This is a genomic window from Corynebacterium sp. LK26, assembly GCF_014335085.1.
In the GTDB taxonomy this organism is placed as follows: domain Bacteria; phylum Actinomycetota; class Actinomycetes; order Mycobacteriales; family Mycobacteriaceae; genus Corynebacterium; species Corynebacterium jeikeium_D.
In genome coordinates this window covers 230687-288357 of sequence record NZ_PDHB01000002.1, presented here as the reverse complement: position 1 = coordinate 288357, position 57671 = coordinate 230687, and the positions used below count along the sequence as shown (strand labels likewise).

55 protein-coding genes and 3 pseudogenes (1 of these 58 cut by a window edge) are annotated in these 57671 nt (G+C 58.6%); 48 read left to right on the top strand and 10 right to left on the bottom strand.

What is annotated here, in order from left to right:
* The first annotated feature begins 360 nt into the window (after positions 1-360).
* The 5 genes from rplJ (at position 361) to CRD13_RS04800 (ending at position 10609) form a co-directional block, all read left to right on the top strand.
* Positions 361-873 (top strand): 50S ribosomal protein L10, encoded by a 513-nt coding sequence (gene rplJ / locus CRD13_RS04820; protein ID WP_016422046.1) that lies wholly within the window; start codon positions 361-363, stop codon positions 871-873.
* A 124-nt stretch (positions 874-997) separates the two neighbouring features.
* The gene (gene rplL / locus CRD13_RS04815) at positions 998-1381 is read left to right on the top strand and encodes a 50S ribosomal protein L7/L12 (protein WP_016422047.1); all 384 of its coding nucleotides are present in this window, start codon (positions 998-1000) and stop codon (positions 1379-1381) included.
* Between the two features lie 221 nt (positions 1382-1602).
* The gene (locus tag CRD13_RS04810) at positions 1603-2568 is read left to right on the top strand and encodes a DUF3068 domain-containing protein (RefSeq protein WP_049170045.1); all 966 of its coding nucleotides are present in this window, start codon (positions 1603-1605) and stop codon (positions 2566-2568) included.
* 432 nt (positions 2569-3000) lie between these two features.
* A complete protein-coding gene (locus CRD13_RS04805; protein ID WP_070429877.1) occupies positions 3001-6489 on the top strand; it encodes a DNA-directed RNA polymerase subunit beta in 3489 nt (1162 codons plus the stop codon).
* A gap of 148 nt (positions 6490-6637) precedes the next feature.
* On the top strand, positions 6638-10609 hold the full coding sequence (locus CRD13_RS04800) for a DNA-directed RNA polymerase subunit beta' (protein WP_187401344.1): 3972 nt from the start codon (positions 6638-6640) through the stop codon (positions 10607-10609).
* A gap of 302 nt (positions 10610-10911) precedes the next feature.
* On the opposite strand, the gene CRD13_RS04795 is transcribed toward CRD13_RS04800, so the two are convergent.
* A complete protein-coding gene (locus CRD13_RS04795; protein ID WP_101687730.1) occupies positions 10912-11559 on the bottom strand; it encodes an SDR family oxidoreductase in 648 nt (215 codons plus the stop codon).
* A 542-nt stretch (positions 11560-12101) separates the two neighbouring features.
* Here CRD13_RS04795 and rpsL point away from each other — a divergent pair.
* The 17 genes from rpsL to CRD13_RS04710 all read left to right on the top strand — a co-directional run bounded on the left by rpsL (position 12102) and on the right by CRD13_RS04710 (position 25160).
* Positions 12102-12473, top strand: a complete 372-nt coding sequence (gene rpsL / locus CRD13_RS04790) for a 30S ribosomal protein S12 (protein ID WP_038627636.1) — start codon at positions 12102-12104, stop codon at positions 12471-12473.
* 3 nt (positions 12474-12476) lie between these two features.
* Positions 12477-12947, top strand: coding sequence for a 30S ribosomal protein S7 (gene rpsG / locus CRD13_RS04785; RefSeq protein ID WP_049193220.1), 471 nt, complete (start codon positions 12477-12479; stop codon positions 12945-12947).
* Between the two features lie 299 nt (positions 12948-13246).
* A complete protein-coding gene (gene fusA / locus CRD13_RS04780) occupies positions 13247-15379 on the top strand; it encodes an elongation factor G (RefSeq protein WP_076773083.1) in 2133 nt (710 codons plus the stop codon).
* A gap of 502 nt (positions 15380-15881) precedes the next feature.
* A complete protein-coding gene (gene tuf / locus CRD13_RS04775; protein ID WP_016422054.1) occupies positions 15882-17072 on the top strand; it encodes an elongation factor Tu in 1191 nt (396 codons plus the stop codon).
* A 671-nt stretch (positions 17073-17743) separates the two neighbouring features.
* Entirely contained in the window at positions 17744-18049 is a 306-nt protein-coding gene (rpsJ, locus tag CRD13_RS04770) for a 30S ribosomal protein S10 (RefSeq protein ID WP_003938093.1), read from the top strand.
* A gap of 31 nt (positions 18050-18080) precedes the next feature.
* Entirely contained in the window at positions 18081-18737 is a 657-nt protein-coding gene (gene rplC, locus CRD13_RS04765; protein ID WP_005509762.1) for a 50S ribosomal protein L3, read from the top strand.
* Complete coding sequence (gene rplD, locus CRD13_RS04760) at positions 18734-19381, top strand: 50S ribosomal protein L4 (protein ID WP_016422055.1); 648 nt, start codon at positions 18734-18736, stop codon at positions 19379-19381. The genes rplC and rplD overlap by 4 nt, the downstream gene beginning before the upstream one ends.
* Positions 19381-19686: a 50S ribosomal protein L23 gene (rplW, locus tag CRD13_RS04755; protein WP_005509869.1), complete on the top strand. Its 306-nt coding sequence runs from the start codon at positions 19381-19383 to the stop codon at positions 19684-19686. The genes rplD and rplW overlap by 1 nt, the downstream gene beginning before the upstream one ends.
* 37 nt (positions 19687-19723) lie before the next feature.
* On the top strand, positions 19724-20566 hold the full coding sequence (rplB, locus tag CRD13_RS04750; RefSeq protein WP_016422056.1) for a 50S ribosomal protein L2: 843 nt from the start codon (positions 19724-19726) through the stop codon (positions 20564-20566).
* 14 nt (positions 20567-20580) lie between these two features.
* Positions 20581-20859 carry a 30S ribosomal protein S19 gene (gene rpsS / locus CRD13_RS04745; RefSeq protein WP_005509882.1) on the top strand — a complete coding sequence of 93 codons (279 nt, stop codon included), beginning with the start codon at positions 20581-20583 and terminating at the stop codon, positions 20857-20859.
* Positions 20860-20862: 3 nt separating this feature from the next.
* The gene (gene rplV / locus CRD13_RS04740) at positions 20863-21225 is read left to right on the top strand and encodes a 50S ribosomal protein L22 (RefSeq protein WP_005509775.1); all 363 of its coding nucleotides are present in this window, start codon (positions 20863-20865) and stop codon (positions 21223-21225) included.
* Complete coding sequence (rpsC, locus tag CRD13_RS04735) at positions 21225-21965, top strand: 30S ribosomal protein S3 (RefSeq protein WP_016422058.1); 741 nt, start codon at positions 21225-21227, stop codon at positions 21963-21965. Before rplV ends, rpsC begins: the two co-directional genes overlap by 1 nt.
* A 3-nt stretch (positions 21966-21968) precedes the next feature.
* Positions 21969-22385, top strand: a complete 417-nt coding sequence (gene rplP, locus CRD13_RS04730) for a 50S ribosomal protein L16 (RefSeq protein ID WP_070438081.1) — start codon at positions 21969-21971, stop codon at positions 22383-22385.
* Positions 22385-22621, top strand: a complete 237-nt coding sequence (gene rpmC, locus CRD13_RS04725; protein ID WP_005509851.1) for a 50S ribosomal protein L29 — start codon at positions 22385-22387, stop codon at positions 22619-22621. Before rplP ends, rpmC begins: the two co-directional genes overlap by 1 nt.
* Entirely contained in the window at positions 22618-22896 is a 279-nt protein-coding gene (gene rpsQ, locus CRD13_RS04720) for a 30S ribosomal protein S17 (RefSeq protein WP_042388398.1), read from the top strand. The genes rpmC and rpsQ overlap by 4 nt, the downstream gene beginning before the upstream one ends.
* 201 nt (positions 22897-23097) lie before the next feature.
* The gene (gene mgtE, locus CRD13_RS04715; RefSeq protein ID WP_016422061.1) at positions 23098-24447 is read left to right on the top strand and encodes a magnesium transporter; all 1350 of its coding nucleotides are present in this window, start codon (positions 23098-23100) and stop codon (positions 24445-24447) included.
* A 53-nt stretch (positions 24448-24500) separates the two neighbouring features.
* On the top strand, positions 24501-25160 hold the full coding sequence (locus CRD13_RS04710) for a bifunctional 2-polyprenyl-6-hydroxyphenol methylase/3-demethylubiquinol 3-O-methyltransferase UbiG (protein WP_083280606.1): 660 nt from the start codon (positions 24501-24503) through the stop codon (positions 25158-25160).
* A 20-nt stretch (positions 25161-25180) separates the two neighbouring features.
* Here the strand turns inward: CRD13_RS04710 and CRD13_RS04705 are convergent, their stop codons facing one another.
* The gene (locus CRD13_RS04705) at positions 25181-26077 is read right to left on the bottom strand and encodes a carbohydrate kinase (protein WP_049193222.1); all 897 of its coding nucleotides are present in this window, start codon (positions 26075-26077) and stop codon (positions 25181-25183) included.
* Between the two features lie 27 nt (positions 26078-26104).
* Here CRD13_RS04705 and CRD13_RS04700 point away from each other — a divergent pair.
* From CRD13_RS04700 to CRD13_RS04690, 3 genes and pseudogenes are all read left to right on the top strand, one after another.
* Positions 26105-26487, top strand: a pseudogene (locus CRD13_RS04700) (glycoside hydrolase family 32 protein); the annotation flags it as partial.
* Positions 26471-27013: pseudogene (locus CRD13_RS04695) on the top strand (PTS transporter subunit EIIC); the annotation flags it as partial. The pseudogenes CRD13_RS04700 and CRD13_RS04695, both read left to right, overlap by 17 nt.
* Before the next feature lie 221 nt (positions 27014-27234).
* Positions 27235-28017: a formate/nitrite transporter family protein gene (locus CRD13_RS04690; protein ID WP_370549601.1), complete on the top strand. Its 783-nt coding sequence runs from the start codon at positions 27235-27237 to the stop codon at positions 28015-28017.
* A 44-nt stretch (positions 28018-28061) separates the two neighbouring features.
* On the opposite strand, the gene CRD13_RS04685 is transcribed toward CRD13_RS04690, so the two are convergent.
* Both CRD13_RS04685 and CRD13_RS04680 read right to left on the bottom strand, forming a co-directional pair.
* Positions 28062-28778, bottom strand: coding sequence for a VIT family protein (locus CRD13_RS04685; protein ID WP_049193225.1), 717 nt, complete (start codon positions 28776-28778; stop codon positions 28062-28064).
* Positions 28779-28910: 132 nt separating this feature from the next.
* A complete protein-coding gene (locus CRD13_RS04680) occupies positions 28911-30152 on the bottom strand; it encodes a multidrug effflux MFS transporter (RefSeq protein WP_370549599.1) in 1242 nt (413 codons plus the stop codon).
* Positions 30153-30433: 281 nt separating this feature from the next.
* On the opposite strand from CRD13_RS04680, the gene rplN reads away from it, so the two are divergent.
* The 10 genes from rplN (at position 30434) to rplO (ending at position 36002) form a co-directional block, all read left to right on the top strand.
* A complete protein-coding gene (rplN, locus tag CRD13_RS04675) occupies positions 30434-30802 on the top strand; it encodes a 50S ribosomal protein L14 (protein WP_016422069.1) in 369 nt (122 codons plus the stop codon).
* A complete protein-coding gene (rplX, locus tag CRD13_RS04670; RefSeq protein ID WP_005509963.1) occupies positions 30803-31117 on the top strand; it encodes a 50S ribosomal protein L24 in 315 nt (104 codons plus the stop codon).
* Positions 31118-31119: 2 nt separating this feature from the next.
* Entirely contained in the window at positions 31120-31674 is a 555-nt protein-coding gene (gene rplE, locus CRD13_RS04665) for a 50S ribosomal protein L5 (RefSeq protein ID WP_005509901.1), read from the top strand.
* 382 nt (positions 31675-32056) lie between these two features.
* Positions 32057-32953: a GDSL-type esterase/lipase family protein gene (locus CRD13_RS04660; RefSeq protein ID WP_049170004.1), complete on the top strand. Its 897-nt coding sequence runs from the start codon at positions 32057-32059 to the stop codon at positions 32951-32953.
* Positions 32954-33356: 403 nt separating this feature from the next.
* Entirely contained in the window at positions 33357-33755 is a 399-nt protein-coding gene (gene rpsH, locus CRD13_RS04655) for a 30S ribosomal protein S8 (protein WP_005509822.1), read from the top strand.
* Between the two features lie 15 nt (positions 33756-33770).
* Positions 33771-34307: a 50S ribosomal protein L6 gene (gene rplF, locus CRD13_RS04650; protein ID WP_005509895.1), complete on the top strand. Its 537-nt coding sequence runs from the start codon at positions 33771-33773 to the stop codon at positions 34305-34307.
* Positions 34307-34705: a 50S ribosomal protein L18 gene (gene rplR / locus CRD13_RS04645; protein ID WP_005510009.1), complete on the top strand. Its 399-nt coding sequence runs from the start codon at positions 34307-34309 to the stop codon at positions 34703-34705. Before rplF ends, rplR begins: the two co-directional genes overlap by 1 nt.
* 34 nt (positions 34706-34739) lie before the next feature.
* The gene (gene rpsE, locus CRD13_RS04640) at positions 34740-35357 is read left to right on the top strand and encodes a 30S ribosomal protein S5 (protein ID WP_005510059.1); all 618 of its coding nucleotides are present in this window, start codon (positions 34740-34742) and stop codon (positions 35355-35357) included.
* A gap of 5 nt (positions 35358-35362) precedes the next feature.
* Positions 35363-35548: a 50S ribosomal protein L30 gene (rpmD, locus tag CRD13_RS04635; protein ID WP_005509843.1), complete on the top strand. Its 186-nt coding sequence runs from the start codon at positions 35363-35365 to the stop codon at positions 35546-35548.
* Between the two features lie 7 nt (positions 35549-35555).
* Complete coding sequence (gene rplO, locus CRD13_RS04630) at positions 35556-36002, top strand: 50S ribosomal protein L15 (protein ID WP_016422071.1); 447 nt, start codon at positions 35556-35558, stop codon at positions 36000-36002.
* A 97-nt stretch (positions 36003-36099) separates the two neighbouring features.
* Here the strand turns inward: rplO and CRD13_RS11145 are convergent, their stop codons facing one another.
* Positions 36100-37287 (bottom strand): aminotransferase class I/II-fold pyridoxal phosphate-dependent enzyme, encoded by a 1188-nt coding sequence (locus CRD13_RS11145; protein ID WP_370549607.1) that lies wholly within the window; start codon positions 37285-37287, stop codon positions 36100-36102.
* Positions 37288-37296: 9 nt separating this feature from the next.
* Positions 37297-37959: pseudogene (locus tag CRD13_RS11140) on the bottom strand (6-carboxyhexanoate--CoA ligase); the annotation flags it as partial.
* 355 nt (positions 37960-38314) lie between these two features.
* Between CRD13_RS11140 and secY the strand changes: the two are divergent.
* Both secY and CRD13_RS04615 read left to right on the top strand, forming a co-directional pair.
* A complete protein-coding gene (gene secY, locus CRD13_RS04620) occupies positions 38315-39646 on the top strand; it encodes a preprotein translocase subunit SecY (RefSeq protein ID WP_088611995.1) in 1332 nt (443 codons plus the stop codon).
* A complete protein-coding gene (locus CRD13_RS04615) occupies positions 39646-40197 on the top strand; it encodes an adenylate kinase (RefSeq protein WP_005509947.1) in 552 nt (183 codons plus the stop codon). The genes secY and CRD13_RS04615 overlap by 1 nt, the downstream gene beginning before the upstream one ends.
* Before the next feature lie 180 nt (positions 40198-40377).
* On the opposite strand, the gene CRD13_RS04610 is transcribed toward CRD13_RS04615, so the two are convergent.
* A complete protein-coding gene (locus CRD13_RS04610; RefSeq protein ID WP_070429843.1) occupies positions 40378-40959 on the bottom strand; it encodes a hypothetical protein in 582 nt (193 codons plus the stop codon).
* Positions 40960-41096: 137 nt separating this feature from the next.
* On the opposite strand from CRD13_RS04610, the gene map reads away from it, so the two are divergent.
* The 9 genes from map (at position 41097) to CRD13_RS04565 (ending at position 49098) form a co-directional block, all read left to right on the top strand.
* Positions 41097-41897, top strand: a complete 801-nt coding sequence (map, locus tag CRD13_RS04605; RefSeq protein WP_070429842.1) for a type I methionyl aminopeptidase — start codon at positions 41097-41099, stop codon at positions 41895-41897.
* Positions 41898-42181: 284 nt separating this feature from the next.
* Positions 42182-42403: a translation initiation factor IF-1 gene (gene infA / locus CRD13_RS04600; RefSeq protein ID WP_016422077.1), complete on the top strand. Its 222-nt coding sequence runs from the start codon at positions 42182-42184 to the stop codon at positions 42401-42403.
* 296 nt (positions 42404-42699) lie between these two features.
* On the top strand, positions 42700-43068 hold the full coding sequence (gene rpsM, locus CRD13_RS04595; protein ID WP_005509836.1) for a 30S ribosomal protein S13: 369 nt from the start codon (positions 42700-42702) through the stop codon (positions 43066-43068).
* Between the two features lie 3 nt (positions 43069-43071).
* The gene (gene rpsK / locus CRD13_RS04590; protein ID WP_016422078.1) at positions 43072-43476 is read left to right on the top strand and encodes a 30S ribosomal protein S11; all 405 of its coding nucleotides are present in this window, start codon (positions 43072-43074) and stop codon (positions 43474-43476) included.
* 24 nt (positions 43477-43500) lie between these two features.
* Positions 43501-44106, top strand: a complete 606-nt coding sequence (rpsD, locus tag CRD13_RS04585) for a 30S ribosomal protein S4 (protein ID WP_005509964.1) — start codon at positions 43501-43503, stop codon at positions 44104-44106.
* Positions 44107-44179: 73 nt separating this feature from the next.
* A complete protein-coding gene (locus CRD13_RS04580) occupies positions 44180-45205 on the top strand; it encodes a DNA-directed RNA polymerase subunit alpha (RefSeq protein ID WP_016422079.1) in 1026 nt (341 codons plus the stop codon).
* A gap of 37 nt (positions 45206-45242) precedes the next feature.
* Positions 45243-45713, top strand: a complete 471-nt coding sequence (gene rplQ, locus CRD13_RS04575) for a 50S ribosomal protein L17 (protein WP_016422080.1) — start codon at positions 45243-45245, stop codon at positions 45711-45713.
* Positions 45714-46006: 293 nt separating this feature from the next.
* A complete protein-coding gene (locus CRD13_RS04570; protein WP_042388414.1) occupies positions 46007-46897 on the top strand; it encodes a tRNA pseudouridine(38-40) synthase TruA in 891 nt (296 codons plus the stop codon).
* A gap of 59 nt (positions 46898-46956) precedes the next feature.
* The gene (locus CRD13_RS04565) at positions 46957-49098 is read left to right on the top strand and encodes a DUF6541 family protein (protein ID WP_016422082.1); all 2142 of its coding nucleotides are present in this window, start codon (positions 46957-46959) and stop codon (positions 49096-49098) included.
* Between the two features lie 589 nt (positions 49099-49687).
* On the opposite strand, the gene CRD13_RS04560 is transcribed toward CRD13_RS04565, so the two are convergent.
* Entirely contained in the window at positions 49688-50842 is a 1155-nt protein-coding gene (locus tag CRD13_RS04560; protein ID WP_016422084.1) for a hypothetical protein, read from the bottom strand.
* 114 nt (positions 50843-50956) lie between these two features.
* Here CRD13_RS04560 and eccB point away from each other — a divergent pair, with 114 nt between their 5' ends.
* Positions 50957-52399: a type VII secretion protein EccB gene (gene eccB, locus CRD13_RS04555; protein WP_070545647.1), complete on the top strand. Its 1443-nt coding sequence runs from the start codon at positions 50957-50959 to the stop codon at positions 52397-52399.
* Here eccB and mycP read toward each other — a convergent pair.
* A complete protein-coding gene (mycP, locus tag CRD13_RS04550) occupies positions 52358-53596 on the bottom strand; it encodes a type VII secretion-associated serine protease mycosin (RefSeq protein WP_222865580.1) in 1239 nt (412 codons plus the stop codon). The genes eccB and mycP overlap by 42 nt on opposite strands.
* A 14-nt stretch (positions 53597-53610) precedes the next feature.
* Positions 53611-55026 carry a type VII secretion integral membrane protein EccD gene (gene eccD / locus CRD13_RS04545; RefSeq protein ID WP_255467785.1) on the bottom strand — a complete coding sequence of 472 codons (1416 nt, stop codon included), beginning with the start codon at positions 55024-55026 and terminating at the stop codon, positions 53611-53613.
* A 193-nt stretch (positions 55027-55219) separates the two neighbouring features.
* Here eccD and eccCa point away from each other — a divergent pair, with 193 nt between their 5' ends.
* Positions 55220-57671, top strand: the 5' portion of a protein-coding gene (gene eccCa, locus CRD13_RS04540; protein ID WP_187401343.1) for a type VII secretion protein EccCa. The gene runs 1376 nt beyond the window's last position; only the first 2452 of its 3828 coding nucleotides appear in the window; the start codon lies at positions 55220-55222; its stop codon lies off the right edge, out of view.

The window sequence follows — 57671 nt, the reverse complement described above, 5'->3', positions numbered from 1 at the left end:
TATAAAGTTTCTTCACGAAGTTTGACCGGCTTCCAATCGGTACCAACATCGAGTTGGGAAGATGGAGGTTGGTACTCAAGTTTCACCGAAGACCGTCGGTCATTCGCTTTGAAAGAAGCGGATTGAAGGTTTCATTGTAGAAATACAGTGAGCGGCCCACGCAGGAGGACTTGGAAGCGCTTGCGCAGTTTGACTTCACCTGCTGACCTTGGGGTCGGTGGAGTTGAAGTGGAACATGCCAAAAGAATTATGCGCCCCATCCTTGTGCGAGGATTGGGGCGTTTGTTGTATTTGCGCAAAAGAATCCTTCACTTGGCCGAGCGGAAAATTGCAAAGACCAGGAAGGAGGCGAGAGTACACATGGCAGCAAATGCTGAGAAGATTGCAGCTGTTGCAGCGCTGAAGCAGGACGTTGAAGAGTCCAACGCTATCGTGCTGACTGAGTACCGCGGCCTGTCCGTTGCGGAAATCACGGAACTGCGTCGCGCCCTCGGTGCTGATGTTAAGTACTCCGTCGCCAAGAACACCATGATCAAGATCGCTGCCGACGAGGCAGGGATTGAGGGTCTTGATGAGCACCTGAACGGCCCGACTGCAGTCGCCTTCATCAAGGGCGAGGCTGTGGATGCGGCTAAGGCGATTAAGAAGTTCGCCGGTGACAACAAGAACCTCGTGATCAAGGGCGGCTACATGGACGGTGCTGCAATGGATGCAGCACAGTTCGAGGCTCTTGCGGATATGGATAACCGTGAGACCACGCTGGCAAAGCTGGCTGGTGCCTTCAACGGCGTTCTGGCGAACGTCGCTGGCCTGCTCGACGCTCCGACCTCCTCGGTTGCCCGCCTTGCTGCGGCACTCGAGGAAAAGAAGTAATCCCGAGCGGCTCGCGATCTACGCGAACTAAATCACGCGAAAAACTTTTCAATATCACTTTGACGGCTTCGACCCCAGGGATCTCTGAGGGGAGCGGCCGCACCACACTCATAGGAGAATATCCATGGCTAAGTACACCACTGAGGAACTGCTCGAGGCTTTCAAGGAAATGACCCTCGTTGAGCTCACCGAGTTCAAGAAGGCTTTCGAGGAAGAGTTCGACGTTACCGCTGCTGCTCCGGTTGCAGTTGCTGCTGCAGGCGCTGCTGGCGGCGAGGCTGCTGCTGAGGAGAAGGACGAGTTCGACGTCGTCCTCGAGGACGCTGGCGCTAAGAAGATCGGCGTTATTAAGGCTGTCCGCGAGATCGTCTCCGGCCTGGGCCTGAAGGAGGCTAAGGAGATGGTTGAGTCCGCTCCGAAGGCTATCCTGGAGGGTGCTTCCAAGGACGACGCTGAGGCTGCTAAGGCTAAGCTGGAAGAGGCTGGCGCAAAGGTTGCCCTCAAGTAATTCAATTACTTGCCTCGGCCCCGGTAGCGGCCTAAAGCTACCAATTCTGACCGCCAATTCTGGGCTTCGTGCCCGGGGTTGGCGGTTCTTTTTTCTGGGGCCTTTGCTAACCCACCTGACCCGGGCAAAACCTCACTAATCTCACCCGTCACAGGGAGTTGAGGCAAAAACCAGCCCACTCATTGTCTTGATTACCCTTATTGGCCTGTAAAGTATCTAACATGCTCTCACGGCCGAGAATTTTGTCTATCCTTCTGTTGGGTCTAGGCACCGCACTGCTTGCTGCTGGCATTTTGCTGCCCAAAGTGCTCAATGTTGATCCCAAAATGCCACTTGACCTGCCGCCGGTGTCGTACACCCTGCGGGCGGAAGACGGCGTATCCACCAGGATTAACGAAGAGGGCAAGCGGGAAGAAGTGCACTCGCCGCTGCAGCGACAGCTTCACGGCGTGCTCATCGAACCCGCGGATGCGGACAAGGTTTCGCTCCGTGTCGGTGTGACTGAAATGCGTGAGCTTCCCCCTGAGGTTATCGGCACCGACCCGCTGACGGAGCTTATCGAGGCCAATATCTGGACAGTGACCATCGACCGACTCACCGGCGAGGCGCTGGCTCCTGCGACGCTTGTCGACCGCATGGCGGGCGTTCCACGGTCAGTGGCTTTCGAGGGGAACTGGGTGAAGCTCCCGGCCGACACGGAGGAAAAGGAATACCTGATCTTTGATGATCTCCTCCACGATTCCTTGCCGGCAAAGTTTGTCGGGGAAGAGGAGCGCGGTGGTAACCGTGTCCTGCATTTCCGTCAGGACATTGAGAAGACGAATCTCGCCCAGAAGTACCGTTCTTACGTCTCTCAGCTAACCCAGGATGACAAGTCCGGATTCCTCCAGTACCAGGGCACCCGTGATTTGTGGGTTGAGCCCAAGTCTGGCTCGGTCATCGATATGGCCGAGGACATCCACCTTTGGTGGGAGACCCGCGACGGCGAGCCGATCATGGACTACCTGCGCTTCAACGGCAAGATGGACGAAGGCCTTTCCAATCAGCTTCTCTTTGGCGCAATACAGAATTTCCAGCGCCCAGCTCTAGAGCCGTGGTCAATCGGCCTCATTGCGTCCGGTTCAATTCTGGTGTTTATCGCAATCGTGGGCATCGTGCGTCCTTCGACCCGTCGTAAAGCAGAGTAACGCTTTACGACGGCCATAGCGCCCAGGCCTCATCGTTATATCGGTAACGGGTGAATGCGACACGCCCGATTTGTCAAGTTGTACTAGACAACTGCCAGTTTTTGATATAGGCTAAATCGTTGCGCTGGAATTAGTGTATCTGTCGCCAGCTCTTTTATAGTTTGCGCTCGGAGCGCGGGGCTATTATGTAGCACCGTTTTTCGTGCATCTAGCTGTTAAAGGAGTTGCTGCGGCGCCGCCGTTAGGGCTCGGGGCTCGCCTTTAAAGGCTGGTCTTGGAGGCCAAGTGGCGGGGGAATCACTTTCGCGTGTGACCAAAGGTTAGACGCAAAGTATCCCGGTGCGCAACAGAAATAATTCCTGCAACTTGAATCGCGTATAAACCAAGCGGGCGGAGCGCACCACCGGTTGCCGGTGTGCTCCACCGCGTGAGGTGCTGGAAGGACGCATCTTGGCAGTCTCCCGCCAGACCAAGGCAGTAACCGGTATTCCCGGAGCTTCGAAGAGGTACTCGTTTGCAAAGATTCAGGAGCCGATTGCGGTTCCTGGTCTGCTCGACCTGCAGCGTGAGTCTTTCGCATGGCTCATTGGCACGCCTGAGTGGCGTGCTCGTCGCCAGGAGGAGCTCGGAGAAGACGCTCGGGTTACCAGCGGTCTCGAAGATATTCTAGAAGAGCTCTCTCCGATCGAGGACTACTCCCAGAAGATGTCCCTGACGCTGTCGGACCCATGGTTCGACTCCGTTAAGAACACCGTGGATGAGTCCAAGGATAAGGACATCAACTACTCGGCTCCCCTCTACGTCACCGCGGAGTTCACCAACCGCGAGACCGGTGAGATCAAGAGCCAGACTGTCTTCATCGGTGACTTCCCGATGATGACGGACAAGGGTACGTTCATCGTCAACGGAACTGAGCGTGTCGTTGTTTCTCAGCTGGTGCGCTCTCCGGGCGTCTACTTCGATGAGACCATCGACAAGTCCACCGAGCGCCCGCTGCACTCGGTGAAGATTATTCCGTCGCGCGGTGCGTGGCTGGAGTTCGACGTCGACAAGCGGGACACCGTCGGCGTTCGTATTGACCGTAAGCGTCGCCAGCCGGTCACGGTTCTGCTGAAGGCTTTCGGCTGGACCACCGAGGAGATCAAGGAGCGCTTCGGCTTCTCTGAGATCATGATGGCCACCCTGGAGAAGGACGGTGTTGCAAACACCGACGAGGCTCTGCTGGAGATTTACCGCAAGCAGCGCCCGGGTGAGCCGCCGACGCGCGAGTCCGCGCTGGCTCTGCTGGAGAACAACTTCTTCAAGCCGAAGCGCTACGACCTGGCTAAGGTCGGTCGCTACAAGGTCAACCGCAAGCTGGGTCTGGGCGCTGATGCCTCCGGCGAGATGGTTCTGACCGAGCAGGATATTGCTACCACCATCGAATACCTTGTGCGCCTGCACGACGGCGAGAATGTTATGACCTCGCCGGAAGGTGTCGAAATCCCGGTTGAGACCGACGATATCGACCACTTCGGTAACCGTCGTCTGCGTACCGTAGGCGAGCTGATTCAGAACCAGGTCCGCGTGGGTCTGTCCCGCATGGAACGCGTGGTTCGTGAGCGCATGACCACTCAGGACGTGGAGTCGATCCAGCCGACCACCCTGATTAACGTGCGCCCGGTTTCCGCGGCTATCCGTGAGTTCTTCGGTACTTCCCAGCTGTCCCAGTTCATGGACCAGAACAACTCGCTGTCGGGTCTGACCCACAAGCGTCGTCTGTCCGCACTGGGCCCGGGTGGTCTGACCCGTGACCGTGCTGGCCTTGAGGTTCGAGACGTTCACCCGTCCCACTACGGTCGCATGTGTCCAATTGAGACCCCAGAGGGTCCGAACATTGGTCTGATTGGTTCGCTGTCCTGCTACGCACGCGTGAACCCGTTCGGTTTCATTGAGACTCCGTACCGTCGCGTCCGCGATGGTGTCATCACCGACGAGGTCGACTACCTCACCGCTGATGAGGAAGACCGCTACGTCGTCGCGCAGGCCAACACCCCGGTCGACGAGAACGGCCACTTCGTTCAGGAGACTCTGTCTGTTCGTAAGAAGGGTGGTGACGTCGAGTCCGTCCGCGCCGATGAGGTCGACTACCTCGATGTTTCCCCGCGTCAGATGGTCTCCGTGGCTACCGCCATGATTCCGTTCCTCGAGCACGACGACGCTAACCGTGCCCTGATGGGTGCGAACATGCAGCGCCAGGCTGTGCCGCTGCTGCGTTCGGAGGCTCCGTTCGTCGGTACTGGTATGGAGCAGCGTGCTGCTTACGACGCCGGCGATGTCATTGTCGCTTCGGCCACCGGTGTGGTCGAGACCGTGTCGGCAGACTTCATCACCATCATGGATGATGAGGGCCAGCGCCACACCTACCTGCTGCGCAAGTTCGAACGCACCAACCAGGGCACCTGCTACAACCAGAAGCCACTGGTTGACGAAGGCCAGCGTGTTGAGGCCGGCCAGGTCATCGCTGACGGTCCGGGTACCGACAACGGTGAGATGGCACTTGGTAAGAATCTGCTCGTGGCATTCATGCCGTGGGAAGGTCACAACTACGAGGACGCCATCATCCTGAACCAGCGCATGGTTGAGGAGGACATCCTGACCTCGATTCACATCGAGGAGCACGAGATTGATGCCCGCGACACCAAGCTGGGCCCGGAGGAAATCACCCGTGACATCCCGAACGCATCCGAGGAGATGCTGAAGGATCTGGATGACCGCGGTATCGTCCGCATCGGTGCTGATGTTCGCGACGGCGACATTCTGGTCGCTAAGACCACCCCGAAGGGTGAGACTGAGCTGACTCCGGAGGAGCGCCTGCTGCGCGCTATCTTCGGCGAGAAGTCCCGCGAGGTCCGTGACACCTCCATGCGTGTCCCGCACGGTGAGTCCGGCAAGGTCATCGGCGTCCGCGTCTTCTCCCGTGAAGACGATGACGACCTGGCACCGGGTGTCAACGAGATGGTCCGCGTCTACGTTGCGCAGAAGCGCAAGATCCAGGACGGCGACAAGATGGCAGGTCGCCACGGTAACAAGGGTGTTATCGGCAAGATCCTGCCGCAGGAGGACATGCCGTTCCTGCCGGACGGCACCCCGGTCGACATCATTCTGAACACCCACGGTGTTCCGCGTCGTATGAACATCGGCCAGGTCCTCGAGGTTCACCTCGGCTGGCTGGCGAAGGCCGGCTGGAGCATTGAGGGCGACCCGGATTGGGCTAAGCGTCTTCCGGCCGACCTGCACGACGTTCCGTCCGACTCCCTGGTTGCAACCCCAGTGTTCGACGGTGCTGAGAACGAGGAGCTCGCTGGTCTGCTCGCGTCGTCCCGCCCGAACCGTGACGGCGAGGTGCTGGTCAACGCTGACGGTAAGGCCACGCTGTTCGACGGCCGCTCTGGCGAGAAGTTCCCGTTCCCGGTTTCGGTGGGCTACATGTACATGCTGAAGCTGCACCACCTGGTCGACGAGAAGATTCACGCTCGTTCCACCGGTCCGTACTCCATGATTACCCAGCAGCCGCTGGGTGGTAAGGCTCAGTTCGGTGGTCAGCGCTTCGGTGAGATGGAGGTGTGGGCAATGCAGGCATACGGCGCTGCCTACACCCTGCAGGAGCTGCTCACTATCAAGTCCGATGACGTGGTTGGCCGCGTCAAGGTCTACGAGGCAATCGTGAAGGGCGACAACATTCCGGATCCGGGTATTCCGGAGTCGTTCAAGGTGCTTCTGAAGGAACTGCAGTCGCTCTGCCTGAACGTTGAGGTCCTTTCGGCCGACGGCGTTCCGGTTGAGTTGGGCTCCTCCGACGATGAGGAACTCGACCACGCGACCGCTTCCCTCGGCATTAACCTGTCCCGCGACGAGCGTTCTGACGCTGACTCCGCATAGTTTCTCGCTTAACGACGAAACATTGCGTGAGTATCAGGGTCGGGAAGCCCTAACTCGCGAATAACCCAACACAGACGACAACGTACAAAAACCTCCGCAGAGAATTTGGTTTCCGCATTACTTCGATGCGGAGGGAAAGGGAAAACAGGTGCTCGACGTCAACAACTTTGACGAGCTCCGGATTGGGCTCGCTACCGCCGACGACATCCGCCGCTGGTCTCGCGGTGAGGTCAAGAAGCCCGAGACGATTAACTACCGTACGCTGAAGCCGGAAAAGGATGGCCTTTTCTGTGAGCGTATCTTTGGCCCGACCCGTGACTGGGAGTGTGCTTGTGGTAAGTACAAGCGCGTTCGCTTCAAGGGCATCATCTGTGAACGCTGTGGCGTTGAGGTGACCAAGTCGAAGGTTCGCCGTGAGCGCATGGGCCACATTGAGCTGGCCGCTCCGGTCACTCACATCTGGTACTTCAAGGGTGTGCCGTCCCGCCTCGGCTACCTGCTCGATTTGGCTCCGAAGGATCTGGAAAAGATCATCTACTTCGCTGCCAACATCATCACTTCTGTGGATGAAGAGGCTCGCCACAACGACCAGGAAACCCTCGAAGCAGACATGCTCGTGGACAAGAAGCTGGTTGAGGACGACCGCGACCAGGAGCTGGCCGAGCGCGCCCAGACCCTGGAAGAGGATCTGGCTGAGCTCGAGGCAGCCGGTGCCAAGGCTGACGTCCGCAAGAAGGTTCAGTCTGCAGCCGAGCGCGAGATGCGCCACATCCGTGAGCGCGCCCAGCGCGAGCTGGATCGTCTCGATGAGATTTGGAACACCTTCATCAAGCTCGAGCCGAAGCAGATGATTATCGACGAGGGTATTTACACCGAGCTCGTCGACCGCTACGAGGACTACTTCACCGGTGGTATGGGGGCTGAGGCTATTCAGACCCTGATCCGCAACTTCGACCTGGCCAAGGAGGCCGAGGAGCTGCGCGAGATTATTCGCGACGGCAAGGGGCAGAAGAAGATGCGCGCCCTCAAGCGCCTGAAGGTTGTCACTGCATTCCTGCAGTCCGGCAACGACCCGGCCGCTATGGTGCTCGACTGCATCCCGGTGATTCCGCCGGAGCTGCGCCCGATGGTGCAGCTCGACGGTGGCCGCTTTGCGACCTCGGACTTGAACGACCTCTACCGTCGTGTCATCAACCGCAACAACCGCCTGAAGCGCATGATCGACCTCGGCGCTCCGGAGATCATCGTCAACAACGAGAAGCGCATGCTTCAGGAATCCGTTGACGCACTGTTCGACAACGGGCGTCGCGGCCGCCCGGTCACTGGTCCGGGTAACCGCCCGCTGAAGTCCCTGAGCGACCTGCTCAAGGGTAAGCAGGGTCGTTTCCGTCAGAACCTGCTGGGTAAGCGTGTTGACTACTCCGGCCGTTCGGTTATTATCGTCGGCCCGCAGCTGAAGCTGCACCAGTGTGGTCTGCCGAAGCTGATGGCACTTGAGCTGTTCAAGCCGTTCGTGATGAAGGAGCTCGTGGCCAAGAGCTACGCGCAGAACATCAAGAGCGCGAAGCGCATGGTTGAGCGTCAGCGCCCAGAGGTGTGGGACGTCCTCGAAGATGTCATTACCGGGCACCCGGTTCTGCTGAACCGTGCACCTACGCTGCACCGCCTGGGTATTCAGGCGTTCGAGCCGGTCCTGGTTGAGGGTAAGGCAATTCAGCTGCACCCACTGGCTTGTGAGGCTTTCAACGCCGACTTCGACGGTGACCAGATGGCAGTCCACCTGCCGCTGTCCGCTGAAGCGCAGGCCGAGGCTCGTGTCCTGATGCTGTCCTCGAACAACATTCTGTCGCCGGCTTCCGGTAAGCCGCTGGCTATGCCGCGTCTGGACATGGTCACTGGCCTGTACTTCCTGACGCTGGAGAAGCCAGAGCTGCCGGGTGGCCACCAGGATGCCACCGAGGACGCACCGGAGCAGGGTATTTACACCAGCCCGGCCGAAGCCATCATGGCTTACGACCGCGGTGCAATTGGCCTGCAGAGCCCGATTAAGGTTCGCATCAGCCACCTGCGTCCGCCGGCTGAGATTGAATCCGAGCAGTTCCCAGACGGTTGGAACAAGGGCGATACTTGGCTGGCTTCGACCACGCTGGGCCGCGTTATGTTCAACGACCTGCTGCCGTGGAACTACCCATACGTCGAAGGCGTTATGGCTAAGAAGCCGCAGGCTGCGATCATCAACGACTTGGCTGCCAAGTACCCGATGATCACGGTCGCTCAGACCGTCGACAAGCTCAAGGATGCTGGTTTCTACTGGGCTACCCGTTCTGGTGTCACCATTGCTATGTCTGACGTGCTGGTTCTCCCGAACAAGCGGGAGATCCTAAACGGCTACGAAGAGAAGGCCGCCACGGTGGAGAAGAAGTTCCGCCGCGGTAAGCTCTCGGCTGCTGAGCGTCACGAGTCGCTGGTTAACCTGTGGAAGGCCGCGACGGCTGAGGTCGGTGAAAAGGTCGAGGCTCTGTACCCGGATGACAACCCGATTCCGATGATCGTGAAGTCGGGTGCGGCCGGTAACATGGGCCAGATTCACTCGCTGGCCGGCATGAAGGGTATGGTTACGAACCCTCGTGGTGAATACATCACCCGTCCGATTAAGACCTCCTTCCGCGAAGGCCTGTCGGTTCTCGAGTACTTCAACAACTCGCACGGTTCCCGTAAGGGTCTGGCCGATACCGCGCTTCGTACCGCTGACTCGGGTTACCTGACCCGTCGTCTGGTTGACGTTGCACAGGACGTCATCGTTCGCGAAGAGGACTGTGGTACCCACGATGGTGTCATTGTCGAGATTGGCGAGGATGTTCTGGACGCAGCCGGCAACCCGACCGGCGAGATCCGTCGTGCGAAGTATGCCGAGACCGCCGCGATTGCTCGTGTGCTGGCAGCCGATGTCACCGACGCTGAGGGCAATGTCCTTATCGCAGCTGACACCGACCTGAACGACGACCACATCACCCTGGCTCTCAGCCACGGTGTCAAGGAAGTCAAGGTCCGCTCGGTTCTGACCTGTTCCACCGCAACCGGTGTCTGTGCCAAGTGCTACGGTCGCTCGATGGCAACCGGCAAGCTGGTCGACATCGGAGAGGCTGTCGGTATTGTCGCTGCGCAGTCCATTGGTGAGCCGGGTACCCAGCTGACCATGCGTACGTTCCACCAGGGTGGTGTCGGCGGCGACATTACCGGTGGTCTGCCGCGTGTCCAGGAGCTGTTCGAGGCCCGCGTGCCGAAGAACAAGGCTCCACTGGTCCGCGAAAACGGTCGCGTGCGCCTGGAGGAGGACGAGCACTTCTACACGCTCACCCTCATCCCGGATGCCAACAGCGAAGACGAGGTTGTTTACGACAAGCTGTCCAAGCGTCAGGGCCTGGCTGAGATCACCGTCGATGGCCGTCGTCGCGCCATCCGCGATGGTGACCACGTGGTCAAGGGTCAGCAGCTGCTCAAGGGCGCTGCCGATCCGCACGAGGTCCTCGAGGTTCTGGGCCGCCGAGGCGTCCAGCGCCACCTCATCGAGGAAGTCCAGTCGGTCTACCGTGATCAGGGTGTGGCCATTCACGACAAGCACATCGAGGTTATCGTCAGCCAGATGCTGCGCCGCGTGATTGTGTCTAAGCCAGGTGACTCCGAACTGCTGCCAGGTGCACTGGTCGAGCGCTCCACGGTCATGGCGAAGAACCGCGAGATTGTCGCCTCCGGTGGCAGCGTCATCGAAGGCCGCCGCGTGCTGATGGGTATTACCAAGGCATCGCTGGCCACCGAGTCCTGGCTGTCCGCCGCCTCCTTCCAGGAGACGACGCGCGTGCTTACCGACGCCGCTATCAACAAGCGCTCGGATAAGCTCATCGGCCTGAAGGAGAACGTGATCATCGGTAAGCTGATTCCGGCTGGTACGGGTATCTCGCGCTACCGCAACATCACGGTTGAGCCGACTGAGGAAGCTGCCCGCCAGGCAGCCGCTCCGTTCGCTTCCTTCGGTGAGGGCTTCTACGGCGCCGAGGACACCTACGGCATCGACCAGGTCGGTTCCGCAGTTCCGCTGGATGACATCGGAACCTTCGAGTAAAAATCAATAGCTTTGCGGCAGCGGCTGGGGGAGCGGGAGAATTCCCTCGGTCACTGTCTGGCAAAGCACCTCGCCTGACAGTTGGGGCTTCGTGCGCTAACTGTTAGGTGGCAACCGGAAAAATCCTCCGGCACAGTTGTGGCTTACTAGCGGATTGCTAGTTCGTCACGGTCGTGCCGGAGGATTTTTCTTTGTCGAGGCAACCCAACTGGAAAACTCGGCTGGAGACTGAAGAAAGGCGATAGGAACAGAGGCAGGGGCAGGGGAGGGAGGGCTAGGGGGTCCGTCCCGGCCTCCCTCCTCTACATCTTGAAAGCCTCTGCAATCGGGGTGTTGCCCTCGTTGAAGTTAATCATGCGACCAACGGTAGCCTCGTTGAACACGGTCTGCGCGATGACATTGGCAACGGTCGCACGAGCGACCTCGCCTGCCTTGTCCGCCGTGGTGTCGATGGAATCCTGGCCCTCGTTGAGCGTGAGCGCACTCGGGCCGAGAATGGTCCATTCCAGGTTTGAAGAGCGCAGCGCTTCGTCGGCTGCAGCCTTGGACTCGGCATAGGCAAAGAAGCTGTGATCCTCTGGAACGCCATGGTCGTGGCCCGCACCAAAGTAAGAGACCATCACGTAGCGCTTAACGCCAGCCTGCTCGGCTGCGGCAATCGAAGTAATAGCTGCGTCGCGGTCGATCGCGTACGTCCGTTCTGGTGAACCTCCACCAGCGCCGGCGGACCAAATCACAGCGTCGTGCCCGCTGAGAAGGTCCGCAAACTGTTCGGTCGAGAGACTGGCGATGTCGTAAACGGCTGGTGTGGCGCCGAGAGCCTCGATATCCGGAACCTGGTCGGGGTTGCGAATAACAGACGTGACCTCGTAGCCATCGTCGATAAGTAGGGGAGTAGCGATTTGGGCCACCTTGCCGTGGCCGCCAATGACAATAACCTTCTTAGACATGTCCCCACCTATACGCTGCCAGTACACTGCTGGCAATGAAGAAGGCATTCGCCTGTGGTGAACATGGCGATTAAGTTTCTCCAGCGCTGATGCAGGACAGTACTATGGGCAAACCGAACGGACGGCAGAATTGGCCGAGTTATCGATTCAAACCGGCATAGTAACGTCTGCGTCTTTTGGGGCGAGGCGCGCCGTGCTGAACACCCAAAAATTTGATCACCAAGCCCACAAGGGCTCAAAGTGCTTGAAATTTATAGGCCATTACCAGGCTGTTTGGACTAAACCCGCAGCTCGCGTACTGTTATACAACGATCCCAGAAAAGAATTGGGAACTTGAGACATTACCCAGTAGGCCAGCGAGAGCGGCTGACTGGGTTTCGCACGTTCAAAATCCCTCCATTTCTTGCGTTCAACCGATGGGCTCACCACTGGATGAGTAATAACTTTTCTTGTGATGCATTCACACGGAAGGTGGTTACTCCGCTGCGGTTGGCATCGGTCGTGAGAATGTCCAGCGAGGATTGAAAACAGAAAGAGGCTTCATGCCCACTATTCAGCAGCTGGTCCGCAAGGGCCGCCATGACAAGAAGGCTAAGGTTGCAACCGCAGCTCTGAAGGGTTCCCCTCAGCGCCGCGGCGTTTGCACCCGTGTTTACACCACCACCCCGAAGAAGCCGAACTCGGCTCTTCGTAAGGTCGCTCGTGTCCGCCTGACCTCCGGTGTCGAGGTTTCGGCTTACATTCCGGGTGAGGGCCACAACCTGCAGGAGCACTCCATGGTGCTCGTTCGCGGTGGTCGTGTTAAGGACCTCCCGGGTGTCCGCTACAAGATCGTCCGTGGTTCCCTTGACACCCAGGGCGTCAAGGACCGCAAGCAGGCTCGTTCCCGCTACGGCGCAAAGAAGGAGAAGTAAGCCATGCCACGTAAGGGCCCAGTACAGAAGCGTCCTGTCGTCAACGACCCGGTCTACGGCTCCCCTCTGGTGTCGCAGCTGGTCAACAAGGTTCTGATCGACGGTAAGAAGTCGACTGCAGAGCGCATCGTCTACGGTGCACTTGAGATGTGCGAAGAGAAGACCGGTACTGATCCGGTGCTGACTCTGAAGCGCGCAATCGAGAACGTCAAGCCGGCTCTTGAGGTTCGTTCCCGCCGTGTTGGTGGCGCCACCTACCAGGTCCCGGTCGAGGTTCGCCCGGGCCGCGGCACCACGCTGGCACTGCGCTGGCTGCTGATGTTCTCCCGTCAGCGCCGTGAGAACACCATGACCGAGCGTCTCGCTAACGAGATCCTCGATGCATCCAACGGCCTGGGTGCATCCGTCAAGCGTCGTGAGGACACTCACAAGATGGCGGAAGCTAACCGCGCATTCGCTCACTACCGCTGGTAATCGCTTATCGACGGAGGCCGCGAGTGGTCACCGTCGTAAAGCAGCTGCCGGTATGTCAACGGCGCGCGTCGGTCGAGGTCCACAGATCTTTAAGGGTCACTCAATAGGGGCCAGCCCGGCGCTTACACCCGATGTCTTGCGTAGAATTTACGCAATAGGTGTACGTCACGGCGCGACTTCGCGCCAAGACGGTGGCATTATAGATAAAGCAAACCCGACCGACGGCGGATTTGACGGCCAATTGCAATCCCGTGATTGAGTCTCACCGCCAAACCGATTTGAAACGAGTGGGGAATCAAGTGGCTGAAGGTGCACTTCCCGTAAAGAAGGACCTCCACAAGGTCCGCAACATCGGCATCATGGCGCACATCGATGCTGGTAAGACGACTACGACCGAGCGCATCCTGTACTACACGGGTATTAACCGCAAGGTCGGCGAGACTCACGATGGTGCGTCCACAACCGACTGGATGGAGCAGGAGAAGGAGCGCGGTATTACCATTACCTCCGCTGCTGTGACCTGTTTCTGGAACGACAACCAGATCAACATCATCGATACCCCGGGCCACGTCGACTTCACCGTTGAGGTTGAGCGTTCCCTGCGTGTGCTCGACGGTGCCGTCGCAGTCTTCGACGGTAAGGAAGGTGTCGAGCCGCAGTCTGAGCAGGTTTGGCGCCAGGCTCAGAAGTACGATGTCCCGCGTATTTGCTTCGTCAACAAGATGGACAAGCTGGGCGCTGACTTCTACTACACCGTTGGCACCATCGTTGACCGCCTCGGTGCTAAGCCGTTGGTTATGCAGCTGCCGATTGGCGCTGAGGATGACTTCGACGGCGTTGTTGACCTGCTGGAGATGAAGGCCCTCATGTGGCCGGGCAAGGTTGAGATCGGCACTCCTGCGCAGGTCGAGGAGATTCCGGCGGACATGGTCGACAAGGCTAACGAGTACCGTGAGAAGCTCATTGAGACCGTCGCTGAGTCCGACGAGGAGCTCATGGAGAAGTACTTCGGTGGCGAAGAGCTGACCATGGACGAGATCAAGGGTGCCATCCGCAAGATGGTCCTGAACTCTGAGGTCTACCCGGTCTACTGTGGTACCGCTTACAAGAACAAGGGTGTTGAGCCGCTGCTCGACGCTGTCATTGACTTCCTGCCGAATCCGCTGGACATCGGTGAAGTTCACGGCCACCAGATGGGCGACGAGGACGTCGATATGGTCCGTAAGCCGTCTAAGGATGAGCCGTTCTCCGCTCTCGCATTCAAGATCGCTGCTCACCCATTCTTCGGCAAGCTGACCTTCGTCCGCGTTTATTCCGGTCGCGTGGAGCCTGGTCAGCAGGTCCTGAACGCCACCAAGGACAAGAAGGAGCGCGTCGGTAAGCTGTTCCAGATGCACGCCAACAAGGAGAACCCTGTTGACGAGGCAGTGGCAGGTAACATCTACGCCTTCATCGGTCTAAAGGACACCACCACCGGTGACACCCTGTGTGCACAGGATGCTCCGATTGTTCTGGAGTCCATGTCCTTCCCGGATCCGGTTATCGACGTTGCTATTGAGCCCAAGTCCAAGGCCGACCAGGAGAAGCTGAGTACCGCTATTCAGCGTCTGGCTGAAGAGGATCCGACCTTCACTGTTCACCTGGATGAGGAAACCGGCCAGACCGTTATCGGCGGTATGGGCGAGCTCCATCTCGACGTCCTGGTTGACCGCATGAAGCGCGAGTTCAAGGTTGAAGCAAACATCGGTAACCCGCAGGTTGCTTACCGTGAGACCATCCGCAAGCCGGTCGAGAAGTTCGAGTACACCCACAAGAAGCAGACCGGTGGTTCGGGTCAGTTCGCCCGCGTCATTATTGCTCTGGAGCCGTACGCTCCGGCTACTGACGAGGTGGAAGAGGGCGAGTCCACCACTTACAAGTTTGTCAACGAGGTCACTGGTGGTCGTGTTCCGAAGGAATACATCCCGTCTGTCGACGCTGGTATTCAGGACGCAATGCAGTACGGTACCCTCGCTGGCTACCCGCTGGTGAACATCAAGGCAACCCTGCTCGATGGTGCTTACCACGAAGTTGACTCCTCTGAAATGGCCTTCAAGATCGCTGGTCAGCAGGCTATGAAGGAAGCTGTTCAGAAGGCTAAGCCGGTCCTGCTCGAGCCGATGATGGCCGTTGAGGTCATTACTCCGGAAGAGTACATGGGCGAAGTTATCGGTGACATCAACTCCCGTCGTGGCCAGGTCAACTCCATGGAAGACCGCACCGGCGTCAAGGCTGTCAAGGCTCTGGTTCCGCTGTCCGAGATGTTCGGCTACGTTGGTGACCTGCGCTCCAAGACCCAGGGTCGCGCTAACTACACCATGATCTTCGACTCCTACGCTGAGGTTCCGTCCTCCGTGGCCGAGGAGATCATTGCAGCTCGTACCGGCGCTTAAATCACGCCGGTAGGGTGGGGCACTCAATCAGAGCTGACCCCATCCCTGCACGCACTGCACTGTCACTCTCGTTAGAGGACGCAGTGCGAGGGTCTGCAGCTTTAATAGATTCCCTTTAGCTTTGACTGTGCTGAGACATCGTCAGACTGTTGGCGTGTGTTAGCACAGGGAAGCTCTAGGGGGTAGCTGCTCGCAATTCATATCGTTGGGCGATTTTAAATCGCAGCTCAAATATCTAGCATTTATGCAGGTAAATGACGATATGAGTTGCTGGCCGTTACCCACCCTTAACTAGGGGGTTGGTCTGGTTTGGAAAACTCCAGTATCCTGCCCTAGTATCGAGTAACTGGCACAGTGAAAGAATAGTGCTCTTTTGCGCGCGCACGTTCCGAAGTCGTAAGCGAACAGCTTGAAGGCTTCTGATGTTGTGAAGGCGGATTGAGTGACCACAAAATTGTGGCTGCGAGAGTCGTGGCCACCTAGACCTCCAGGAGGACTAAAAGTGGCAAAGGCGAAGTTCGAGCGTACGAAGCCGCACGTCAACATCGGTACCATTGGTCACGTTGACCACGGTAAGACCACCACTACCGCCGCTATCACCAAGGTTCTGGCTGACAAGTTCCCGGACCTGAACGAGTCGTTCGCTTACGATGCCATCGATAAGGCACCGGAAGAGAAGGAACGTGGCATTACCATCAACGTTTCCCACGTTGAGTACCAGACGGAGAAGCGCCACTACGCTCACGTCGATGCCCCGGGCCACGCCGACTACATCAAGAACATGATTACCGGTGCTGCTCAGATGGACGGCGCAATCCTGGTTGTCGCTGCTACTGACGGCCCGATGCCGCAGACTCGCGAGCACGTTCTGCTGGCTCGCCAGGTTGGCGTTCCGTACATCCTCGTTGCGCTGAACAAGTGCGACATGGTCGACGACGAAGAGATCATCGAGCTCGTCGAGATGGAGGTCCGCGAGCTGCTGGCTGAGCAGGACTACGACGAGGAAGCTCCGATCGTCCACATCTCCGCACTGAAGGCTCTTGAGGGCGAAGAGAAGTGGGTCAACTCCATCGTCGAGCTGATGGAAGCTTGCGACGAGAACATCCCGGATCCGGTTCGCGAGACCGACAAGCCGTTCCTGATGCCGATTGAGGACATCTTCACCATTACCGGTCGCGGCACCGTTGCTACCGGTCGTGTTGAGCGCGGCGTTCTGAACGTTAACGACGAGGTCGAGATTCTGGGCATCAAGGAGAAGTCCCAGAAGACCACCGTTACCGGTATCGAGATGTTCCGCAAGCTGCTGGATTCCGCTGAGGCTGGCGACAACTGTGGTCTGCTGCTCCGCGGTACCAAGCGTGAGGACATCGAGCGCGGTCAGATCGTTGCTAAGCCGGGCGCTTACACCCCGCACACCGAGTTCGAGGGTTCCGTCTACATCCTGTCCAAGGATGAGGGCGGCCGTCACACCCCGTTCTTCGACAACTACCGTCCGCAGTTCTACTTCCGCACCACCGACGTCACCGGCGTCGTTTCCCTGCCGGAAGGTGTCGAGATGGTCATGCCGGGCGACAACGTTGACATGTCTGTCAAGCTGATCCAGCCGGTCGCAATGGACGAGGGCCTGCGCTTCGCTATCCGCGAGGGTGGCCGCACCGTCGGCGCTGGCCGCGTTACCAAGATCGTTAAGTAAGTCTTTTCCCCATAGGGGAAATGCTTTAACTTAAGTCTTAGAAGAATCCCGACTCCGCGTAAGCGGAAGTCGGGATTTTTTGTATCTGTACATAGACGACACTAGACCGGGCGGGGGGCGGCGCAATAGCCGTCGTCAAGCAGACTGTGCCGTAGTGGGTGTGATGTACGTTGCACTTTGGAATCGTGATTTTACATTCGTAGCCCGGACGTGCTTTAATACGGAGGTTGCTTTAACAAAGGCGTTCGCGCCAATTGTTGTATCAGGCCCAGTTGGGAACCAGTACGAAATTGGACATAGCGCCTATGGTAAGGCGAGCATGACCACGTAGGGAAGTTTCTTCCCGATCGTGCCTCACGGAGAAAATGGGCGACACGCCCGACCGCGGGGGTCGGAGGTGGCATGGCAAATTAACAGCGGCAGTAGGCAAATGAAGAGCCCCACGAGGGGGACTTGTTTTCCACTGGGATTTGAGTGCAAGGCGTTATTCGTCCGCTCGGGTCATGGCCAAAAGTTAATTTGCCATGACGATCGAAGACGAAATCGCTTTGAAGTAATGCACAACCCAGTTTTAATTTCTGGCGCTGGCCATAGTTGCTGACGGCGTCGAGAAACATTGACAGGGTCGACGCCCCTTTAATTGGGGCGCGCCGACCGAGGAGAGGACAAGCGTGGCCGGACAGAAGATCCGCATCAGGCTCAAGGCCTACGACCACGAGGCTATCGACGCTTCTGCGCGAAAGATCGTGGAGACCGTTACCCGTACGGGTGCACGCGTCGTTGGCCCAGTGCCGTTGCCAACCGAAAAGAACGTTTACTGCGTTATCCGTTCGCCGCACAAGTACAAGGACTCGCGCGAGCACTTCGAGATGCGCACTCACAAGCGTCTGATCGACATTCTCGATCCAACGCCGAAGACAGTCGATGCACTTATGCGCATTGACCTTCCGGCAAGTGTCGATGTGAACATTCAGTGATCCTGGACTTTTGGTAGCGGAGACAAGATAAATGAGTGAAAACGAGATCAAGGGCATCCTGGGCACGAAGCTCGGTATGACTCAGATCTTCGACGAGGAGAACCGCGTTGTTCCGGTTACCGTCGTTGAGGCTGGGCCGTGCGTAGTGACTCAGGTGCGCACTAAGGAAACCGACGGCTACGACGCCGTCCAGATTGCATACGGCGAAATTGACCCGCGAAAGGTCAACAAGCCGGAGGCCGGCCACTTCAAGAAGGCCGGTGTGACCCCGCGTCGCCACAGCGTTGAGATTCGCACCCCGGACGCTTCCTCTTACGAGGTCGGCCAGTCCGTTGGTGTCGATATCTTCGGCGAAATTGAGTACGTCGACGTCACTGGTACCTCTAAGGGCCACGGCTTCGCCGGTGGTATGAAGCGCCACGGCTTTGCTGGCCAGGGTGCCGCTCACGGTAACCAGGCTGCTCACCGTCGTGTTGGTGGCATTGGCGCTTGCGCCACGCCAGGACGCGTCTTCAAGGGCAAGCGCATGGCAGGCCGCATGGGTAACGACCGGGTCACGACCCAGAACCTGAAGATCCAGAAGGTTGACGCTGACGCGAACCTGCTGCTCATCAAGGGCGCAGTTCCGGGTGCACGCGGCGGCCTGCTGGTTGTTAAGACTGCCACGAAGGGTGGTGCTCACGCATGACCAACCTCAAGCTAGACGTACACACCGCTGAAGGCGGCGTGAACGGTTCGGTTGAGCTTCCTGCTTCCGTGTTCGACGCGGAGGTGTCCATCGCCCTGATGCACCAGGTTGTTGTCGCGCAGCGTGCAGCAGCTCGCCAGGGCACCCACAAGGTCAAGACCCGCGGTGAGGTTCGCGGCGGTGGCCGCAAGCCGTGGCGCCAGAAGGGTACCGGTCGCGCTCGTCAGGGTTCGATCCGTGCTCCGCACTGGACCGGCGGTGGCGTTGTCCACGGCCCGGTGCCGCGCGATTACAGCCAGCGCACCCCGAAGAAGATGATTGCAGCTGCTCTGCGCGGCGCACTCTCTGACCGTGCTCGCCACGACCGCATCCACGTTGTCGAGGAACTGGTCCCAGGCCAGACCCCGTCCACCAAGGCAGCTCGTACTTTCGTCGAGCGTCTGACTGAGCGCCGCAACGTGCTCGTCGTTCTGCCGCGCGAGGACGTCAACTCGTGGAAGTCGGTTCGTAACCTGCCAGGTGTCCACATTCTGTCTGAGGATCAGCTGAACACCTACGATGTTCTGAAGGCCGATGACGTTATCTTCGCCGTTCAGGCACTCAATGACTTCATCACTCGCACCGCCGGTAAGGAGGAGAAGTAATGGCTACCATCGCAGATCCCCGCGACATCATTGTTGCACCGGTAGTGTCTGAGAAGTCCTATGGACTCATGGAGCAGGGCGTTTACACGTTCCTGGTCCACACCGACGCTAACAAGACCCAGATCAAGATCGCGGTCCAGGAGATTTTCGGTGCCAAGGTCGCTTCCGTCAACACCCTCAACCGTGAGGGCAAGCGCAAGCGTTCCCGCACCGGCTACGGCAAGCGCAAGAACACCAAGCGCGCCTACGTGACTCTCGCGGCCGGCAGCGATCCCATCGACATCTTCGGCGGTTCGGCAGCCTAGCCGCTAGCCGACGAGGAAGTTAAGGAAGAGCAAAAGTATGGCTATTCGTAAGTACAAGCCGACTACGCCGGGTCGCCGCCAGAGCTCCGTCTCCGAGTTCAGCGAGATTACTCGCTCGACTCCTGAGAAGTCTCTGCTGCGCCCGCTGTCGAAGACTGGTGGCCGTAACGTTCACGGTCACATCACCACTCGCCACAAGGGTGGCGGACACAAGCGCCAGTACCGTGTCATCGACTTCCGTCGTAATGACAAGGACGGCATTCCGGCAAAGGTCGCTCACATCGAGTACGACCCGAACCGTACCGCCAACATCGCACTGCTGCACTATGCAGACGGTGAGAAGCGCTACATCATCGCTCCGAAGAACCTGAAGCAGGGTGCCATCGTTGAGTCCGGCGCTAATGCCGACATCAAGGTTGGTAACAACCTGCCGCTGCGCAACATCCCGACCGGTTCCACCATTCACTGCGTGGAGCTCAAGCCAGGCGCTGGTGCACAGCTGGCACGTTCTGCTGGTGCTTCTATTCAGCTTCTCGGTAAGGAAGGCAAGTACGCAGTTCTGCGTATGCCGTCCTCTGAGATCCGTCGCGTCGACGCACGTTGCCGTGCAACCGTCGGTGAGGTCGGAAACCAGGATCAGATCAACATCCGTTGGGGCAAGGCCGGCCGTATGCGCTGGAAGGGCTGGCGCCCGACTGTCCGCGGTGTTGTCATGAACCCGGTCGACCACCCGCACGGTGGTGGTGAGGGTAAGACCTCCGGTGGTCGCCACCCGGTTTCCCCGTGGGGCCAGAAGGAAGGCCGCACCCGTAAGCCGAACCGTCCGAGCGACCAGCTGATCGTTCGTCGCCGTCGTACCAACAAGAATAAGAAGCGCTAAGGAGGGAACTGAGAATGCCACGCAGCCTTAAGAAGGGCCCGTTCGTCGATGAGCACCTCCTCGCGAAGGTCGATGCACAGAACGAGAAGGGCACCAAGCAGGTCATTAAGACCTGGTCTCGCCGCTCCACGATTCTCCCCGATTTCATCGGCCACACCTTCGCCGTTCACGACGGTCGCAAGCACGTGCCGGTGTTCGTGGATGACTCTATGGTCGGCCACAAGCTGGGCGAATTCGCCCCGACCAAGACCTTCAAGGGTCACGTCAAGGATGACAAGAAGGGACGTCGATAAGCCATGAGCAACGACATTACTTCTGCACGCGCAACTGCGCGCTTCGTCCGCGTTACTCCGATGAAGGCACGTCGCGTCCTGGACACCGTTCGCGGTAAGTCCGTCGACGAGGCACTGAACATCCTGGAGTACGCTCCGCAGGGTGCTGCTGATCCGGTCGCCAAGGTTGTTGCGTCTGCAGCTGCAAACGCTGAGAACAACTTCGGCCTGGACCGTCGTACTCTGGTCATCTCCGAGGCTTACGCCAACGAGGGACCGACCATGAAGCGCTTCCGCCCGCGTGCGCAGGGCCGTGCTTTCCACGTCCGCAAGCGCACCAGCCACATCACCGTGGTCGTCGAGAGCCAGAAGGAAGGTGACCGATAGTGGGACAGAAGATCCATCCACACGGTCTTCGCCTCGGTATTTCCAGCGACTGGAAGTCCCGCTGGTACGCCGACAAGCAGTACGCTGACTACCTGGCCGAGGACATCAAGATCCGCGATCTGCTGTCCACCGGTCTTGAGCGCGCCGGCATCTCCGATGTCGTTATCGAGCGCACCCGTGATCGCGTGCGTGTGGACATCCACACCGCACGCCCGGGCATTGTTATCGGTCGTCGTGGCTCCGAGGCTGACCGCATCCGCGGCCAGCTCGAGAAGCTCACCGGCAAGCAGGTTCAGCTGAACATCCTCGAGGTCAAGAACATTGACGCGGATGCGAAGCTGGTCGCTCAGTCCATCGCTGAGCAGCTCGCCAACCGTGTCGCTTTCCGTCGTGCAATGCGCAAGGCTATCCAGTCTGCAATGCGTCAGCCGCACGTCAAGGGCATCAAGGTTGTCTGCTCCGGTCGTCTCGGCGGTGCCGAGATGGGCCGCACCGAGCGCTACCACGAGGGTCGCGTTCCGCTGCACACCCTGCGTGCGGAGATCGACTACGGCACCCACGAGGCTCACACCACCTTCGGCCGCATTGGCGTCAAGGTGTGGATCTACAAGGGTGACGTGATCGGTGGCCGTCGCGAGTCCGAGATCAACGCCGGCAACGACCGCCAGCGTCGCGGCAACGACCGTCCGCGTCGTGGTGGCAAGCGTCGTCAGCGTGCATCTGAGAAGAAGGAGGGCTAATTCATGCTCATCCCGAAGCGCGTTAAGTTCCGTCGCCAGCACCGCCCGACCCGTTCTGGTATGTCCAAGGGCGGCAACAAGGTGACTTTCGGTGACTACGGTCTCCAGGCTCTCGAGCCGGCCTACATCACCAACCGTCAGATTGAGGCAGCGCGTATTGCCATCAACCGCCACGTCAAGCGTGGTGGTAAGGTCTGGATCCAGATTTTCCCGGACCGTCCGCTGACCCAGAAGCCACTGGGTGTTCGTATGGGTTCCGGTAAGGGCCCGGTCGAGAAGTGGATTGCAAACGTCAAGCCGGGTCGCATCATGTTCGAGATGTCCTACCCGGACGAGGCAACTGCTGTCGAGGCACTGAAGCGCGCAGGCGCTAAGCTGCCGATTAAGACCCGAATCGTTCGGAAGGAGGATCAGTACTGATGTCGAACGGCATTCCCGCCCACGAGCTTCGCTCGCTGGATAACGATGACCTGGTTGCCAAGCTCAAGGAGTCTAAGGAGGAGCTGTTCAACCTCCGTTTCCAGAGCGCTACCGGTCAGCTGACCAACAACCGCCGTCTCCGCACTGTCCGCAAGGATATTGCTCGCATTTACACCGTTATGCGTGAGCGCGAGCTCGGCCTGTCTGCTGCACCAACCGATGGTGATGCAGCATGAGTGAGGAAAACATGAACACCACCGAGGCTGGCGCACGCAAGGTGCGCACCGGTTACGTCGTGTCCGACAAGATGCAGAAGACCATCGTCGTCGAGCTCGAGGACCGCAAGCAGCACGCCCTGTACGGCAAGATCATGCGCACGAACTCTAAGGTCAAGGCGCACGACGAGAACGAAGAGGCTGGCGTGGGCGACCGCGTCCGCATCGAAGAGTGCCGTCCGCTCTCCAAGGACAAGCACTACCGCCTGATCGAGATCATCGAGAAGGCTAAGTAAGACCCGTCAGCTGAGCAATCAGCTCGGGCTTTACGACGAGAACCCCGTCGCGGGAAACACGAAAGTGTTTTCTGTGGCGGGGTTTTGTTTTTTTAGAAAGCCATGTTCCTTTGTATTTCTAGTCCGCTCAGTCCAGGTTTGATGGGTTTTTATCTCTGATAGCATTGGCCAGGATTTGTGCTTTGTGAGGGGAGAAGTTCGGTGACTACTGACGTGACCAGGATTGATGATCGAGATCTTGAGTCCGCGCTTCGCTCACATGACGTGGCTACGCTGTCGCGGCTCTTAACTGATATTGAACCCAAGGCTGCCGCTCGAAAGATGCGCCGCCTCAGCCATGGGGAACGTGCGCTGTTCTACCGCACACTGCCGAAAGACACGGCGGTTGAAACCTTCGATGAGCTGAACTCGGCTCTGCAGGCGCACCTGATTGACAGCCTCCGTGATCCTGAAGTCACCGCAGTTTTCGCGGAGATGGAACCGGACGATCGAGCAGAGCTGCTCGACGAGCTTCCTGCGTCTGTCGCTGCAAAACTGCTTGCCGATCTGCCGGATGATGAGCGAGAGCTAACCAACATCGTCCTCGGCTACCCCGACGGTTCCATTGGGCGTCGGATGAGCCCGGAGCTGGTGTCGCTTCACGACGATATGACGGTGGGGGAGGCTCTGGAGACCGTCTACAAGCATCTGGATGATGCCGAATCCATCTACACGCTGCCGGTGTCGAACCGGAACCGTCGGCTGGTGGGCGTGGTTAGCCTTCGTGAACTGATGCGCGCCAGCAGTGATATCCATGTTGCGGCTATCTTGCGGAAGGCTGATTACGCAGAAGCTACCGAACTCGAAGAGAAGGTAGCCCGCATGTGCGCTGATCGTAAGCGCCTAGCTCTGCCGATTGTCGACAGCGAGCGGCGTGTTATCGGTCTGCTCACGGTGGACGACGCCCTCCGGATTCTGGAAGAGGCAGACTCCGAGGACCAAGCTCGTATTTCCGGTTCTGAGCCTCTGCGCTTGCCCTATCTCGCGACGCCCATTTTCGAGATTGTTCGCTCTCGTGTGGTGTGGCTGCTCGTGCTTGCTATCGGTGCGACATTGACCGTGCAAGTCCTGGAAACTTTCGAAGAGACTCTTTCTCAGATGGTGGTTCTCTCGGTATTCGTGCCGCTGCTGATCGGTACAGGTGGCAATACCGGTAACCAGGCAGCAACCACGATTACGCGTGCGTTGGCGCTGGGGGATGTCCAACCCCGCGATATATTCAAAGTCATTCTCCGCGAGGTGAGAGTCGGTGCCTTCCTCGGTCTATTGCTTGGTACTCTCGGCCTGCTATTGGCTGGCTTGGTTTACGGCTGGGACATCGGCCTAGTGATTGGCCTGACGCTGCTGGGTATTTGTACTCTCGCGGCAACTGTCGGTGGCATCATGCCGCTGATTGGTAAGAAGTTCGGCATTGACCCAGCCGTCTTCGCTAACCCGTTCATTACAACTCTCGTCGATGCCTCCGGTCTAATCATCTACTTCCTGATCGCTAAGTCAGTATTGGGAATCTAGTCCCGTCGCGCAGGGGACGTCGGCGGTATAGAAAAGAGACCAACTGCGCCATAATGGTGGCCATGAGCAATGGCACCCACAATCACCGCACTTGGAAAGAAATTATCGCCGCCGATCCGCAGCATTCCCGCCGCTACGCCAACCGCTGGCGGGGATTCGTGCGCGAGGGCCGCGATATTGACGGCGAGGCGCGGTTGGTGGATGCAATGGCGCCACGCCACGCTCGAATCCTGGATGCCGGCTGTGGGCAGGGGCGCGTCGGCGGTTACCTGGCGAAGGCTAGTCATCGAGTCGTCGGTGTCGATGTCGACCCCTATCTCATCGACGAGGCAAAGCGACAGTTCCCGGATGCGACGTGGTTGGTAGGGGACTTGGCGCAATTGCCGCATGTGCTTGACGACGGGCTGGAGAACACACCCCACGATGACACGGCATCCGCCTTCGACGTCATCATTTGCCCCGGCAATGTGCTCACTTTCGTAGCGCCAGAAGACCGCGCGAAGGTACTGCAGGGCTTCGCGAAGATGCTGAATCCGGAGAACGGTCGTGCCATTATCGGCTTCGGCGCTGGCCGTGGTTGGGACTTTGCCGATTTTGAAACCACTGCGCAGAAGGCTGGGCTCACCGTGATTCAGCGTTATTCCACGTGGGATCTTCGTCCCTTTGACGATGAGTCTCAGTTCCTGGTTGCAGTGCTTGAGCGAGCTAAATAGAGCGGACTAAGTAGTGCCGCCTAGGAATCCTTGGCCAGCAGTTCCTCGACTTCGGTTTTCGTCGGCGGCTGAGCTCCCTTACGGGAGACAGTAATGGCAGCCGCGGCGGTCGCATAGTGCAGAATCTCGCGCCACTGATCTGGTGATACGGAAGTCAGGTCAGCGACTGTTAGGCCACGCTTGTCGAACTGTGCCAACAGCGCGCCCATAATTGTGTCCCCAGCACCGATGGTGTCAACGACATTCGCGTTGACGGCTGGGACATCGATGCGGTTTCCGTCGGCAAGCAAAGTGAGCCCATCGCCACCTCGGGTGATGACGGCGGCCGGAACTTTAGTCAGCGCCTCTTCGCCAAGGAACTCGACTTCCTCGTCCGAGAGCTTCAACAAATTGACGTAGGGGAGCAAGCTCATGAGGAATTCGCGGTGTGCATCCGTTGCGTAAATGGGGCGAATATTTGGATCCAAAGCGACCAGGGTGCCATTGGCCGCGAACTGTTTGAGCAATTCCGCGTACCGGCTGGCACCTGGTTCTAGCGCCAGTGACAGGGTGCCGAAGCATGCGATATTCGCATCGATGTGCTTCGGCTCCACCAACGGGGTGGCCGTGCCGTCGGTGTAAAAGGTGTACGTTGCAGAGCGATCGTCGTGGATGGTGGTTACCGCCAGAATGGTCGGCTCTGGGCCACGCTGAACGTAAGAGGTGTCGACCCCTTCGTTTTCCAAGTGCTTGACCAGCTCATTTCCGAAACCATCCGTGGACAGGCGGGACTGGAAAATAACATCCGCACCGAGGCGAGAGGCCGTAACCGCGACGTTGTAGGGGCCTCCGCCTAGCGCCGGCACGTGGTTATTGAGGCTGCCAGGAGATACCGGAACGAGGTCAACCAGACCTTCGCCGCAAACACAAATAGCCATGACTTCAATAATATCGGGGGGAGGGGTATGACCTATCGGTCGAATTACCATCTGTCACCGCCGCAGGGCCGACTGAATGACCCGAATGGCCTTTTCGTGGACGGCGAGACACTGCATGTGTCTACCAGCATGATCCATGCTTTCCACATGCGTCGAAGAGAACTGGGTGGGGGCATGCGTCCGCGTCGCTCACGACAGCCGAGCGGTGGCGTCATCATCCAGATGCGCTGTATCCGGACATGCCCTATGACAAGCATGGTTGTTATTCGGGCGGCGCGGCTGTTGATGGCGATGATGTGTGGCTCTTTTATACCGGAAACTTGAAGGCAGACGGACGCCGTATACCATCGCAGAATCGGGTGCGCGCGCTTGCTCCCTCCGGCCCGGAGGGTGGGATTCATCTTGCCGATTCTGGTTATCTCATGGATTCTGGCAACGATTGAGAAGTTCTTCCATAAGCGTCTCAAGGGCACTGTCGACTTTATGCTGACACCACTGTTGACGTTGCTCATCACTGGTTTCATCACCTTTGCCGCCATTGGTCCAGTACTGCGCACTGCAGGTGAATGGCTGGGTATTGGTCTGGCGAATCTGTACGAATTCGCGGGACCTGTGGGTGGCTTCTTGTTCGGCTTGGTCTACTCGCCAATTGTCATCACTGGTCTGCACCAGTCCTTCCCTCCAATCGAGTACATGCTGTGGGATCAGGGCGGCTCGTTCATTTTCGCGACGGCATCGATGGCCAATATCGCTCAAGGTGGTGCCGCACTGGCGGTGTACTTCCTGGCCAAGAGCGAGAAGCTCAAGAGGTTGGCAGGCGCCTCCGGTATGTCGGCGCTATTCGGTATTACCGAGCCGGCCATCTTCGGTGTGAACCTACGTTTGCGCTGGCCGTTTTACATCGGCATGGGTGCCTCGGCCATTGCCTCAACCATGAAGGATGAGCCGAAGTCAGAAACTGCTGCTGCACCTGCTGGTACCGGAGAAAAGAAGTAAATCTGCCTCTCTTCGACGGTGAATCGCAGTTCCTGGTTGCAGCGCCTAAGGGGGGTAGGGCGCTGTGACCGTCGTAAAGCGGTTGCGATTCCGCGTCAGCCTGTCGTTATTCTTTTATGCGAATAACTGCAATTAACGGCACGCAGGGAAAGGCTTCGGCGGTGATGCTATACGAAACGCTGGATACGGCTGGCGACAAGAAACAGGAACTGTTGACGCAGGACTACGGACGATTTGCCGTGCGAGCGGTCCTGGCGGGTATGTACCTGACGCTCGGGACGGCATTTGCTGCGGTGGCCGGGCAAGTAGCAGAGGGCGTCGCGCCGGGGACTGGGGGACTGGTTTTTGCGTGCCTATTCGGGGTTGGACTGTTCGCCATTGTGGTGCTCGGTGCAGAGCTGGCGACCGGCAGCATGATGTTTGTGTCCTGGTCCGCCGCACGCGGACGCATGGCGTGGGGAGTGGCCTTTCGAATGGTGGCCGTCGCTACGTTCTACAACTTCATCGGTGCGGCGATTGTGGCGCTGGTGCTCAGCCAGAGCGCCAAGCTCGGTGGGATCGATGACACACATCTGATTTCCACCTTGACTGAGGGGAAGCTGGCCAAGCCGTTCTTCGGCGCTTTCGTAGAGGCCATGGGTGCGAACTTCGTGGTCAATATGGCTGTCCTAGGTGCACTTCAAGCCAAAGAAATCATTTCGAAGTTCGCTGTGATTCTGCCGATCATTGCAGTGTTCGTCGGGCTCGGACTCGAGCACGTGATTGCGAACTTCTCGTTGTTTTCCTTGGCCTTTTTCGCTGATCCGCATCCTGCAGGCTTCGATGGTCTGCACATTACTGTTAACTGGGTGGCCGTGTGGCTGGGCAACTTCGTAGGTGGTGGCCTGGGAATCGGCGCGGTCTACGCCTGGTTGAACCAGACGAAGACCAGCTATGTTGACTAGTTTTTGAGCTTCGTCGCGTGCTAACCGGCCGCCTATCTGACGTCCTAACCGACAGCCTGCCCGAAGAGCAGACCGACGAAGTAGGAAACAATCAAACCGAGCGCACCACCAATTACCAGGCGCAGAGCAGCCTTGCCGGAGTGCGTGGAGCTGAGCTTGGCGCTGATGTAGCCGGTCAGGGCCAGAGTCACGATGGTGACAACGGTGACTGCGATTGCGCCAGAGGTGGGGCCGGTGAAAATCAGTGCCGCAATCATTGGCAGGATGGCGCCGAGCAGGAACGACAGTGCCGAAGAACCGGCAGCAGCCCAGGGGTTGGTAAGTTCCTCACCGTCAATGCCCAATTCCAGCTTTAGGTGAGCCGCCAGCGGATCGCTTTGTGCGATGCCGTGGGCAGCATCTTCGGCGATATGTTCTGGGATACCGTAGCTAGAGAGAATCCCCACGAGCTCTTTATGCTCTTCATCTGGAAAGTCTTTAAGCTCGGCCTTTTCTTTGGCAATGAGTGCTCGCTCGGTATCGCGCTGGGTTGAAACCGAAACGTATTCACCCAGAGCCATCGAGATAGCACCAGCGATAACGGCCGCGGCGCCAGCAGTCAGAATAGCTTCGCGAGAGGAACCTGCTGCAATCACGCTGAGCAAGATTAGAGCAGTGGAGACGATACCGTCGTTGGCTCCGAGGACTCCGGCGCGAAGCCAGTTGAGCTTCGCCGTCTCAGATGCCTTATGTGGTTCATGAGGATGTATGTGCGTGGTCATGGCAGGACCTTTCTCCCATGTCAGCCCCATGCCTACGGGTGGTACGAGGCCTCACCATCGATTTAATGCCGATTCGGACACATTCTCAACCAGTGAAGTGAAACGCGGGGAGTCCTCTCGCGCGCGTAGCTCTTATGGAAGTCGGTGTGAGCGTTTGTGGAGGTCGGCGCGCGTCAATGTCAACACCGCGGTCAGTGCAATCAATGCACAGGTCAACATCGAAATAGCCATCGAGAGGGGAAGATTGGAACCAAGCCCCACCAACGGGGAAACCGTGGCGGCCGCGAGGAACTGTGTGAAGCCCATGAGACCGGAACCTGAGCCAATTCCGATATCTCGAACCTCCTCAATTCCGAGTGCCGTGGCATTGGCGAAGATTAGCGGCATCATCGGTACCGTAATGAACAGCAACAGCCAAGTAGTGAAGAAGGTAATCCCGACGAGGGCATTAATAATCAGGCCTATCGACGCCACGAGCATGACCGTAAGGGCAACTAAAATGCCTTTGCGGGGATGAAGCCGGTTGATCATCTTGCCGTTGAGGATTGACACAAATGTCAACATCGCTGCATTGGATGCGAACACGAGAGAAAACTGAGTAGGGGTTAGCCCCAGCAGCTCCTGGAAGATAAAGGGTGACGCAGCGATATAGGAAAACATCACCGAGAAGCCACCAGCGAAAGCCAACAAGTAGCCGACAAATACTGGCCGCCGCAGCAGCCTGCCAATATTGGGCAGGAGATTGCGCAGAGCGCCTGTGGAGCGTCGCTCAGGCGGCAGGGTTTCCGGAACCATCAGGATCACAATCGCGACCATCGCGACGTTGATGGCTGCGAGAAACCAGAACACGCTGCGCCAGCCGAATGCGGGGCCTAGAAAACCGCCCACAAGGGGAGCGATTGCCGGGGCGATGGAGGAAATGCCCATCAGCGTGGAGAAAGCTCTCGCTGATGCCTTGCCCGTCAAGAGGTCTGGTACTACAGAACGAGCCAGAACAACTGTGGAGCCACCAGCTAACCCCTGGAACAGGCGCATTGCAATAAGCGTGCCAATATTCGGTGCTACTGCACAGAGGATTGACGAGCTCAAGAACACCAAAGTGGCAATGAGAAGCAGCTTCTTGCGGCCCAAACTATCGGAGAGAGCGCCAATGACGAGCTGTCCAGCAGCCATGCCAATCATGAAGGTTGTCAGCGTGAGCTGAACCATCGACTCGGTCGTGGAGAACTCGCGTGCAATCTCCACGAAGGATGCCAGATATGTATCTGCGCCGAACGGGGCGGCGGCGGATAACAAGGCCAACCCGGCAAGTAGCGATACCGGCAGCGTCTGTGCTGGCTGTGTCTGAGCGTTCCCGGAATGTTGATTTGTCACTGTCTCAGTATAGGGTTGCCGCAGAAGGCATAAACCATGTTGGGGGCATGAAACTAAGGGATTTTGTTGTCCCGCACGAACGTGCCATAATACACAGGTTGCGCGAAGCGACTGCGTGCTGCTCTCAACGGTCTAGAACCGTAGTAAGCACGAGGTCAAAGCGATAGGAAAGCTACCTCTAGCAGGTGCTTCCGTCGTAAAGCGTAAACGCAAGACATAAAGACCGCGTGCGTTTAGGACGGAAATCTGACGCACAATGCAACCAGGTCAGGAGAAACGCAGTGATTCAGCAGGAATCCCGTCTGCGCGTTGCCGACAACACTGGTGCACGTGAAATTCTGTGCATCCGCGTTCTCGGTGGCTCGACCCGACGCTTCGCTGGCATTGGCGACACCATTGTCGCAACTGTCAAGGAAGCTACTCCGGGCGGCAACGTCAAGGCAGGCGAAATTGTTAAGGCAGTTATCGTCCGTGCGAAGAAGGAGACCCGTCGTCCGGATGGCTCCTACATCTCGTTCGACGAGAATGCAGCTGTCATCATCAAGGCCGACGGTGAGCCAAAGGGCACCCGTATTTTCGGCCCGGTCGCGCGTGAGCTGCGTGACAAGAAGTTCATGAAGATTGTCTCGCTCGCACCGGAGGTGATTTAAGTGAAGATCCGTAAGGGCGATACCGTGCTGGTTATCTCCGGTCCGGACAAGGGTGCTCAGGGCAAGGTCATCGAGGCCTACCCGAAGCGCGACAAGGTCCTGGTCGAGGGCGTTAACCGTATCAAGAAGCACGTTGCAAACTCCGCTGCGGAGCGCGGCGCTTCCTCGGGTGGCATTGTCACTCAGGAAGCTCCGATTCACGTGTCGAACGTCATGCTGGTCGACGAAGATGGTACCCCGACTCGCGTCGGTTACCGCTTCGATGAGGACGGCAAGAAGGTTCGCATCTCCCGCCGTACCGGGAAGGACATCTAAGCATGAGCGAAAATTACACCCCTCGTCTGAAGGCCCGTTACCGCGATGAGATTCGCGGCAAGATGCAGGAAGAGTTCTCCTACGAGAACGTCATGCAGATTCCGGGCGTCACCAAGGTCGTCGTCAACATGGGCGTCGGCGCTGCTGCTCAGGACAAGAAGCAGATCAACGGTGCTATCAACGACCTGACTCTGATCACCGGTCAGAAGCCGGAGACCCGTCGTGCTCGCAAGTCGATCGCTAACTTCAAGCTTCGTGAAGGCGACGCCATCGGCGCTCGCGTCACCCTGCGTGGCGACCGTATGTGGGAGTTCCTGGATCGTCTGCTGACCGTGGCTCTGCCGCGAATCCGCGACTTCCGCGGTCTGTCTGATCAGCAGTTCGATGGTCACGGTAACTACACCTTCGGCCTGTCTGAGCAGACCATGTTCTACGAGATCGACGTTGACAAGATCGATCGCCCGCGCGGTATGGACATCACCGTCGTGACCACCGCTACCAACAACGAGGAAGGCCGCGCGCTGCTGCGCGAGCTGGGCTTCCCGTTCAAGAAGTAGTTTTGCCTCTTCGGTAGCTTTTGCCTAAAGCTCCGGATGCCGCTTGGCCTCCGGGGCTTTTTGCTGCTCTGTTAACTGCTTATGTTCGTGGGGGAGTGAGGTCGCTGTGCGGGGCCTGCGTAAAAGTTACCAGTGTTGCTGGTGGGAAAGTTGACCCTTTTTGGGGGTTGGAAATTAGTAAAGCCACAAGGTTTCTCAGTTGAAAGTTAGGCGTTTGTGATGATTTCGTTGTAAACTGCCATTCGTCATAGTGACGGCCGCCAAAATGCATTGTGGTCGTTATCAATTTGGGCAAGACTTAAGTGACTTCAGCTTCTGTGTGATTGAGCCAGTGGTTCTACACAGAGCGGTTCTTAAGTTAAAACGCAAAGGGATTAACTACATGAAGAACTTCTCCGTGGCCGTCCGCTCGGCTGCTATTGCAACTGTTGCGGCTCTGGGTCTGAGCTTGGGTGCAGGTGCTGCCAACGCACAGCCGGCACTGCCGGAAATGCCGAACATTCCGATTCCGGGTATCGGCGACACCGGCCCGAAGGGCGTCAAGCAAATCGTTACCTTCGGTGACTCCTTCACCGCTAATGCCGGTAAGGGCGGCCCGCGTGGACTGGCGCCGGGACAGAACGCACTGGTCGCTAACTGCGCTACCGACATGGAAAACTGGCCGAAGATTGCAGCTTCGAAGCTGAACAAGTCCCTGGGTGACTGGTCCTGTAACGGTCTTGGCGGCTTCCCGGGTCAGCTCCTCGCATACCTGGAGGCTTCCATCCAGTACGGCGACATCGGAGAGGGCACCGAGAAGGTTGTCCTGATGTACGGCGGCATGGACTGGGTCCAGTGGGTTGACGTGGCAGGCGAGCTTGTCGCAAAGCCGGATCCCCAGGCTCCATCCGCGTTCAAGCAGACGCTGCGTCAGTTCACTGACCGCGTCCACCAGGTTGCCCCGGGCGCTCAGGTCGTCCTGGCGTCGTACCCTGAGTACGCCACTGATGATCAGCTGTGCCTGGTGAACACCTCGGACCAGACCTTCCCGATCCCGGCACCGGGTGCCAGCGAGATCCAGGGTGCATTCCGTGACAGCATTCGCTCCGCATCTCACCACGTAGGTGCCGGCTTCATTGACGTCTACGAGGCAACCCTCGGCCACGGTACCTGCAACCCGAACCCGGATGAGCGCTTCGTCGCCGGTTTCGCAGACCCGGTGATGGGTCCGATGACCAACCATCCGACGGTGGCTGGTGAAAAGGCAATGGGTAACATCATCGCCGACCAGCTCTACTAATTTCCTCTAGCCGGCGCCATGTCGGCTAGGAATTGAGTTCCACTGTTAATTGGTGGGGCTTCACGCCGCGAGCGGACTAACGTCCGTCTGCGGCGTTTTTGCATTTCGGCCTGTATTTGTTAGTATCACCAGGTCTGCCCTCTATAAGAGGTGCGGCAGTAAAAATGTAAGAACTTTGCTGTAGGCCCCTCGCCTCGCATCGTCTCTGGCGTCACCTGGGTGGCGAGCTGACTCGGCTATTGAACCGAGTTGGCGAACAGTAGCCCTTAAATCGCCGGAATCACGATATTGGTAGTCGCTCCATCTTAAGCTTTTGCCGTGTGACAGTTGCTGTTTGTGCGGTCATTGGAGTTAGCCACGAGGTGGGAAGGAACCGCAGCGAGAAAGGAAGCGGTCACTAACCATGACCATGACTGACCCAATCGCCGACATGCTGTCGCGCGTGCGCAACGCTAACAACGCGTACCACGACTCTGTCTCGATGCCGTCGTCCAAGCTGAAGGCTAACATCGCCGAGATCCTCAAGTCTGAGGGTTACATTGCGGACTACGCAGTCGAGGATGCCAAGGTCGGCAAGACCCTGACCCTGAACCTGAAGTACGGCCCGTCCCGCGAGCGTTCAATCGCTGGCGTGCGTCGCGTCTCCAAGCCGGGTCTGCGTGTTTACGCAAAGTCCACTAACCTGCCGAAGGTCCTCGGTGGCCTGGGCGTGGCTATCATCTCCACGTCTCAGGGCCTGCTGACTGACCGTCAGGCTTACGAGAAGAAGGTTGGCGGGGAAGTCCTCGCTTACGTCTGGTAAAGGGGGAACTACACAATGTCTCGTATTGGTAAGAACCCTGTCGTTGTCCCGGCAAATGTTACTGCACAGGTCAACGGCCAGGACGTTTCCGTCAAGGGCCCGAAGGGCGAGCTGTCTGTCTCTATCCCGGCTCCAATTACCGTTGAGCTGAAGGACAATGAGATTGTGGTCAACCGCCCGGATGACCACCGCAAGAGCCGCTCCCTGCACGGTCTGTCCCGTTCGCTGATTAACAATATGGTTGTCGGTGTGACCGAGGGCTACACCATCAAGATGGAAATCTTCGGTGTCGGTTACCGTGTCGCCAAGAAGGGCAAGGACCTCGAGTTCTCCCTGGGCTACTCGCACCCAGTCCTGATCGAAGCACCGGAAGGTATCACCTTCGATGTCGACGGCACCACCAAGCTGTCGATCACAGGTATTGATAAGCAGCAGGTCGGACAGCTCGCAGCTAACATCCGTCGTCTGCGTAAGGATGATCCTTACAAGGGCAAGGGCATTCGTTACGATGGCGAGCAGATCCGTCGCAAGATCGGAAAGACGGGTAAGTAATGAGCAACACCAACGAAAAGCGCCTCCCGGTAGGCAAGGACATCTCGACTCGTCGTCGTGTCGCCCGCGCCCGCCGTCACGCACGCTTGCGCAAGAACGTCCGCGGCACCTCCGAGGCACCGCGCCTCGTCGTGCACCGCTCTTCCCGCCACATCACCGCTCAGGTTATCGACGATTCTATCGGTCGTACCCTGGCAGCTGCTTCCACTCTGGACGCAGATCTCCGTGGCTTCGAGGGCGACAAGAAGGCCAAGAGCGCCAAGGTCGGCGAGTTGATTGCTGCTCGCGCTAAGGATGCTGGCATCGAGAAGGTCGTTTTCGACCGCGGTGGCTACCAGTACCACGGCCGCGTTGCTGCTCTGGCCGAGGCTGCCCGTGAAGGTGGTCTGAAGTTCTAATGCGCACTTACAAGTCCAACGGAAGGAATGCGTGATGTCGGAACGCGATAAGCGCGAAGGCGGACGTAACTCCGCTGACAACAAGAACAACAACCGTCGTGGTGGCCGCGGTAACGACCGTCGCCAGCAGGACGAGCGTTCGCAGTACATCGAGCGCGTAGTAACTATCAACCGAGTTTCCAAGGTCGTCAAGGGTGGTCGTCGCTTCAGCTTCACCGCTCTGGTCATCGTCGGTGACGGCGAGGGCATGGTCGGCGTCGGCTACGGCAAGGCCAAGGAAGTACCGGCAGCTATCCAGAAGGGTGCTGAAGAGGCTCGTAAGAACTTCTTCCGCGTCCCGATGATTGCTGGCACCATCACCCACCCGGTTCAGGGTGAGACCGCTGCTGGCATCGTGCTGCTGCGCCCGGCTGCTCCGGGTACCGGTCTGATTGCCGGCGGCGCTGTCCGCCCGGTTCTCGAGTGCGCCGGTGTTCAGGATGTTCTGTCCAAGTCGCTGGGTACCAACAACTCCATCAACGTTGTTCACGCAACCGTTGATGCTCTCAAGCAGCTGGTTCGCCCTGAAGAGGTCGCCGCACGTCGTGGCAAGTCCCTCGAAGAGGTCACCCCAGCACGTATGCTGCGCGCACGCGCAGGTCAGGGAGCGTGATTTCCATGGCACTGAAGATTACCCAGGTCCGTGGTACCGCTGGTACCAAGCAGAACCAGAAGGATTCGCTGCGCACCCTCGGCCTGAAGCGCATCAACGATTCCGCCGTTCGCCCGGATACTCCGGCTGTGCGCGGTCTCGTGAACGTTGTGCGTCACCTAGTCGAGGTTGAAGAAGTAGCGGGGGAGTAGGTAAACCATGAGCGAACCAATTAAGCTCCACGACTTGGCCCCGGCTCCGGGAGCTAAGAAGAAGAAGACTCGCGTCGGCCGTGGTGAGGCTTCCAAGGGTAAGACCGCTGGTCGCGGCACCAAGGGCACCAAGGCCCGCAAGCAGGTTTCGGCAGCATTCGAGGGTGGCCAGATGCCACTTCACATGCGTCTGCCGAAGTTGAAGGGCTTCAAGAACCCGGCGAAGGTCACCTTCCAGGTGGTCAACGTTTCGGATCTGGAGCGTCTGTTCCCGAACGGTGGCGACGTCACCATCGCCGACCTGGTTGCAAAGGGCGCTGTCCGCGCTAACCAGCCGGTGAAGGTCCTCGGCGACGGCGACATCAACGTCTCCGTCAACGTCACCGCAACCAAGTTCTCGGGCTCCGCAAAGTCCAAGATCGAGGCTGCAGGCGGCTCTGTCACTGAGGCCTAAAGCATTCAAGCTTTAACAAGAGAGCTCTTAACCCGCGTGGTTAGGAGCTCTCGTTGTATTAAGAGGGGAAGGGGAGAGAGCAGCGCGAACCGCTGGCTTACAGCAGGCCGGTATTGCGCAGAGCCCGCTCCAGTTGGTCGATGTCAGCGTCCGTATGGAGCGCGGTAATGGTCAATCGCAACATTGCCTCACCACGGGGGACCGTCGGAAAGCGAATTGCAGGTATGAACACGCCTAGCTCCGCTAACTGTGCTGAGGTGTCCATCGCTACGGTCTCGTCCCCGACGGGCAGCGGGATGATTGCAGATGCGGGGTCTGACTGCGCGCCAACCAGGGAGCGGACGCGCGCAATATTACGTTGCAATCGCTTGACGACGTCCCCAACCTCCAACTGCTTCAACGCTGCGCGGATAGCTGCGACAGAACCAGCGTTCATGGACGTTGAGTACACGAAGCTGCGGGCTTGATTGCGTAGTAGTTCGCCAACTGGTGCCGAGCAGAGAACGTATCCTCCTTCGACACCGAGAGCCTTGCTCGCGGTGCCGACCACAATGTCCGGGCGGATGCCCAGGTGCGCTGCAGTGCCACGACCTTGTTCTCCGATAACGCCGACGCCGTGGGCGTCGTCAAGCATCAGCCATGCGTTGCGACGGTGACAGGTGCGCTCGAGTGCCGGGCCGTCGATGACCTCGCCTGACATAGAGAACACGGAGTCGGAGATGACAAGTTTGTGGCGGGCGCTGGATGTTGCGAGGAGACGGTCGAGCGTCTGATAGTCAGCGTGCGGAAAGACCGTGACTTTAGCCCGGGCATTGCGGCATCCGTCAATGATGGAAGCATGGTTGGCGGCGTCGGAGAAGATTTCAACGTCGGCGGTGGCGATGGCTGCGATGGTTGAGTGGTTCGCCTGGTAGCCAGTCGCAAAGAGAACGGCATCGTCGAAACCGAAGAACTGCGCGAGTTCACTTTCAAGTGCGCTGTGGATGCTCGTGCCGGTGGTCAGGCGAGAGCCGCCGGACCCGGTGCCGAAATGCCCAATTGCCTCGATGGCAGCTGAGACGAGTTCAGGGTGCGTGGACAGGCCGAGGTAGTCCGAAGAAGAAAACAATAGATAGTCGGCTCCGTCAATTCGGCTGTGCGGTAGTTGTGCAGTTTCGAAAGTGCGCAGTGTGCGGGCTAGTCCTGCACCGGCCCAGGCCGTGTTCCTTTGGGCGGCGATTGCTGAGAGGTCGCTGCTGAGGCCGGTGGTGTCCGTCGAGGAGCAGGCGTCAGCTGGGAGCTCGATATAGACCGGCGTGTTCTCCAGGTAATCGATCAACTCGGGGATATCGGTGCCGGGTTCAACGATAAAAATGCGAGTACCGAGAGTGCTGCCGTGGTCCTTGATATTGGGGATACGGTGAAAGATTCCGTCCAGTGCGAGATAGCCACGCGTGTAAAAGGGATCGTCGGAGAGGCAGATTTCTGCGACGATGCCCGGGGCGCTGTGAACCTTGGATGCGAGGATGAGCGCCTCGTGAAAATGGTCCTTGGCACAGTCCTTGCTGGGGTGTGAGATGGCATCAAAAGTGGAAACCCGTACACCGCGGGCTGGGTTTGGGTCGAGCCGCTCACCGGAGGAGGCATCGATAAGAGCGGCGCCGCGAAGACCCGTGAGTGAATAGGCCATCTCGACGGCGATATCGGCGGCCTCTATACCTGCAGCGTGTAGGCGTTGAGTAATGAGCTTGCGGGCGTCCCCAGGGCTGGAGTTCGACTCTAGAAAGGGGACTAACGCCGGCACGGTGCTGATGGTCGACTCTTCGATCTTGTCCACAGTGATGTGAATTGTGTCGGGACGACCCTTGTCGTGGTGAAGTGCACGGCTAGCCATAGCAGAAGCCAGCTGAGGTAGTTCGACGGCCGGTGCAAGACGCTCAGCGCCAGAGATATGGCAGCCATCGGCGCTGGATCGCATGCGGATGCTGTAGGTACTCACAGAGCAAAACTTTAACACTGTTCAAGTTTTGTCTGGGAAAATTGGGTGAGGCACAGTGAGGGGGCGTGGGCTCAGAGGGGAGGGGGCGCTGGGATCGTCGTCAAGCGAAAAGAGGTGATTGGCGGGGCGCTGTACTAACGGTGATATGGAGGTGTATTGCGACGATGTGGAGAAACGCTGGTAGACTCACTACGTCAAATACTGTCAATTAAAGGTTTGAGGAATACGTCATCCGCGTTGCTTAACTAAAACGGGAGACTACTGGCGGATAAGCGGGTAAGTCTTTCGGGAAAAGCGTGGGAGAAGCGGATTTCTTGACCTCGGGAGGATGCACGTGGCTTCCGGTCTCATTGCGGCGTTGCGCGATCCCGATTTGCGTAAGAAGATCTTCTTCACTCTGACGATGATCATTCTGTACCGAATCGGCTCGCAGATTCCAACCCCTGGTATCGACTACCAGTTGGTCAACGCGCAGCTCGAGCAGATTTCGAAAGATCAGTCCAGCGTTTACTCGCTGATTAACCTGTTCTCAGGTGGCGCTCTGCTGCAGATGGCGATTTTCGGCATCGGCATTATGCCGTACATTACGGCCTCGATTATCGTCCAGCTGCTCACGGTGGTGATTCCACACTTCGAGCAGTTGAAGAAGGAAGGGCAGTCGGGTCAGACAAAGATGACCCAGTACACCCGCTACCTCACAGTGGCGTTGGCGTTGCTGCAGTCTGCAGGCATTGTGGCCATGGCAGACCGAGGTGCCCTGCTGGGTGGCTCGCAGTCGCTGCTGGTTAAGGATGCGGGTGTCTTTGACCTCGTGGTGATGGTCGTTGTGATGACCTCCGGTGCCGTGCTGGTCATGTGGATGGGTGAGCTCATCACTGACCGAGGCGTCGGCAACGGTATGTCGCTGCTGATTTTCTCCGGTATCGCCGCTGGTATGCCGGCGCAGGGAGCGAACATTCTGCGCTCCACCACCGGTGTCGTGTTCGCCACCGTGATTGTTGCCGTGCTGATTCTCATCATCGGCGTTATTTTCATTGAGCAGGGACAGCGCCGTATTCCGGTGCAGTACGCAAAGCGCATGGTTGGTCGTCGCCAGTACGGCGGATCTTCCACCTACCTGCCGCTGAAGGTGAACCAGGCCGGTGTTATCCCTGTCATCTTCGCGTCCTCTCTGATTTACGTGCCGGTTCTGATTACCCAGATTGTTCAGTCCGGTCAGTCGAATCCGAACATGGACAACTGGTGGCAGCGCAATGTCATTCAGTACCTGCTGGCGCCGTCCAGTTGGCAGTACATTCTGCTGTTCTTCCTGATGATCATCTTCTTCTCCTTCTTCTACACCTCCGTGCAGTACGACCCGCACGAGCAGGCGGAGAACATGAAGAAATACGGTGGATTCATTCCGGGCTTCCGCCCGGGACGTCCGACTGCTGAATACCTGTCCTACGTCCTGATTCGCCTGCTGACTGTCGGCTCGCTGTACCTGGCGCTGATTGCTGTTCTGCCAAATGTCGCTCTTGATATGGGGCTTGGCGACGCGAACTCCGGTACAGGCGGTATGTTTGGAGGTACAGCCCTGCTGATTCTGGTCAGTGTTGCGCTGACGACGGTCAAGCAGGTTGAAAGCCAAATGATGCAACGTAACTACGAAGGGTTCTTGAAGTAATGCGACTCGTACTTGTAGGTCCTCCCGGTGCAGGCAAGGGCACTCAGGCAGCTATCCTCTCGGAGAAGCTCGGTGTCCCGCACATCTCCACCGGTGACCTGTTTCGCGCAAACATCGGTGAAGGCACTCCGCTCGGCATTGAGGCGAAGTCCTACATCGACGCCGGCAACCTTGTTCCGGACGACGTGACTGTGCGTATGGTCGAGTCCCGTCTGAATGAGGACGACGCTGCCAAGGGGTTCCTGTTGGATGGCTTCCCACGCACTGTTGGTCAGGCAGAAGAGCTGAAGCGTCTGCTGTCCAACCTCGGCACTGAGCTGGATGCGGTCGTACAGTTCGACGTTTCTGAGGATGTCGTCGTCGAGCGCATGCTGGCCCGTGGTCGCGCAGACGACACTGAAGAGGTCATCCGCAACCGCATGCATGTGTACACCAATGAGACCGCTCCTTTGCTGGATTACTACTCGGAGAAGATCATCAAGATTGCCGCTGAGGGATCCGTTGAGGAGATTAACGAGCGCACGATGGCTGAGCTGGAGAAGCTGAACTAGGCTCCTGGCACACCGGGTAACTAGACGCTCTAGCTTTTTCGCTGGCTGGGGCCGATGGGTTTGCCGGTTGTAGATGGTTGTTGAAGCCGCCCTTTCGAACCGTTGAGGTTTGGAAGGGCGGCTTTTGTGTGTGGCTGTTGGGGCTGGGGTGGGGCGGGGGGGGGCAGCCGATAGTGAGGGCTACTGGAAGTCCTGAATGATTTCGTCGATAAGTGGCTGTGCGGCCTCGGCGCCAATATTCGCGAAAACGAACTCTTGGTAGATGCGGTTATCCTCGTCGATAACCATAACGAAAGGGGACCCCTTGCTGATGCCGCTAAATGCGTGCTTGCCGGGTAGCTCGTATGGTGCGTAGTTTTCGACGGACTCAGCCTTTTCGTTAATGCGCTCGACAGTGGCCGGGTCCTCGGCCGTACTGAGCATTGCGGTGCCACCGTCGCCAACTGCCATTACGCAGGTGAAGCCATGTACGCTCTCGCTGCCAAAAATGACGGGTTTAGAGTCATCCGACTCGACGCAGCTGCCAATCGCCTCCTTAATTGCATCAGGTGTGAAGTTTTGAATCGACTCAGGCAGTGCAGAGGCGCCCATGAAACCCGAGGTGCTTCCAGGGGCCTCCGGCGATTCCGTGGCAGGGGAAGTGGAGGGGACAGTCGGCGCTGGCGACGGTTCGGGGTTGCTTGAGCATGCGCCAATCAGGAAAAGCGAGCTGGCAGCAATAACAACGCCCGCAGTCTGCGCGGACTTCAACAGTGAATGCATGCCAGTTATCGTAGGGCAGCTCATCTTTGGGTGTAAATTTCTCGGAAGTAGCAGCGATCCGAGCGGCGCCCTCGTAGGTGGCGGGGTGCGGCTAGCCGGTGGTTCCCTTTTAAGTCAGAGTAGACTCAACCAGCGTGATGAGTTTTCCACGCCGCCGCAAAGTAGTTCCTGCCCGCACCGAGGGAGAATTGGATGCGATGCAAGCGGCCGGCGAGATTGTCGGTCGTGCATTGCTAGCCTGCCGAGACGCCGCTAAGCCAGGGGTCACCACGGCAGATCTCAATGAGATTGCGCACCAGGTCATTATCGATGCTGGCGCAACGCCGTCCTTCCTTGGCTATGAAGGCTTCCCGGCATCTGTCTGCGCATCAGTGAACGAAGTGATTGTCCACGGCATTCCGTCTTCGTCTACGGTTCTCGCCGATGGTGATTTAGTCTCAATTGACTGTGGCGCAATCCTGGATGGCTGGCACGGCGATTCGGCACTTACTTTCGGCGTCGGAAAGCTGAGTGACGATGTCGAAAAACTGAACATTGCGACATCAGAGGTCCTCGCCGAAGGTATTAAGGCCATGGTGCCGGGCGCTCGCCTCACCGATATTTCGTATGCGCTTGAAATGGCCACCCGTGAGGCTGAACTGCGCCACGATATTGAACTCGGCATCGTCGATGGGTACGGCGGGCACGGTATTGGGCGTGAGATGCACATGGACCCCTTCCTTCCCAACGAAGGCAAAGCTGGAAAGGGTCCCCGCATCGTCGAAGGCTCCGTATTGGCCATTGAACCGATGCTCATTCTCGGCGGCGAGTGGGGGAGTGATGAGCTTGACGACGGCTGGACGGTCGTCAGCGCCGATAGAATGCCGGCCTCCCATTGGGAGCACACAGTTGCCGCCACAGCGGACGGCCCCCGTATTTTGACTCCTCGAAATGAATAACTAGTGCGGGAGGGGCTACGCGAAAGGTCAGAATGTCGCCATAAAGGCTGCGATGAATTCTGAACGCGGAGAGAGAGTCCGCCTGCCATCGCTTGCAGGCGGTCCCATAGTGGTCGTATTTGGTAAAAACGCAGGTCGCGTGTAAAGTTGGGCGATGGTGTGGGCGCAGTGTCGCTGCAGTGATGATTATCCCTGCACGGAACTGCTAAAACACCAGGCAGAGTAGAGATTTCCCAACTGGTGCCGGGATTGTCCCGGGTATCCGCCAGAGAGACGTGGAGGACATGGCTAAAAAGGAAGGCGCAATTGAGGTTGAGGGTCGCGTCGTCGAACCCTTGCCGAACGCGATGTTCCGAGTGGAGCTGGACAACGGGCACAAGGTGCTCGCCCATATCAGTGGCAAGATGCGCCAGCACTACATCCGTATTCTCCCGGAAGACCGAGTCGTAGTGGAGCTTTCTCCGTACGATCTCGAGCGTGGGCGAATCGTCTACCGCTACAAGTAAATCGACCTGACCACTGTTGGTAGTGGTTATGGGCTTATTTACTAACTAGACAGAAACTCCACCGTCCTAGCTGCTTCTGGTGACGGCCGCGTGATGTTGAGACCGGGTGTCTCAGCAGATTAGCGCGGCGGTTCTTTATGAAAGCTTTTCCACAGAAGTAAGCGAGAATACCTCCGGCAACGGTGGCTGGAGCCTTTCTATAACACTTGCGCGACTCGGCGTCCGACCGAGTAAGCCGGGTCTGGGAAGGATGGCAGTGGAGTAAACCACCGCATCAACCGGAAGGAAATTGCCGTATGGCACGCCTTGCTGGAGTTGACCTGCCACGCAACAAGCGTATGGAGGTCGCTCTTACCTACATCTATGGCATCGGCCCCGCCCGTGCCAATGAGCTGCTGGAGAAGACCGGCATCTCTCCGGATCTGCGCACCGACGCTCTCACCGATGAGCAGGTTGCTGCGCTGCGTGACGTGATTGAAGCTACCTGGAAGGTCGAGGGTGACCTCCGCCGCCAGGTTCAGGCTGATATCCGCCGCAAGATTGAGATTGGTTCCTACCAGGGTCTGCGCCACCGTCGTGGCCTGCCAGTCCGTGGTCAGCGCACCAAGACCAACGCTCGTACGCGTAAGGGTCCGAAGAAGACGATCGCCGGAAAGAAGAAGTAAAACATGGCAGCTCCGAAGTCCGCACGCGGCCGTCGTACCGGCCGTCGCGTTGTAAAGAAGAACGTGGCTCAGGGCCACGCATACATCAAGTCCACCTTCAACAACACCATCGTGTCCATCACGGACCCGAAGGGCGCTGTTATCTCGTGGGCCTCCTCTGGTCACGTCGGTTTCAAGGGCTCTCGTAAGTCCACTCCGTTCGCTGCTCAGATGGCCGCCGAGAACGCTGCTCGTAAGGCCATGGAGCACGGTATGAAGAAGGTTGACGTTTTCGTTAAGGGTCCGGGTTCGGGCCGCGAAACCGCCATCCGTTCCCTCCAGGCCGCTGGCCTTGAGGTGTCCTCGATCTCGGATGTGACCCCTCAGCCGCACAACGGCTGCCGTCCGCCGAAGCGTCGTCGCGTCTAGGAATAGGGTAAGGAGAGAACAGAAATGGCCCGTTATACCGGTCCCGCAACCCGTAAGTCCCGTCGTCTCCGCGTCGACCTCGTCGGTGGCGACATGAACTTTGAGCGTCGTCCCTACCCTCCGGGGCAGGCTGGCCGCGCTCGTATCAAGGAGTCGGAGTACCTGCTCCAGCTCCAGGAGAAGCAGAAGGCACGTTTCACCTACGGCGTGATGGAGAAGCAGTTCCGTCGCTACTACGCTGAGGCTCACCGTCGTCCGGGCAAGACTGGCGATAACCTCGTCGTCCTGCTGGAGTCGCGTCTCGACAACGTTGTCTACCGCGCTGGTCTGGCTCGTACCCGTCGCCAGGCTCGTCAGCTGGTTTCCCACGGCCACTTCACCGTTAACGGTAAGAAGATCAACGTGCCGTCCTTCCAGGTAAGCCAGTACGACATCATCGACGTGCGCCCGAAGTCGCAGAAGATGATTTGGTTCGAAGAGGCACAGGAGAACCTGGTCGACGCTGTCGTCCCGGCATGGCTTCAGGTTGTTCCTGAGTCCCTGCGCATCCTCGTGCACCAGACCCCGGAACGCGCACAGATCGACATTCCGCTTCAGGAACAGCTGATCGTCGAGTTCTACTCGAAGTAATAACCAACTTCGCTTGCATCCATTCATTCCCTATGGCGTCATATAGCGGTCGCCACCTGGAGGATTTTCGAAAATGCTCATTTCCCAGCGCCCAACGCTGACTGAGGACTACATTGATTCCTCTCGCTCCCGGTTCGTTATCGAGCCGCTGGAGCCGGGTTTCGGTTACACCCTCGGTAACTCCCTTCGTCGTACGTTGCTGTCGTCCATTCCGGGCGCTGCAGTCACCAGCATCCGCATTGACGGTGTGCTGCACGAGTTCACCACTATCCCGGGCGTGAAGGAAGATGTCTCCGATATCATCCTGAACATCAAGGGTCTGGTGCTCTCGAGCGAGTTCGATGAGCCGGCTACCGTTTACCTGCGTCGCGAAGGTGCAGGCGCGGTGACCGCTGCAGACATTGAGTGCCCAGCAGGTGTGGAGATTCATAACCCGGACCACCACATCGCTACTCTCAATGATTCCGGTCGCTTGGATATTGAGATGATCGTTGAGCGTGGTCGTGGCTACGTGCCGGCGACCCCGAACTCCGGTGGCGAAATCGGCCGCATTCCGATGGACCAGATTTACTCGCCAGTTCTGAAGGTCAGCTACAAGGTGGAGGCTACTCGTGTTGAGCAGCGCACCGACTTTGACAAGCTGATCATCGATGTCGAGACCAAGAACTCGATCACCGCCCGCGACGCGATGGCGTCGGCAGGCAAGACTCTGGTTGAGCTGTTCGGTCTGGCACGTGAGCTGAACGAGGCTGCTGAGGGCATCGAGATTGGCCCGAGCCCGCGCGAGGCTGAGGATGTCGCTGCGTACCAGACTCCGATTGAGGATCTGGACTTCTCTATGCGCTCCTACAACTGCCTCAAGCGTGAGGAGATCCACACTGTCGGTGAGCTCGCTGCTCGTACCGAGTCGGATCTGCTGGATATCCGCAACTTCGGTGACAAGTCCATCAATGAGGTCAAGGAGAAGCTCGCTGAGCTTGGCCTCGCTCTGAAGGATTCCCCGAACAACTTCGACCCGGCTGCTGTCGCTGATTTGGACGCTGCCTCGGGCGATGACGCTGACTGGACTGATGGCGCAAGCGCTGGCTACGACGAGTAGTTCACCGACGCGACTTCATTAAAACGAGGAGATACCTATGCCTACCCCTAAGCAGGGTTCCCGTCTCGGCGGCTCCGCTTCGCACCAGAAGAAGATTCTGGCCAACCTCGCGAAGCAGCTCATCGAGCACGGCAAGATTAAGACCACCGACACCAAGGCCAAGCTGCTGCGTCCGTACGTTGAGAAGCTGATCACCAAGGCAAAGCGCGGCACTCTCGCAGATCGCCGCAACGTTGCAAAGCTGCTTAACGACAACTACGCAGTTAAGAAGCTGTTCGACGAGATTGGTCCGCAGTTCGCTGATCGCGACGGCGGCTACACCCGCATCATCAAGCTGGGTAACCGCAAGGGCGACAATGCCCCGATCTCTCTGATTGCTCTGGTTGAGGAAGAGACCGCAACTGCTGAGGCAACTCGCGCAACTCGCGCTGCTGCTTCCAAGCAGGCTGAAGAGGCAAAGGCCGAAGAGGCTGAGGCTACTGAGGCTGAGGCTGCAGAGGAGGAGTAATTCCCCTCGCTGACGGCTTCTGACCGTCACAGCTTTGAACCCCCGTTGAGCAGTTCATATCTGAACGCTCTTCCGGGGGTTCTTTGTGCTTGACGACGGTGCATAGCGCCCGACTCCAGTTCTGCCTCCGGTTACACCGACGGATTACGCACCAACATTGAGAGCAATACGGAGACCCTGCGGTGGAAACTGCTGATTATCTAATCCGGGGTCCCGGCTACAATCTGTTAACCGTGACATCACTTACTCCAACGACTCCGGATACCCCGTGCGATTCTCCCGATCGAGCCGCTATGGGGAGCACCGACTCCGACCTGGTTCGGTTGCGTTTTGACATTGCCTATGACGGGACCGATTTCCATGGTTGGGCTGCTCAGCGCGATAAGCCTACTGGAGAACCGGTGCGGACTGTGCAGGCGACGTTGGAATCCACTTTGGAGAAGGTGTTGCGCACTCCCGTGCAACTGACTGTGGCCGGTCGTACAGATGCCGGTGTTCATGCCTCCGGGCAGGTGGCTCACGCAGATGTTCCTGTCTCCTGTTTAGACACACGTTCTATCGCAGGGGACCCGAGTAATTTGGTTCGTCGTGTAGCGCGACTATTGCCCGCGGACGTGACGCTTCGGGGCACCTCGTTTGCGCCCCCGGGTTTCGATGCCCGCTTTTCCGCGTTACGTCGGCACTATGTCTATCGCGTCACTAGTTGCGTCAGTGGCCCGCTTCCTACCCGTGCTCGCGATACGGCCCACTGGCGGCGGTCAGTGGACATCAACCGCATGCAGGTGGCGGCTGATGCCCTACTGGGGCTCAATGACTTTGCCGCTTTTTGTCGACACAAGCCACATGCGACGACCACTAGAGATCTACAGCGGTTCCAGTGGTTCGACGTATCTACGCGGGAAGAACCAGAGCTGTACGAGGCCCATGTGACTGCCGACGCGTTCTGCTGGTCTATGGTGCGCTCACTGGTTGGGGCCTGCCTTAGTGTCGGTGAGGGGCGACGTGCGGTTGGATTCACTGAACAGTTGTTGAGTGAAGGGAAGCGTTCCCCGTTGGTCCCGGTGGCAGAGGCGCGTGGGCTCAGCCTGGTAGGTGTTGATTACCCCGGCGATGCTGATTTGGCGGCCAGGGCGGAGCAGACCCGCGAGCGTCGTGATGCCCGGACAGATGGGGACGAGGCTTAAATGTACAAGCTCTCGGTAATATTCCCTGAAGAAAGTGACCGTAGGAGGAGTGTTCGGTAGTGGTGTGGGCAATTGTTAGCTTGGTTGCGCTGCTCGTAATCCCCGGCGCTGTTGTAGTGAGAGCCAGCGGCGTTCGTACTCCGTGGGCGCTGGCCCTCGGTCCTGCGGTGACGTTTGGTATCGCAGGTACCGCAGGGTGGGCGCTCGGCGCTATCGAAGTGCGCTTCACCTTGGTCAGTGCGTCTATCTGCTGGGCCGTGACACTACTTCTCGCGCTTTGCTGGAGTGGCGGCAGCGCTTTGATTCGGCGGCGGCGCGGTAGTGTCGATCGCTCAGTGTCGGCCGAGACGCAGCCGCCCGCCGCAAGTCGATGGCGCGAGTTGGGCTATGGGCTAATCGCAAGTATCGGAGTCATCATCGCAGCGGCGGTTCTCACGTGGACCGCTATCGGCCGCATCGCTTCAATGTCCGAGGGGATGGCGACCATCCAGCAAGGCTGGGACACACTCTGGCATGCAAGTGTGCTCCGTTCGATTACGGAAGACGGCATGGCCTCGGCCACTAGAATGGGCGAGATTCAGAATGTGGAAACTCAGGCGGTGTCCTACTATCCCGCCGCATGGCATGCGTTCGGTGCGCTTTGGATATTGATTGTCCGTCTACCAATCACCGAGGCGGTCAATTACCTCGGCATTATCATTCCGGCCGTGACCATACCCACGGCGGCTGCGGCGCTGACCTGGCGAATTATTGATCGCCGAAAGCTGTCCACCGCCGTTGCTGCGGGGGTTGCGGCGCTTGTTTCCGCAGCGCTTCCGGTATTGATGCCCGTCGGGGTCTTCGTGGGGGCCTGGCCGTACCAGGTCTCGATTGCGCTAGCGATTACCGTTTTTGCCTTTGTTACGTCGCTCCCACACGCACCTCAGCGCATCTTGAGCGCTGCGCTTTCGATAATCGGTATCGGAGAGCTCCATCCGGCATCGGTGCCTACAGTCGTTATGCTCGGTGCAATTTGGTGGTTGTGCTACCGCCTGCCGCGTCCCGCGCATCCTGAACTGGGTGCGGTTCGCGCCAAGCTTTACGACGTCGCGGTGATTGCAGCCGCCTTTGTGCCAGCAGTGGCAGTACTACTGCCGCAGTGGCTTACGGGAACTTCTCAGACCGAGGATGTGCGCGCGGTTAGCGCTGAAGTAGACGACCTCGATCGTTTCGATGCGTGGTATCGAGGCGCCACAATGCTGACCCGCCACACTGAGGAATTCCGGCCGTTCTGGCCAATCATCATCCTCGGTTTCATCGGGATGGCGTTTTTGGTTTTCGCGGATACTTCGCGCCGACGGGTGTGGGTAGTACCGGCCTGGTTTGTTTCGGTGTTGATGACGACCCACGCGCTCAATCATTTTGGTGGCGTGCCGGGCGATATTCTCGCGCTGTATACGGATCTTCACTATTCGACGCCTCACCGGTTGGTGATGGTCACCGCGTACCTGTATTCCGCGCTTGCGGGTATCGCCGTTGCGTGGGGCTGCGCGTGGGCGGCTCGAATTAGTGAGTCAAAAGTGCCATCGACGGGGCGAGTTCTGGGGTTGAGCTTAGCGACGGTGAGCTCTGCTGTACTTGTGGTCTATGGAGTGGCGTCTAATGCTAGCGCTGCGGATTTCGCCTACAAGAGCCCTAGGGAATGGCAAATCATTTCCAAGGCTGACTTAAAGGCATTTGATTGGTTGGCCGAGCAGCCGGAGGCACATAAGTACCGCACGTTTACCAATCCGCCGGAGGGGTCCAGCTGGATGTACGCTCGCAATGACTTGCCGGTAGTGTTCCCGCACTATGATTGGCCAGTGGCGAATAAGTGGACTGCTACCTCAATGCTGTATTGGCACGCTGATTACCTCGGTTTTCCAGACCCCGATCGGCCGGATGGGGTGAACGATGTCGATCGCTCAGCCCGAAAGCTGAACGTGGGATTCATCTATTTGTCACCCCCGGGTATTTGGGATTCCAAGGAGGATTTAGAGTTTCCTGGTGAAGGGCTCTGGGTAGCTCCAGGGGTAACCCCTGTTTATCGAGATAGGGAAGTAACTATCTTCGCCTTCAATGACGTGATTACGCCAGAACGCATCGACGAGATGCGAGCTAGTTCTCCGGAAGTAATTCCTCCCTCGGCTACTAGGGGATGGAGCGATGGTCGGGTAGGTTAGGACACCATGCGGATGAATAAATTTATGGCAACGATCGCAGCCGGTGTGATGATGACTTTCGCGCTGGCCGGATGTGGAGACGACGAGCCGGCTAAGCCGGAAGTCTCGAATCGCTCCGTCAGTTCTTCCGCAAAGACTAAATCCTCGACTCCGCCGAAGCCGACTGAAGAGTCGACGACACCGACAAAATCAGAGACGCCGACGGAAACTCCTGCAATCACCCAGGTCAATGATGCGGATTACACCCCGGCGGACGGCCCAAATACTCGACTCTTTCAGTTGGAGGATGGCACGACACGCTGCTTCCTCAACGATCTGAGCGGTGACGCCTACTTGGCCTGCCAGGTGAATCTTGCCAATCCTCCGATGGTCGATGACGGCACGGGAAACAAGGTTCCCGCCAATGCTGTGTCCTGGAACCCGGGGGGAGTTACTTACGAGGTCCTTACGTTCCCGCCGGCGGGTGAGATGAAGACGCTGCCAGCGAATTCTCAGTTGAGCGCATTCGGTTACAACTGCGCGGCCTATGGCCCGTCTACTCTGGAGTGCTCGGGACCAGCGGGCGCTGCCACTATCGACAATGGCAATGTCACTGGTGCACAGATGCCGAAGGAGGATGTGCCTCCTGCAGCAGGCGGTCAGCCGGGTGGCCAAGAAAATGGCGCTCCGAATGACCCGGCGCAGCAGGGGGAGCCTGACGGCTCCCAGGCGCCGGGCGGTCTGCCAGATTTGGGTGCGTTGATTCCGGGACTAAACCGCTAGTTGCCCGCATAGCTAGTGGCTGCAATTCATCGGTAGTGCGGGCGGTAGATAGCGTCCAGGTGAATTCGCCCATCGCCAGTCGAGGGCACGAAGCTGGCATTTCCGCTGCTGCTGCCGTGGGCGAACCTGTACGACTGACCTCGATGATTCTCGCGATTCCAGTACACAGGTCGGGCTCATACTCTTCGACAACAACCACATCGACGGTGTCGTCTCCAGCTCGAGCGAGAAGTACTGCGCCCAGATCAAGAGCCACAGTATAGAAATGTGGACGGGACGTGCGAATCCCGACTCGATAGCCGAGCGAGAGCATTCCGATGAGCAGCTCACAAATGTCCTGATTGCCGCAGTCGACCTCCAATCGGGGGACGTTCGCGGGACACATTGTGATGGTTTGTCCACTGCTCCCGGCTCCTATGACCTGCGCCGGACCATTAGTGATAGCGATGTCACGTTGTCGGCTTAACCACAGGTGCGGTTTGCGTCCCAACGCCGCCACATGATGAGAGCGTCCAGTGCGGCGCAGCTGCACGACCTCCGCAGAGCTCTCAGTCAGAGCACATTCCGGTGCCGTCAATCGCCGTGCGCGAATACCAAGGGTTCCCAGCCGGTGGATGAGGAAGCGTAGGGCTTGGTCAGCGGAGGCTTCCACCGGAAGAGTTGCCACCAGATGTGTCCAGGGTTCAGGGGCTGTGCCGGAGCGCTCGGCTGCTCGGAAGTAGCGGTGCGCATGCTCTCCGCGGACTTCCGGCGCAATGTGATAAAAGCACAGCGCATCCAGGGTCACTGGGCTGTCGTCGGCAAGCGAGACGATATCCGCAGCGCTTAGCTGGCTTCGCAGGCCTGGTGTGAGACGTAGTCCGATGAGTTGTCCTGGTTCGGTGCGTCGCAGGCGGTCACGAAGGCTGCGGCCGCGCACAGGGACATGCGCGCCTGCAGTGATGGTTATTGCTGTAATGAGTAGCCACAATGACAATGGCATGTGAAAATCCCCCCAATATGTTCCCCACTAAAATTCCCCTGGTCGCACAGTAGCGCGGCCTGGCTTACTCTGCAGGGTAGAGATTATTTGGGGGAATAGTTTTGGGGGAAACTCATGCCACGTACGCCGACTACGCCTAGCCAGGTCAGCGGTCATCGATTCTTGATTCGTCGGATTGAGCACGCGCTTGTGCGTGCGGATTCGCGAATGCTGCACGATCCTCTGCGCACGCGTACGCGAGCACTGTTTATCGGCTGTGCGCTGGTGGTTTTACTGGCCGCCGGCACTGCGGTGCTGTCGTTGGTGCGGCCGCAGGGCGGTTCGAGCTCCAATGAGCAGCTGATTGTCGTATCGGGGTCGGAGGGCCTGCATGTACGTGTCAATGGTCGATTGCATCCAGTCGCGAATCTCGCATCGGCGCGGTTAATTTTGGGCAATCCTGCTGAGCCGAAGCGGGTGCGCAGTAGCGAGTTGGACAAAGAGGACATCAGTTTTGCTGTCGGGATTGAGGGCGCACCAGCAGTTCCGGCCGCGCCGGCAGGCTCTGGTGCCTCGGGAGCTGCCAAGAGGGGCAGTGCAGGTGCGCCGGAGTTGGCACTGTCTTTATGCGAGCGGACGGTGCAAGACCTCGGGCAGCCGTGGATTGTTGCAGAGTCGCTTGCGCGTCTTGAAGAAGTCCGTGCGGAACCGCAGCAGCTTACCCGAACCCACTCGGACAGTGCCGTCGTTGCCGATGGCCAAAACCTCTGGCTGATTACGCAGGGCTACCGCTCGCGGCTGGATGTCAACCACCCGGAGCACGCCGCTGTTTCTCGAGCGCTGGGGTTGGAACGCGCCGCAGTCCGGCCTGTCAGCCCTGCGTTGCTCAGAACGATTCCGGAGGTTCCGATTCTGGCCGCGCCAGCAATCCCGAACCGCGGCGCACCCACGCACTTCGCCGCTCCATTCGACACAGTCGGCAATGTGGTTGAGGTCGGGCAGCGGCGCGTTATCGTGCTTGACGACGGTGCCGCGATTCTCTCCCCGGTGCTAGGAGAGCTATTAGCTGCGCATAGCCCAGTTCTGCAGGCCAGTGAGGGGCAGCTGGCGGCAGTTCCCGTTGCGAATGCGCCAGCAGTCCCGGGGCTACCTGAAAAGCCGCTGACGTTTGCCGATGCTGATGGCTGGTTGTGTGCCGGCCGGATAGCAGGACGGCCGCAAGCTCTCGTGCAGTGGTCGCAGCATGCTCCGGAGGGGCGGCACGTGGATTACCCGCATGCCGACGGTTCGGGTGCGGCCGTCGACGGTTTCGTGGATGGTCGCAGCCGTGAGCGCAGCTCGATTGCAGTAAGCGTAAATGGGGCCGTACACGTCATTTCTCCAGAGGGGATGCGCTTTGCTGTGCACGATCGCACGACGTTGGCCGCCCTCGGGTTTAATGCATCAACCAATGCCGATAGCGGTGGCACGCGACCAGTGGACTGGGAAGTGGTGGCCGCGTTGCGCGGAGGCCCTGAGCTGAGTAAGCAGGCGGCGCTAGGGCCGCTGTCCGGGACGCGAGAGCAGCCAGGCACCTAGGCCCAGTGCGCATATCAGGAGCAGTCCAGTCGCCCGGAGCGGTGCATTGCGCTCCTGCGAAGAAAGCAGATCCGGCGGAGCCGGTGCGGCAGCGGGGTTGGCTGCGTGCTGCGCAGCGGTGTCCACAGTGGTCCAAATCAGAGCGTCATAAGGTGCAACGATGCCGCGACCAAGGCCGAGCCCGGAACTAATTGGGCTCGCGGAACTAAGGATGATGTCGCGAACCTGTGCTGGGGAAAGCTCTGGGTTTCGTGCCAGCAGCAGGGCAGCTGTGCCCGACACGGTTGGCGTGGCAAAGCTGGTGCCGGCAATCTGTTGAGCTCGGGTGTTCTCCCCAGACCCGAACACGTGGCGGTCTATGAGACCGGTGGGGGTGCGCGGATCGGGACCGAGTACGGGGCCGCCGGGAGCGGAGACATTGACCCATTGTCCCGTGATTGCATACTCCGCGGGTTGTGCTTGGCCGGCATCGTCGAACTGTACTGCTGATACTGCGATTACCTCCGGCAGAACTGCGGGCCACGCTACGGATCCGTCCTGACAGCTATCGCCCTTATTGCCTGCCGCTGCGACCACTACTGCGCCTGAGACTTCCGCGCGTGCGACGCTCTCGGCAACATCTGTTGCACCTTGGGGCATTACGCCTGCCGGGGCACACGATGTGAGCGAGATATTGATGACCCGCGCGCCCTCCGCGACGGCCCTGTCGATAGCTTGTGCCAGCGACTCCAAATTGCCTTCGCCATCGGCTGTTTGTCTTATCGACAACACGTGCGCGTCGGGCGCCAGTCCGGCGAAACCATCGGCACCGGGCCGGCCTGCAATAATGCCGGCTACTAGAGTTCCGTGACCGTCGCAGTCTACGAACCCGCTGTTGCCGTCGACAAAATCGCCACCGTCGAGAACCTCGCCCAGGCGCTCATTGGGTGAGACCCCGGTATCGATTACCGCCACCGTAATCCCCGCACCCGTCGTCAGTTGCCATGCTTGGCGAAACCGAAGAGCTTTTTCGATCACCGTCGGTTCATGCAGTGCGCTTTCCGACGACAGCATCGTGGCCACGCAGTCCTGGCTGTTCTGGGCAGCCGCTATTGGTGCGATGCCCGACGGTGCTACTGCGGTGGCCGCCGTCAACGTCGAGATAAGCACTGTGGAAAGTGCGGCCGTGGCGGTGAGACGAGTTTTTATGGCATTCATGAAAAGTGGGTTTTTCACTGGAAGAACCCACTTACGAACTCAGGGAATTCGGCAATGATGGCCGCAATGGGCAAAATAACGGCGATACTGCAGGCCTCGGTTAGCTCAGCTATGCGGCGCGTTGTAGGTGAGATGCGTGACGCGGGAAATGCGGCTAAGGCGGTGGCTGCAAGCATGGGGACGACCAGGCCAGCGGCGACTGGCCAATTGCCCTCGAACCACTGTTGAAAGGCGACGGCCACAATGACGGCAAGACCAGCTAAAGCAGTACAGGTGGAAGCTACTTTCCGGGCTTGGCCACGGGAGTGAATTGCACAAAAGACTATGACAGCAGCAGCCATGCCTAGAGGCCACCACTTGTTCGCATAGGCTCCGGAGAAAAGTACCACCAGGGTGAAGATGCTGAGACTTCCGGTGCCACTGCAGAGGATGCCATCGAGAATCCACCCCGCTCGCTTAGGTGCGTTGTGGGATATTTCGGGAGTTTCGCTGTCATCGAAGCTCTCGCCGGCGGCAGGGACTTTGGGTACGCGAATACCGGCAGCCTTGATAGCGATGGAAGGTGCCAGCAGTATCAGGATGACTGCACTAGCAGCGGTGAGCGCTCCTGATTGAACCGAGTTGTGGAAAAGTGCGACAGCCGCAGCGTAAATACCGAAGGTAACTGCAGCACTGAGACTCGTCGCGCCCAGGGTAACGGTGATGCGGTTGTCGCCGTCGCCGGTGTTGGAAATGAGAAAAATCAAACCGATGACGGCAAGCGCGACACTAATCGCAGCAGTCGGCGGCCAGTCGGTGAGTATGCGGTGTAGGTCGAGGCCAACGAAGCAGAGCCCCGAAGAGGTGCCCAGAATGAGCACTTGCAGCTCCAGGGACATGACAATCGCCGGTTTTGCGCTACGCAACAGAGCCAGGCGCAGTCCACCGGCTACTGCCAGCAGCGCGATGAAGCTGATTGCCGCGGCCAGTGTGGAATCGGTACTGCTCAAGCTCAATGAGGCAGCTGCGATTGAAGCTGTGGCCACGAGGGCTGCGGTACAGCCAACAACCAAATCAGCCGTCCCGATACCGTCGGTATAGGTGGTGTCGGTAATGGCATCGGCGGCATCGAAGAGTCGAGGTTTGGGTACAGGTCCTGGATCGTTGATAACCACGAGACGCTCACCTGGTGAAATACCGGCTTCGTTCAGAGTGTAGTCGGCAAGCAAAATCGTGCCGGTGGCGGTTCGTAGCTGCCACTGCGCCAGCGGGAAGTCCGCAATGTCGATATCGAAAATTTGCAGGATATCCGGTACAAGTGCGGCGATTGCGACGTTGGTCGGTAACGCAAGGTCTGCGTGTGCTCGGTTGGTGTCTTCGGGCATGTGTGCGGCATCAATGCGCACGCGAATGAGTTCCCCCAGCATGTATTTCCCCCATGAATTCTGCATGCTTTAGTCCCTCTAGAGTGTCGTACAACTCGCTAGAGCGCTACTCGGAGTAGTAACTGCGCGTGCCCCCGCTATCAGTTTCGGTCATGCGCTGCGAGAATCCGGAGTGTGATTTAAGCTATGCGTACACCGATTGGTCGGGGGATTGGCCGTCGAGTGAACACAAGGGGCGACACATAGCGGGGGGATTTTTGTGACTAGTGCACAGGCGGAGATTTCGGCTACCCGAAAAGCGGGGCCGCAGCCTATGACAGGCACAATCGCGCCGGATGCGCCTCCAGAAGCGCCGGAGCCACAGCCGGTGCCGCTGATGCGTGCACTCATGCCGTTAATCATGGTCGTGGCGGTGGTCGGCATGGTGGTGTTGATGTTTGTCTCTGGGATGGGACGTAACCCGATGTCGTTTATGTTTCCGCTGATGATGGTGTTTTCCACTGTGGGCATGATGGTGTCGGGCGGGGCGGGAAATAAGGACATGGCACCGGCGCGGAAGGACTATCAGAGGCATTTGTCCAGTATTCGCCGCGCGGTGGCGAAAGCAGCGAGGATGCAGCGTGAATCGGCGCAGTTTATCCACCCTCGGCCTGGAACTCTGTGGCAGCTGGGGGCGATGGGGCGGGCGTGCGAGCGTCGAAAGGGGGACTCGGATTTCTTGCAGCTGCGCATCGGGGTGGCAACGCAGCAGCCCGCAACGCCTGTAACACCACCGGCAATTCCGGCGCCCGAGAAACTGGATCCGGTTTCCGCCGTAGCACTGCGGGAAGTTATTCGATCGGCTCGTCAGGTTGAGGGAGTGCCCTTTGCCATAGATGTGTCGGCCTTTGAGATTATCGCGCTCACTGGAGATACCGCGGCGCAGGGGCTGGCTCGAGCGATGGTCGCCCAAGCTGCTGCGCTGCATCATCCGGAGGATTGCCTGATTGCAGTTGTGGGAGATGAGTGGGAATGGCTGAAATGGACGCCACACCACGGACACCCCGCAGTTACTGATGCCTGTGGCCCAGCGCGGTTGCGGGCGGCGACGTGTGTGCAGCTGACTGAGCTGCTCACGGCTATCGACACACTGCCAGCTGCTGTGCTGATTGTGCTGACGGATTCGAACGGACAGCTAGATGTCACTGAACTGACACCGATTTTTGACGCGGCGGGGTCGGAGACCTCGGTAGTTTTGCTGACCGTCGTGGAAGCGCAGTCAACGTTGTGGGAGGCAGCGGTTCACCATGGCATCGCGCTGGTTGTTTCCACTACTGCTGTGCATGCGGAAACCGCGTCCGGACGGGAGGAGATTGGCGTACCTGATCAGCTGAGTCCAGCAGAAGCGGAGGTGCTTGGGCGGAGCTTGGCGCGTTTTGAAGTGCCAACAAGCGCAGATGATTCTGTTAAGACCTCGGAAGACCCGGTCATGGAGGAGCTCGGGCTGTACCCGCCTCCGACAACTCTGCGCTACCGACCGCGCTACGGCAGTGCTCGTCTGCGCATTCCTGTTGGAGCTGATGACGGTGATGCTCCGGTCTATCTGGATTTTAAGGAGAGTGCTGAGGGCGGCATGGGGCCACACGGTCTGTGCGTTGGTGCCACAGGGTCGGGTAAGTCGGAATTCCTCCGAACGACCGTGGTAGGGCTCGCAGCTACGCACAGCCCGGATCAGTTGAACTTTGTGCTGGTGGACTTCAAAGGCGGGGCGACGTTTCTGGGACTGGATCAATTGCCTCATGTCTCGGCGGTGATTACCAACTTGGAGCAGGAGCTTATCCTGGTCAACCGCATGGAAGACGCACTGCGCGGTGAGATGACGCGGCGCCAAGAGCAGCTGCGCGCTGCAGGGAATTTCGCCGGTGTCAGCGATTATGAGCAAGCCCGGCGCGCTGGGCAGATAGATGCGCCACCCATGCCCGCGTTGCTGATTGTGGTGGATGAGTTTTCAGAGCTGCTCTCCGCACGCCCGGAGTTTGCTGAGCTCTTCGTTGCGATTGGTCGGTTGGGGCGCAGTTTGCACATGCATTTGCTGCTGGCCAGTCAGCGTCTGGAGGAAGGCCGCTTGCGCGGGCTGGAAAGCCATCTTTCCTATCGCATTGGGTTGAAGACCTTTTCCGTCGCGGAGTCCCGCAGCGTGCTAGGTGTTCCGGACGCCTATCATCTGCCGGCCATCCCGGGCATTGGGTATATCAAATCTGCTGCCGCCGAACCGGTGCGGTTTCGGTCGGCGTATGTTTCCGGCCCGGTGGTCCGTCCGCAGCCTATTGACGGTGCGACGGCTGGGGCAGAGCAGAGGCTGCAGGGGCAGGTCGCAGCTGTCACTGAATTTACCGCTGAAAATTGGACGCGGGAGGCTTTCGGTGCGTCGTTAAGCGATGGTGGAATGGTGGACCCGCCTGCGCAGACATCGGAGCAGACGGTGCTCGGTGCCGTGGTGGCAGCGGTGTCGCACGTATCGACACGTGCGCATCGGGTGTGGCTGCCACCATTGCCGGAGGCCATCGAGCTTCAGCCCGACGAGCAGCTGCCGCGACAGCGATTGACCGGTGTGATTGGGCTGGTGGACAAGCCGCTGTTTCAGCGTCAGGACCCACTGCGTATTGACCTGCGCACGACCGGTGGGCACGTGGCAATCGTCGGAGCGCCGCGGTCAGGAAAGACCACTGCCG

Coding starts and splice junctions, on each gene's coding strand:
- rplJ (WP_016422046.1), top strand. CDS start 361: ATGGCAGCAAATGCTGAGAAGATTGCAGCTGTTGCAGCGCTGAAGCAG.
- rplL (WP_016422047.1), top strand. CDS start 998: ATGGCTAAGTACACCACTGAGGAACTGCTCGAGGCTTTCAAGGAAATG.
- CRD13_RS04810 (WP_049170045.1), top strand. CDS start 1,603: ATGCTCTCACGGCCGAGAATTTTGTCTATCCTTCTGTTGGGTCTAGGC.
- CRD13_RS04795 (WP_101687730.1), bottom strand. CDS start 11,559: ATGTCTAAGAAGGTTATTGTCATTGGCGGCCACGGCAAGGTGGCCCAA.
- rpsL (WP_038627636.1), top strand. CDS start 12,102: ATGCCCACTATTCAGCAGCTGGTCCGCAAGGGCCGCCATGACAAGAAG.
- rpsG (WP_049193220.1), top strand. CDS start 12,477: ATGCCACGTAAGGGCCCAGTACAGAAGCGTCCTGTCGTCAACGACCCG.
- rplC (WP_005509762.1), top strand. CDS start 18,081: ATGAGTGAAAACGAGATCAAGGGCATCCTGGGCACGAAGCTCGGTATG.
- rplD (WP_016422055.1), top strand. CDS start 18,734: ATGACCAACCTCAAGCTAGACGTACACACCGCTGAAGGCGGCGTGAAC.
- rplW (WP_005509869.1), top strand. CDS start 19,381: ATGGCTACCATCGCAGATCCCCGCGACATCATTGTTGCACCGGTAGTG.
- rplB (WP_016422056.1), top strand. CDS start 19,724: ATGGCTATTCGTAAGTACAAGCCGACTACGCCGGGTCGCCGCCAGAGC.
- rpsS (WP_005509882.1), top strand. CDS start 20,581: ATGCCACGCAGCCTTAAGAAGGGCCCGTTCGTCGATGAGCACCTCCTC.
- rplV (WP_005509775.1), top strand. CDS start 20,863: ATGAGCAACGACATTACTTCTGCACGCGCAACTGCGCGCTTCGTCCGC.
- rplP (WP_070438081.1), top strand. CDS start 21,969: ATGCTCATCCCGAAGCGCGTTAAGTTCCGTCGCCAGCACCGCCCGACC.
- rpmC (WP_005509851.1), top strand. CDS start 22,385: ATGTCGAACGGCATTCCCGCCCACGAGCTTCGCTCGCTGGATAACGAT.
- rpsQ (WP_042388398.1), top strand. CDS start 22,618: ATGAGTGAGGAAAACATGAACACCACCGAGGCTGGCGCACGCAAGGTG.
- CRD13_RS04710 (WP_083280606.1), top strand. CDS start 24,501: ATGGTGGCCATGAGCAATGGCACCCACAATCACCGCACTTGGAAAGAA.
- CRD13_RS04705 (WP_049193222.1), bottom strand. CDS start 26,077: ATGGCTATTTGTGTTTGCGGCGAAGGTCTGGTTGACCTCGTTCCGGTA.
- CRD13_RS04685 (WP_049193225.1), bottom strand. CDS start 28,778: ATGACCACGCACATACATCCTCATGAACCACATAAGGCATCTGAGACG.
- rplE (WP_005509901.1), top strand. CDS start 31,120: ATGAGCGAAAATTACACCCCTCGTCTGAAGGCCCGTTACCGCGATGAG.
- CRD13_RS04660 (WP_049170004.1), top strand. CDS start 32,057: ATGAAGAACTTCTCCGTGGCCGTCCGCTCGGCTGCTATTGCAACTGTT.
- rpsH (WP_005509822.1), top strand. CDS start 33,357: ATGACCATGACTGACCCAATCGCCGACATGCTGTCGCGCGTGCGCAAC.
- rplF (WP_005509895.1), top strand. CDS start 33,771: ATGTCTCGTATTGGTAAGAACCCTGTCGTTGTCCCGGCAAATGTTACT.
- rplR (WP_005510009.1), top strand. CDS start 34,307: ATGAGCAACACCAACGAAAAGCGCCTCCCGGTAGGCAAGGACATCTCG.
- rpsE (WP_005510059.1), top strand. CDS start 34,740: ATGTCGGAACGCGATAAGCGCGAAGGCGGACGTAACTCCGCTGACAAC.
- rpmD (WP_005509843.1), top strand. CDS start 35,363: ATGGCACTGAAGATTACCCAGGTCCGTGGTACCGCTGGTACCAAGCAG.
- rplO (WP_016422071.1), top strand. CDS start 35,556: ATGAGCGAACCAATTAAGCTCCACGACTTGGCCCCGGCTCCGGGAGCT.
- CRD13_RS04615 (WP_005509947.1), top strand. CDS start 39,646: ATGCGACTCGTACTTGTAGGTCCTCCCGGTGCAGGCAAGGGCACTCAG.
- CRD13_RS04610 (WP_070429843.1), bottom strand. CDS start 40,959: ATGCATTCACTGTTGAAGTCCGCGCAGACTGCGGGCGTTGTTATTGCT.
- map (WP_070429842.1), top strand. CDS start 41,097: ATGAGTTTTCCACGCCGCCGCAAAGTAGTTCCTGCCCGCACCGAGGGA.
- infA (WP_016422077.1), top strand. CDS start 42,182: ATGGCTAAAAAGGAAGGCGCAATTGAGGTTGAGGGTCGCGTCGTCGAA.
- rpsM (WP_005509836.1), top strand. CDS start 42,700: ATGGCACGCCTTGCTGGAGTTGACCTGCCACGCAACAAGCGTATGGAG.
- rpsK (WP_016422078.1), top strand. CDS start 43,072: ATGGCAGCTCCGAAGTCCGCACGCGGCCGTCGTACCGGCCGTCGCGTT.
- rpsD (WP_005509964.1), top strand. CDS start 43,501: ATGGCCCGTTATACCGGTCCCGCAACCCGTAAGTCCCGTCGTCTCCGC.
- CRD13_RS04580 (WP_016422079.1), top strand. CDS start 44,180: ATGCTCATTTCCCAGCGCCCAACGCTGACTGAGGACTACATTGATTCC.
- rplQ (WP_016422080.1), top strand. CDS start 45,243: ATGCCTACCCCTAAGCAGGGTTCCCGTCTCGGCGGCTCCGCTTCGCAC.
- CRD13_RS04570 (WP_042388414.1), top strand. CDS start 46,007: ATGGGGAGCACCGACTCCGACCTGGTTCGGTTGCGTTTTGACATTGCC.
- CRD13_RS04560 (WP_016422084.1), bottom strand. CDS start 50,842: ATGCCATTGTCATTGTGGCTACTCATTACAGCAATAACCATCACTGCA.
- eccB (WP_070545647.1), top strand. CDS start 50,957: ATGCCACGTACGCCGACTACGCCTAGCCAGGTCAGCGGTCATCGATTC.
- mycP (WP_222865580.1), bottom strand. CDS start 53,596: ATGAATGCCATAAAAACTCGTCTCACCGCCACGGCCGCACTTTCCACA.
- eccD (WP_255467785.1), bottom strand. CDS start 55,026: ATGCAGAATTCATGGGGGAAATACATGCTGGGGGAACTCATTCGCGTG.